At 52.9% G+C, this 57177-nt stretch carries 56 protein-coding genes, 1 other RNA gene and 1 pseudogene (2 of these 58 running past the window's edge); 40 read left to right on the forward strand and 18 right to left on the reverse strand.

Features of this window, described 5'->3' with window-relative positions; genetic code table 11:
- The 15 genes and pseudogenes from EZM41_RS11490 to EZM41_RS11560 form a co-directional block, all read left to right on the forward strand.
- Positions 1-79 carry the final stretch of a TlyA family RNA methyltransferase gene (locus EZM41_RS11490; protein ID WP_232619340.1) on the forward strand. It extends 740 nt beyond the left edge of the window, so the window shows 79 of its 819 coding nt (coding positions 741-819); its start codon lies beyond the left edge, outside the window; the stop codon is at positions 77-79.
- 4 nt (positions 80-83) lie between these two features.
- Positions 84-959 (forward strand): NAD(+)/NADH kinase, encoded by an 876-nt coding sequence (locus EZM41_RS11495; protein ID WP_198471202.1) that lies wholly within the window; start codon positions 84-86, stop codon positions 957-959.
- 3 nt (positions 960-962) lie between these two features.
- Entirely contained in the window at positions 963-2672 is a 1710-nt protein-coding gene (locus tag EZM41_RS11500) for an AAA family ATPase (RefSeq protein ID WP_198471203.1), read from the forward strand.
- An 8-nt stretch (positions 2673-2680) separates the two neighbouring features.
- Entirely contained in the window at positions 2681-3235 is a 555-nt protein-coding gene (locus EZM41_RS11505; RefSeq protein ID WP_198471204.1) for a helix-turn-helix domain-containing protein, read from the forward strand.
- A 172-nt stretch (positions 3236-3407) separates the two neighbouring features.
- Positions 3408-3971, forward strand: coding sequence for a YceD family protein (locus tag EZM41_RS11510; protein ID WP_198471205.1), 564 nt, complete (start codon positions 3408-3410; stop codon positions 3969-3971).
- 27 nt (positions 3972-3998) lie between these two features.
- Positions 3999-4196, forward strand: coding sequence for a 50S ribosomal protein L32 (gene rpmF / locus EZM41_RS11515; RefSeq protein ID WP_198471206.1), 198 nt, complete (start codon positions 3999-4001; stop codon positions 4194-4196).
- A 144-nt stretch (positions 4197-4340) separates the two neighbouring features.
- A pseudogene (fapR, locus tag EZM41_RS11520) lies at positions 4341-4907 on the forward strand (transcription factor FapR); the annotation flags it as partial.
- Positions 4908-4932: 25 nt separating this feature from the next.
- Positions 4933-5934, forward strand: a complete 1002-nt coding sequence (gene plsX, locus EZM41_RS11525) for a phosphate acyltransferase PlsX (RefSeq protein ID WP_198471208.1) — start codon at positions 4933-4935, stop codon at positions 5932-5934.
- Positions 5935-6933 (forward strand): 3-oxoacyl-ACP synthase III family protein, encoded by a 999-nt coding sequence (locus tag EZM41_RS11530; protein ID WP_198471209.1) that lies wholly within the window; start codon positions 5935-5937, stop codon positions 6931-6933.
- A gap of 10 nt (positions 6934-6943) precedes the next feature.
- On the forward strand, positions 6944-7900 hold the full coding sequence (gene fabK, locus EZM41_RS11535) for an enoyl-[acyl-carrier-protein] reductase FabK (RefSeq protein ID WP_198471210.1): 957 nt from the start codon (positions 6944-6946) through the stop codon (positions 7898-7900).
- Positions 7901-7916: 16 nt separating this feature from the next.
- On the forward strand, positions 7917-8867 hold the full coding sequence (fabD, locus tag EZM41_RS11540) for an ACP S-malonyltransferase (RefSeq protein ID WP_198471211.1): 951 nt from the start codon (positions 7917-7919) through the stop codon (positions 8865-8867).
- A gap of 1 nt (position 8868) precedes the next feature.
- On the forward strand, positions 8869-9615 hold the full coding sequence (gene fabG, locus EZM41_RS11545; protein ID WP_198471212.1) for a 3-oxoacyl-[acyl-carrier-protein] reductase: 747 nt from the start codon (positions 8869-8871) through the stop codon (positions 9613-9615).
- 19 nt (positions 9616-9634) lie between these two features.
- A complete protein-coding gene (gene acpP / locus EZM41_RS11550) occupies positions 9635-9886 on the forward strand; it encodes an acyl carrier protein (protein ID WP_198471213.1) in 252 nt (83 codons plus the stop codon).
- A gap of 73 nt (positions 9887-9959) precedes the next feature.
- Positions 9960-11210 carry a beta-ketoacyl-ACP synthase II gene (fabF, locus tag EZM41_RS11555; protein WP_198471214.1) on the forward strand — a complete coding sequence of 417 codons (1251 nt, stop codon included), beginning with the start codon at positions 9960-9962 and terminating at the stop codon, positions 11208-11210.
- Between the two features lie 88 nt (positions 11211-11298).
- Positions 11299-11499 carry a cold-shock protein gene (locus EZM41_RS11560; RefSeq protein WP_198471215.1) on the forward strand — a complete coding sequence of 67 codons (201 nt, stop codon included), beginning with the start codon at positions 11299-11301 and terminating at the stop codon, positions 11497-11499.
- Between the two features lie 33 nt (positions 11500-11532).
- Here EZM41_RS11560 and hypF read toward each other — a convergent pair whose 3' ends face one another.
- On the reverse strand, positions 11533-13857 hold the full coding sequence (gene hypF, locus EZM41_RS11565) for a carbamoyltransferase HypF (RefSeq protein WP_198471216.1): 2325 nt from the start codon (positions 13855-13857) through the stop codon (positions 11533-11535).
- Between the two features lie 70 nt (positions 13858-13927).
- Here hypF and EZM41_RS11570 point away from each other — a divergent pair, with 70 nt between their 5' ends.
- The 4 genes from EZM41_RS11570 to EZM41_RS11585 are packed head-to-tail and all read left to right on the forward strand — an operon-like array spanning position 13928 to position 18666.
- A complete protein-coding gene (locus EZM41_RS11570; RefSeq protein ID WP_198471217.1) occupies positions 13928-14458 on the forward strand; it encodes a cob(I)yrinic acid a,c-diamide adenosyltransferase in 531 nt (176 codons plus the stop codon).
- A complete protein-coding gene (gene mnmA, locus EZM41_RS11575; protein WP_198471218.1) occupies positions 14455-15492 on the forward strand; it encodes a tRNA 2-thiouridine(34) synthase MnmA in 1038 nt (345 codons plus the stop codon). Before EZM41_RS11570 ends, mnmA begins: the two co-directional genes overlap by 4 nt.
- Entirely contained in the window at positions 15489-17930 is a 2442-nt protein-coding gene (locus EZM41_RS11580) for a Lon protease family protein (RefSeq protein WP_198471219.1), read from the forward strand. Before mnmA ends, EZM41_RS11580 begins: the two co-directional genes overlap by 4 nt.
- Positions 17908-18666 (forward strand): endonuclease III domain-containing protein, encoded by a 759-nt coding sequence (locus tag EZM41_RS11585; RefSeq protein WP_342449315.1) that lies wholly within the window; start codon positions 17908-17910, stop codon positions 18664-18666. The genes EZM41_RS11580 and EZM41_RS11585 overlap by 23 nt, the downstream gene beginning before the upstream one ends.
- A 55-nt stretch (positions 18667-18721) precedes the next feature.
- Here the strand turns inward: EZM41_RS11585 and EZM41_RS11590 are convergent, their stop codons facing one another.
- The 10 genes from EZM41_RS11590 to glgP all read right to left on the reverse strand — a co-directional run bounded on the left by EZM41_RS11590 (position 18722) and on the right by glgP (position 32902).
- Positions 18722-19018, reverse strand: coding sequence for a YerC/YecD family TrpR-related protein (locus EZM41_RS11590; protein WP_198471220.1), 297 nt, complete (start codon positions 19016-19018; stop codon positions 18722-18724).
- Between the two features lie 131 nt (positions 19019-19149).
- Positions 19150-20220: a pyridoxal phosphate-dependent aminotransferase gene (locus EZM41_RS11595; protein ID WP_198471279.1), complete on the reverse strand. Its 1071-nt coding sequence runs from the start codon at positions 20218-20220 to the stop codon at positions 19150-19152.
- Between the two features lie 363 nt (positions 20221-20583).
- The gene (locus tag EZM41_RS11600) at positions 20584-22005 is read right to left on the reverse strand and encodes a Ni/Fe hydrogenase subunit alpha (RefSeq protein WP_198471221.1); all 1422 of its coding nucleotides are present in this window, start codon (positions 22003-22005) and stop codon (positions 20584-20586) included.
- Positions 22006-22017: 12 nt separating this feature from the next.
- Positions 22018-22560 carry an NADH-quinone oxidoreductase subunit B family protein gene (locus EZM41_RS11605; RefSeq protein ID WP_198471222.1) on the reverse strand — a complete coding sequence of 181 codons (543 nt, stop codon included), beginning with the start codon at positions 22558-22560 and terminating at the stop codon, positions 22018-22020.
- Positions 22557-24260 carry a molybdopterin-dependent oxidoreductase gene (locus tag EZM41_RS11610; protein ID WP_198471223.1) on the reverse strand — a complete coding sequence of 568 codons (1704 nt, stop codon included), beginning with the start codon at positions 24258-24260 and terminating at the stop codon, positions 22557-22559. Before EZM41_RS11610 ends, EZM41_RS11605 begins: the two co-directional genes overlap by 4 nt.
- A 13-nt stretch (positions 24261-24273) precedes the next feature.
- Positions 24274-27408, reverse strand: a complete 3135-nt coding sequence (locus tag EZM41_RS11615) for an FAD-dependent oxidoreductase (protein ID WP_198471224.1) — start codon at positions 27406-27408, stop codon at positions 24274-24276.
- Between the two features lie 306 nt (positions 27409-27714).
- Entirely contained in the window at positions 27715-28197 is a 483-nt protein-coding gene (nuoE, locus tag EZM41_RS11620; RefSeq protein WP_198471225.1) for an NADH-quinone oxidoreductase subunit NuoE, read from the reverse strand.
- 161 nt (positions 28198-28358) lie between these two features.
- Positions 28359-29642: a glucose-1-phosphate adenylyltransferase gene (gene glgC, locus EZM41_RS11625; RefSeq protein WP_198471226.1), complete on the reverse strand. Its 1284-nt coding sequence runs from the start codon at positions 29640-29642 to the stop codon at positions 28359-28361.
- A 70-nt stretch (positions 29643-29712) separates the two neighbouring features.
- Positions 29713-31200 carry a glycogen synthase GlgA gene (gene glgA, locus EZM41_RS11630; protein WP_342449316.1) on the reverse strand — a complete coding sequence of 496 codons (1488 nt, stop codon included), beginning with the start codon at positions 31198-31200 and terminating at the stop codon, positions 29713-29715.
- Positions 31175-32902: an alpha-glucan family phosphorylase gene (glgP, locus tag EZM41_RS11635; RefSeq protein WP_232619352.1), complete on the reverse strand. Its 1728-nt coding sequence runs from the start codon at positions 32900-32902 to the stop codon at positions 31175-31177. The genes glgA and glgP overlap by 26 nt, the downstream gene beginning before the upstream one ends.
- Before the next feature lie 272 nt (positions 32903-33174).
- Here glgP and EZM41_RS11640 point away from each other — a divergent pair, with 272 nt between their 5' ends.
- The 16 genes from EZM41_RS11640 to EZM41_RS11715 all read left to right on the forward strand — a co-directional run bounded on the left by EZM41_RS11640 (position 33175) and on the right by EZM41_RS11715 (position 47108).
- The gene (locus EZM41_RS11640) at positions 33175-33540 is read left to right on the forward strand and encodes a transcriptional regulator (RefSeq protein ID WP_198471229.1); all 366 of its coding nucleotides are present in this window, start codon (positions 33175-33177) and stop codon (positions 33538-33540) included.
- Positions 33541-33544: 4 nt separating this feature from the next.
- Positions 33545-33970 (forward strand): ATP-binding protein, encoded by a 426-nt coding sequence (locus EZM41_RS11645; protein ID WP_198471230.1) that lies wholly within the window; start codon positions 33545-33547, stop codon positions 33968-33970.
- Between the two features lie 17 nt (positions 33971-33987).
- Positions 33988-35298 carry a [Fe-Fe] hydrogenase large subunit C-terminal domain-containing protein gene (locus EZM41_RS11650; protein ID WP_198471231.1) on the forward strand — a complete coding sequence of 437 codons (1311 nt, stop codon included), beginning with the start codon at positions 33988-33990 and terminating at the stop codon, positions 35296-35298.
- The gene (locus EZM41_RS11655) at positions 35295-35630 is read left to right on the forward strand and encodes a serine kinase (RefSeq protein WP_198471232.1); all 336 of its coding nucleotides are present in this window, start codon (positions 35295-35297) and stop codon (positions 35628-35630) included. Before EZM41_RS11650 ends, EZM41_RS11655 begins: the two co-directional genes overlap by 4 nt.
- A 4-nt stretch (positions 35631-35634) precedes the next feature.
- Positions 35635-36405 (forward strand): PHP domain-containing protein, encoded by a 771-nt coding sequence (locus tag EZM41_RS11660; protein ID WP_198471233.1) that lies wholly within the window; start codon positions 35635-35637, stop codon positions 36403-36405.
- Positions 36406-36499: 94 nt separating this feature from the next.
- Entirely contained in the window at positions 36500-36967 is a 468-nt protein-coding gene (nuoE, locus tag EZM41_RS11665; RefSeq protein WP_198471280.1) for an NADH-quinone oxidoreductase subunit NuoE, read from the forward strand.
- A 19-nt stretch (positions 36968-36986) separates the two neighbouring features.
- Positions 36987-37571 (forward strand): ATP-binding protein, encoded by a 585-nt coding sequence (locus tag EZM41_RS11670; RefSeq protein ID WP_198471234.1) that lies wholly within the window; start codon positions 36987-36989, stop codon positions 37569-37571.
- The gene (locus EZM41_RS11675; protein WP_198471235.1) at positions 37549-37920 is read left to right on the forward strand and encodes a (2Fe-2S) ferredoxin domain-containing protein; all 372 of its coding nucleotides are present in this window, start codon (positions 37549-37551) and stop codon (positions 37918-37920) included. The genes EZM41_RS11670 and EZM41_RS11675 overlap by 23 nt, the downstream gene beginning before the upstream one ends.
- Positions 37921-37935: 15 nt before the next feature.
- Complete coding sequence (nuoF, locus tag EZM41_RS11680) at positions 37936-39729, forward strand: NADH-quinone oxidoreductase subunit NuoF (RefSeq protein WP_198471236.1); 1794 nt, start codon at positions 37936-37938, stop codon at positions 39727-39729.
- 21 nt (positions 39730-39750) lie between these two features.
- Complete coding sequence (locus tag EZM41_RS11685) at positions 39751-41835, forward strand: molybdopterin-dependent oxidoreductase (protein ID WP_198471237.1); 2085 nt, start codon at positions 39751-39753, stop codon at positions 41833-41835.
- A gap of 3 nt (positions 41836-41838) precedes the next feature.
- Complete coding sequence (locus EZM41_RS11690) at positions 41839-42378, forward strand: NADH-quinone oxidoreductase subunit B family protein (RefSeq protein WP_198471238.1); 540 nt, start codon at positions 41839-41841, stop codon at positions 42376-42378.
- A gap of 12 nt (positions 42379-42390) precedes the next feature.
- Complete coding sequence (locus EZM41_RS11695) at positions 42391-43812, forward strand: Ni/Fe hydrogenase subunit alpha (RefSeq protein ID WP_198471239.1); 1422 nt, start codon at positions 42391-42393, stop codon at positions 43810-43812.
- Between the two features lie 6 nt (positions 43813-43818).
- Positions 43819-44289, forward strand: a complete 471-nt coding sequence (locus EZM41_RS11700) for a hydrogenase maturation protease (protein WP_198471240.1) — start codon at positions 43819-43821, stop codon at positions 44287-44289.
- 12 nt (positions 44290-44301) lie between these two features.
- A non-coding RNA gene (gene ssrS / locus EZM41_RS11705) (6S RNA) lies at positions 44302-44477 on the forward strand.
- A 316-nt stretch (positions 44478-44793) separates the two neighbouring features.
- On the forward strand, positions 44794-45771 hold the full coding sequence (locus EZM41_RS11710) for an HAD family hydrolase (RefSeq protein WP_198471241.1): 978 nt from the start codon (positions 44794-44796) through the stop codon (positions 45769-45771).
- On the forward strand, positions 45768-47108 hold the full coding sequence (locus EZM41_RS11715) for a replication-associated recombination protein A (RefSeq protein ID WP_198471242.1): 1341 nt from the start codon (positions 45768-45770) through the stop codon (positions 47106-47108). Before EZM41_RS11710 ends, EZM41_RS11715 begins: the two co-directional genes overlap by 4 nt.
- On the opposite strand, the gene EZM41_RS11720 is transcribed toward EZM41_RS11715, so the two are convergent.
- The 6 genes from EZM41_RS11720 to EZM41_RS11745 all read right to left on the reverse strand — a co-directional run bounded on the left by EZM41_RS11720 (position 47105) and on the right by EZM41_RS11745 (position 50770).
- Positions 47105-47878: a YdcF family protein gene (locus tag EZM41_RS11720; RefSeq protein WP_198471243.1), complete on the reverse strand. Its 774-nt coding sequence runs from the start codon at positions 47876-47878 to the stop codon at positions 47105-47107. The genes EZM41_RS11715 and EZM41_RS11720 overlap by 4 nt on opposite strands.
- 39 nt (positions 47879-47917) lie before the next feature.
- Positions 47918-48583, reverse strand: coding sequence for a GntR family transcriptional regulator (locus EZM41_RS11725; RefSeq protein ID WP_198471244.1), 666 nt, complete (start codon positions 48581-48583; stop codon positions 47918-47920).
- 43 nt (positions 48584-48626) lie between these two features.
- A complete protein-coding gene (locus tag EZM41_RS11730; protein ID WP_198471245.1) occupies positions 48627-49136 on the reverse strand; it encodes a cob(I)yrinic acid a,c-diamide adenosyltransferase in 510 nt (169 codons plus the stop codon).
- A 23-nt stretch (positions 49137-49159) separates the two neighbouring features.
- Complete coding sequence (locus EZM41_RS11735) at positions 49160-49603, reverse strand: PaaI family thioesterase (protein WP_232619341.1); 444 nt, start codon at positions 49601-49603, stop codon at positions 49160-49162.
- Positions 49604-49685: 82 nt separating this feature from the next.
- Positions 49686-50465, reverse strand: a complete 780-nt coding sequence (locus tag EZM41_RS11740; RefSeq protein ID WP_198471281.1) for a ZIP family metal transporter — start codon at positions 50463-50465, stop codon at positions 49686-49688.
- Between the two features lie 149 nt (positions 50466-50614).
- Positions 50615-50770 carry a hypothetical protein gene (locus tag EZM41_RS11745; protein WP_198471247.1) on the reverse strand — a complete coding sequence of 52 codons (156 nt, stop codon included), beginning with the start codon at positions 50768-50770 and terminating at the stop codon, positions 50615-50617.
- A gap of 447 nt (positions 50771-51217) precedes the next feature.
- On the opposite strand from EZM41_RS11745, the gene EZM41_RS11750 reads away from it, so the two are divergent.
- The 4 genes from EZM41_RS11750 (at position 51218) to fbp (ending at position 54465) form a co-directional block, all read left to right on the forward strand.
- Entirely contained in the window at positions 51218-51706 is a 489-nt protein-coding gene (locus EZM41_RS11750; RefSeq protein WP_342449318.1) for a ferritin, read from the forward strand.
- Positions 51707-51821: 115 nt separating this feature from the next.
- Positions 51822-52352: a flavin reductase family protein gene (locus EZM41_RS11755; RefSeq protein ID WP_198471249.1), complete on the forward strand. Its 531-nt coding sequence runs from the start codon at positions 51822-51824 to the stop codon at positions 52350-52352.
- A gap of 5 nt (positions 52353-52357) precedes the next feature.
- Complete coding sequence (locus EZM41_RS11760) at positions 52358-53164, forward strand: TIGR02757 family protein (RefSeq protein WP_198471250.1); 807 nt, start codon at positions 52358-52360, stop codon at positions 53162-53164.
- A 200-nt stretch (positions 53165-53364) separates the two neighbouring features.
- Positions 53365-54465, forward strand: a complete 1101-nt coding sequence (gene fbp / locus EZM41_RS11765) for a fructose-1,6-bisphosphate aldolase/phosphatase (protein ID WP_198471251.1) — start codon at positions 53365-53367, stop codon at positions 54463-54465.
- A 58-nt stretch (positions 54466-54523) separates the two neighbouring features.
- Here the strand turns inward: fbp and EZM41_RS11770 are convergent, their stop codons facing one another.
- Positions 54524-56446: an oxidoreductase gene (locus EZM41_RS11770; RefSeq protein WP_198471252.1), complete on the reverse strand. Its 1923-nt coding sequence runs from the start codon at positions 56444-56446 to the stop codon at positions 54524-54526.
- Positions 56447-56630: 184 nt separating this feature from the next.
- Between EZM41_RS11770 and EZM41_RS11775 the strand changes: the two genes are divergently transcribed.
- Positions 56631-57177, forward strand: the 5' end (the start) of a protein-coding gene (locus EZM41_RS11775) for a hypothetical protein (protein WP_198471253.1). It continues 716 nt past the right edge of the window; 547 of the gene's 1263 nt are visible here — the first part of the coding sequence; its start codon is at positions 56631-56633; its stop codon lies beyond the right edge, outside the window.

Below are 57177 nucleotides of genomic sequence, written 5' to 3' on the forward strand. Positions count from 1 at the left end.
AAAAGGAGGCAGACCAGCACCTTTAGACTTAGATGCTGTAGTTGTAAAAGCTGTAGAGGCTTTATCTTCAACGAGGTGAAAAGATGCATTACATCGGGTTGGTCTTGAACACACAAAAACCTATGGCCCTCGAAGTTGCGCGCAGGTTACTGTCGTGGGCGCCCAAAGCCGATGTCGCTTTCCTTGCGCCATCTCATGAGTCGAGCGTCCTCGGCATTTCCGAGGTCTCTGAGGATGAATGGAGAAATCTCGTGAAGTTCGCTGTTGTAATAGGAGGAGATGGCACGTTCCTTCGCGCCGCGCGTTACGTCTTGGAATGGGGTATCCCGCTATACGGCATAAATGCGGGAAGGCTGGGATTTTTGGCCTCTGGAGATCCCGATGAGGCCGAAAGGGACATCGTCAGTATTTTGCAGGAGAAAGCAAGCGTAGAGGAACGACATACAGTCAGGGGCACGATTATCCGCGGCGACCGCGTGGTCCACGAACTTTACGCGTTGAACGACCTCGTGGTGACAAAAGGGGCCTTCGCGAGGCTCATCTTTTTGGAGATTGAAGTCAACGGCCATTTATTGAGCTTCATGCCGGCTGATGGCCTCATACTCTCCTCTCCGACAGGCTCTACGGCTTACGCCTTGTCGGCCGGCGGTCCGATTGTGCCGCCTCATCTGTCGACGATGGTCTTAGCCCCAATCTGTGCTCATACGCTTTATGCTCGCCCCGTCGTGGTGGGGGAGCACGATGTTGTGACTATAACACCCAAGGGCGACCATAGGGAGATATTCCTCACCCAGGATGGCCAACTTGGCTACGAACTGTTGCCCGGCGACAGGGTGGAGGTGTCTATATCGCCCGATAAATATGTCAGAATTTTGACATTGCCTGAGAGGGATTATTATTACCTGCTTCGCCATAAATTTCAATGGGGGCAGAGCTATTCCGAAGGCTCTGAAGAGTGAGACATGACACTCGAGGAGTTATATGTAAAAGACATCGGCGGCATAAGGAGCGCGGCAATAGGGATAAGTGGGCGCTTCACGGTCATCACCGGAGAGAGCGGCTCCGGCAAGAGTAGTCTCATAAGAGCCCTTGAGCTCATCGCTGGAAGGCGGGCCCAAAGCTCGGCAGTGAGGGGCGGGGAAGAGGCAGGCGAAGCGCTTGCCCTTTTTACTGCCAGCAGGATGCCTGCTCTTCCTGAGGAGCTTCAACCTCAGGATAACAGCTGGACGGTCCGTAGAACTGTATCCAGGAGTGGAGGAAGTAAATCGTATATACAGGAAAAACCCGTCCCCTTAAGCCTTCTCGCTGCAGCTATGGCGCCGTGCATGGCCATTCAGAGCCAATTCGCGCAACTTGAGCTACTCTCTGCCGATAAACAGATGGATATAGTCGATGGGTGCGGAGGTCAGGAATTGTTGGAGTTACGCGATTCCCTGAGGCGTGCTTTCGAGAGGGCGATAGAGATCGAAAGGGAGCTGGTAGTCTTAAGGCGCTGGAGGAAGGAAGCGGAGGAGAGACTCCAGGGGATGGCTCCCGTTATCGATATGGCCATGCCGCTCGGGCTTTATCCTTCTTGCGAGGAGGAGTGGGAGAGAGAGCTCACCTCTCTCGAGGAACGCATCGGGCGCTGCGAGCGATTGGAGCGCATTTTGAATCGTTTTTGCGGCGGCAAAGGAGGAGGCGGCTTAGTGGAAGAAGTAGAAAGCGCATGCCTCGAGCTCTGCTCTCTCATAGATCCGTCGAAGGACGGAGAACCCTCACGCCTTGCAGATTCTGCCGTCGATTGTCTGCAAAGGTTGTCGCGGTTGGGGCGAGAAGCGGCGTCGAAGGAAAGCCTTTCAGAGCTCGAAGAGGAACGCGAAAGGCTTGAAGCCAAGCTCGGCCGCCTTAAGAAATGCATGCGTATGGCCAAGGCAGAAAGTGCTGATGAGCTTATAGAACGCTGTGCTGAGGCCGAGCGGGAAATGAAAATGCTGGTCGAGACCAGGGGAAAATCGTCAGAGATGCAGGGACTCTTGACGGGGGAAAAAAAGAGGGTCAAAGAGCTAGCCATGAGCTTGAGATCGATGCGCATCTCATCGGCTAAACGCCTCGAGGAGAGGGTCAACGCGGTGCTCGCCGAGCTCGGCATGGAAGGGTTCAGGATTATAGTGCAGATAAACGAACGGGATAAGGTTCGCTCCACCGGAGCCGAAGATGTCAATTTCCTGCTTGCCGTAAACGGTGAGACGACAGGGCCGGTCAGCAAGTGCGCCTCCGGTGGCGAACTGAGTCGCCTGCTTTTGGCCTTAGAGATTGCGCTTCCCGATGATCAGCTTCCCTCGATCCTCGTTTTCGACGAGGTCGAAGCCGGGCTGGGAGGCAGAGCTGCCTTGCTCGCCGGCTACAAGCTCAAAGAGCTCTCGAGGCGATGTCAGGTGATCCTCGTCACTCACGAAGCCACTATTGCCTCTATGGCGGATCAGCACATAGTTGTGCAAAAAGACCGCGATGAATCTGTCATAAAAGAGGTACACGGCGATCAGAGGATCAGAGAGATAGCGCGTATGCTATCTGGCGACTACGAATCCGAAGAAGCCTTGGCACATGCTGAACAGTTGCTTCGGATGGCCTATCCCGCTGGGACCGGCGCCGTCTTTTGGCTTGGGGAAAACTATATATCGGAGACTTGAATGTCAGGATGAAGGAAAAATATTGGCATATGGGAGAAAGGATTCGCAAAGAGCGGCTCAAGTACGGTTTGAGCTTGAGCGATATGGCGTCCAAAATCGGCGTCTCTCCTTCGTTCTTGAGTCTTTTGGAAAACGGCAAAGCTGTACCCTCTCTTAAGGTCTTGGACAAGATATCCTCTTTTTTTTCTATGCCTTTGGCGGAGCTTTTGGCAGAGGAAGAAGAGCAGGAAGTCTTTTACTTTCCCAAGGGGCGGCAGATAGAAGCCCCTTGCGATTTTGGCATCACATCTCGTTTTCTATTGCCCAAGGATCGCGTCTTTTTCATCGAGCCGTGCCTCTTAAACCTCGCCCCGGGCTCAAGAGATAGGGAGTTTCGCGAACGCAACGGCTTGGAGTTTGCCCATGTCCTCAAAGGGAAAGTGGAGTTTCAGTTTGTGGGGCAGAAGCCTGTCGTGTGTGGCGAAGGTGATTCTATATTGTATAGAGCTAACCTTTTGCATAGGCTTGCCAACCCCTCCGATCTTTCCGCTTTGGTGTTATTGGTGAACGTACCGTCGGCTTGATCGTCGAGCGGTGTGTGCTCTCGACGCTGTTAACATCAAACTGCGATCGTGATATGATTTCCCTTCGGGTTTGTCGGATGTGTCGAGGCCTATGTTTTTGCACGATGTCGAATTAGCTTAGATGAAGAGATGTGCATATGAGCGAAAACGAAGACGGGGAGGCGGTGAGATTATGTTGTCTGTCGAGGAAGCGATCGAACTGTGGAAGTTCTGCGTCCCGGCTCTGTCGATCATTACAGGGAAGGCGGAAGACCCTTATTTCAAAAAGGCCGTGCTCCCTTCTGTGGGCGAGGTGCACCATTGGTCGCTCTTCTATTCCGTCGCCAAGCCGGTCGATGTCGCCGCTTCAGTCTTCAGACTTGGAGACGGGTTGCGCGTTCAATTAACATTCTCGGCGAAGGTCGCCGTTCCGTGCAGCAGATGTTTGGAAGAAACTTCCCTTGCAATTCAGGCCCAATTCAGCTATCTTTATCTTCTTCGAAGCGAGAAGATCTCGAACGAGGAAGACTTTCAGGTTCTGTTGGATTCGGATTGGTGGCCTGAGTCGCTTGACCTAGCCCCACAGGTATGGGAGTCTTTTATCCTCTCTCTGCCTCCGAAGGTTTTATGTTCGCCCGACTGCAAGGGGTTGTGCCCTAACTGCGGACAGAACCTCAACGTCGGGACATGTTCCTGTAAAGAGGAAGAGGGGGATCCGAGGCTTGCTGCGCTCAAGCTTTACAAGGAGATGTTTTAATCTTAAAAGGAATAGGAGGAATGGAAAGTGGCTCTCCCCAAGAGACATGTCTCTCACTCAAAGACGCACAGCCGTAAGGCTCAATGGCTTAGGGCTGTGAAGGCTCCGGCCGTTACGACTTGCACGCATTGCGGAGAGGTGATCCAATCGTATCAGGCTTGTCCTTCCTGCGGATACTATCGCGGCAGGAAAGTCCTCCCGAAGGCGGAAGAAGGAGAAGAATAGGTATGGATCTGGGGGCAGGGGTTTTCCCGTGCCCCTTTTTCTTCGGTGGGTTGACCTAAGTCCCTCTTTGGCATATACTCTCAATCATAGTTGCTGATATGACCAGGTTATAATAACTGGAGATGACGGAGGTGTCTAAAGGCGCGAAGAGAGACGCGGGAAACCAGACATAACGAGCTTTTGCGCCTCTTGGAGGAAAATCCGCTATTGAGGGACGAAGACCTGGCCCAAAGGTTGAGCGTCAGCGTCAGCACCATACGTTTGGACAGGGCGCTCCTTGGGGTGCCTGAGTTGCGCGAGCGTATGCGGAAAGCAATAGAACAAGCGAGGAGCAGGTTGCGCTCGTTGAAACATGAAGAAGTGATGGGAGAACTATTGGCGCTCGAACCCAACGCATGGGCCATTTCGGTTATGGTCCCTACAAAAGAAATGGCCTTTCGACATACAGATATGGTAGCCGACCATCACATTTACTCTCAGGCCAGTTCACTTGCTGTCGCCGTTGTAGAGGCAGATCTTGTTGTGACTGGCGCAGCGCGCGTCCGTTTTAGGGCTCCTGTGCGAATAGGCGAAAAACTCGTAGCCAGGGCTAAGGTCGGCACTCACAAGAGGAACAGCTATATTGTAAGCGTGAGGAGCAAGGTTGACGAGCGCGAAGTTTTTGTGGGCAAGTTCATCGTGGTAGTGCTGGACGGAGAGAAAAGCGCCTAAAAAGCGCAGAGTGGGGAGGATAGTTTTGTTGCTTGCACTCGATGCCATGGGGGGCGATCATGCTCCCTCTGAAATATGCCGCGGTGCCATCTTGGCGTGCAAAGAACATAGCGATTTGGAAGTAGCCCTTGTGGGCCGAGCTCCGTTGATAGAACAGGAAATCGGGGGCGCCGAGCCTCAGGTGCTTCGAAGGATTCATATAGTCCATACCGATGAATATATCACTATGGACGAATTGCCGGCCGCCGCCATGAGGAAGAAAAAGAAGGCGAGCCTTCGCCTTGCGATGGAGATGGTCAGAAGCGGAGAGGCGGACGGATGTATCTCTGCAGGCAACACTGGAGCCATAGTGGCCGGGGGAATACTGGTCATAGGGCGCATCGCCGGCATAGATCGGCCAGGACTGGGTGTTCCCATACCTGCTTTAAAGCGCCTGACGCTGCTCATAGATGTGGGTGCCACTGTTCGATGTAAACCCTTGAATCTTTATCAGTTTGCCCAGATGGGCAGCTTGTATATGCGCCATGTGATGAACGTCCCAAAGCCAACGGTGGCTCTCTTGTCCAACGGCGAGGAGGAGATTAAAGGCGACGAAGTCATCTTCGAGGCGCGAGAGATGCTAAGCAGAAGCTCCCTCAATTTCATCGGTTATGTGGAAGGCAAGGATATTCCCTTCGGCACAGCAGATGTGATAGTGTGTGACGGATTTACCGGCAACGCCATGTTGAAATTCATAGAGGGTACAGGTGAAGCGTTGTACACATTGTTCAAAGACGAGATGGGACAGCGACTCCTGCCCAAAGTGGGCATCTTTTTCTTCTTGCCCATGTTGAAGGAATTGTGGACGCGCTTTGATTACGAACAATATGGAGGCACGCCCCTTTTGGGCGTCAAAGGGGCCGTGATCAAGGCGCATGGTCGTTCCAAAGCGCCGGCCATCGCGAGCGCGTTGAGGGTAGCGAGGAACTTTATAAAGCAGAATTGTCTTAAAAGCATCGAAGAGGAGTTGGCTCAAGGAGGGGTATGAATGCCGCTTTATCAGGGTAGGCCCGTTTCGCTGTTTGGCACCGGTATATACATGCCAGAGCACGTGCTCACAAACCATGACCTGGAAAAGATGGTGGATACGAGCGATGCCTGGATAAAAGAAAGGACCGGGATAAGCGAGCGCCGCATTGCTGCTCGAGACGAGCTGACGAGTGACTTGGCCTTGAAAGCTTCGATAGAGGCGCTGAGGGATGCTTCTATTCCCCCCGAGGCAATCGATATGGTCTTAGTAGCTACAAATACGCCGGATAGCATCTTCCCAGGCGTTGCTCCGAAGGTTCAAGGAATGCTCGATGCCTCTCGGGCCGGGGCTTGCGATATTCAGTCCGGTTGCACGAGCAGTGTATATGCCTTAGCTATGGCCGCGTCTGGCATAGCTTCTGGCATATGGGATAACGTTTTGGTCATAGGCGCTGAGGTGCTTTCCAGGTTGGTCAACTGGAAGGATCGCAATACCTGCGTCTTGTTCGGCGATGGCGCTGGAGCGGCCGTGTTAGGCGCAAGTCGAGATGGAAAGAACCGGGTCATCGCATCAAGTCTCCGTTCTGATGGAACGAAGCATAACCTCATCACCTTTCTTGGTGGGCTTGTCCAGTATCCGGCAACTCACGATACGATAGACGCCGGGCTGCATCACATACAAATGAAGGGAAACGAGGTCTTCAAATTTGCCAACAGGACGCTGCCGTCGTTTTTGGAAGATTTCTGTCGCGATGTTGACTGTCCAGTTGATAAAATAGACTGGTGGGTGTTTCATCAGGCCAATTGGCGGATCATAGAAGGGGTGCTGAAGAGGATGGATGTGCCGCTCGAGAAGACCATCGTGAACCTGGATAAATACGGCAACACCTCGTCGGCCTCTGTCTTCGTGGCCCTTCACGAAGGCCTGCAAAGCGGAAAGATTAAGCGTGGTGACTTGGTTTTGACCGTGAGCTTTGGGTCAGGTATGACTTATGGAGCAATCCTCTTTGAGGTATGAGGTGAAAAAGATGAGACCAAATAGAGTTACGTCGCTATTGGGGGTTGAGTACCCTGTGTTGCAGGGCGGGATGGCTTGGGTTGCCACCGCTGAATTGGCTGCCGCTGTGAGCAACGGGGGCGGTTTAGGTATGATCGGCGCCGGCAATATGCCTCCTGAGGTTTTGGATCAAGAATTGAAGAAAATAAAAGAGCTTACGGATAAGCGGTTCGGCCTGAACATAATGTTGCTCTCCCCTACGGCCGACGATGCCATAGAGCTGGCTGCTCGGCATCGCGTCCCGGTGGTGACGACTGGCGCTGGAAGCCCTGGCAAGGTGATAGAGCGCCTGAAACCTCTTGGCACGGTCGTTATCCCCGTCGTGGCGTCTGTAGCTCTCGCGCAGAGGGTGGAACGACAGGGGGCAGATGCGGTAGTGGCGGAAGGTACCGAAGCCGGCGGGCATGTGGGAGAGATGACGACAATGGTATTGGTTCCTTTAGTGGCGGATGCCGTGGAAATTCCGGTCATAGCGGCAGGTGGTATCTCCGATGGTCGCGGCGTAGCTGCCGCCTTTGCGCTCGGCGCTGAAGGTGTGCAGATGGGGACGCGCTTTGTCTGTGCCGCTGAGAGCACGGTCCATGAGGCTTATAAAAGGGAAATATTGAAGGCGCGTGATCGTTCTACGGTTGTGACCGGCCACACTACCGGTCATCCGGTGCGCTGCATAAAGAACAAGCTCACCCAGAAGTTCCAGGAGATGGAGAAGGCCGGTGCACCGATTGAAGAACTGGAAAAGCTCGGGACAGGAAGATTGCGAGCAGCGGTGAAGGATGGCGATGTGGTTTGGGGGTCTGTGATGGCAGGCCAGAGCGCGGCGCTGGTGAAATCGATTCAGCCAGCCGCGGAGATCATAAGGGAGATCTTCTCCGAGGCTGAAGACGTTATAAGAAACCTAAAGCAGTTGCTATCGCCGGTCGAAGCTTGAGCTTGGAGGTGCCGAAATGGCCTACGCTATTATTTTCCCAGGTCAGGGTGCCCAAGAAGTTGGTATGGGAAAGGAGCTCTTCGACGAGTTCAAAGAAGCCCGCGAGGTCTTAGAATTGGCGGATGAGGCCCTCTCTTTCCGGTTGAGTCGCTTGATTTTCGATGGGCCGGAAGCCGAACTGCAAAAGACCGAGTTTACCCAACCGGCTATCATGGCAGTCAGCATGGCTTCGTTCAAAGTTCTCTCCTCTCTGGCTCCAGGAGAGTTGTCTCCGCTCTTCGTGGCTGGACACAGCCTCGGCGAATATACGGCTCTGGTTGCAGCTCAGGCGCTTTCCCTGGAGGAGGGGCTGCGGCTGGTGCGCCTTAGAGGGCAGTTGATGCAGGAGGCTGTGCCCGTAGGCGAAGGTGCGATGGCAGCTATAATAGGATTGGAGGAGAGCGTTATTGTCGAAATTTGCAAGGCAGCCTCAAAAGGTGGTAAAGTCTGCGAGGTGGCCAATTATAATTCAGGCCAACAGCTTGTGATTTCGGGCCATGCTACCGCAGTGGCGGAGGCCATGGAAGCAGCTAAAAAAGCTGGCGCCAAGAGGGCGGTCCCACTGAAGGTGAGTGCGCCGTTTCATTGTTCTCTCATGCGTCCTGTGGCCGATACGCTCTCGCGGGCTTTTGAGGCATGTTCTTGGCGGCGGCCCGTTTGGCCCTTGGTGGCCAACGCTACGGCGACTCCGGTGACGGATATAGGCGAGATTCAAAATGTCCTTCGCCGTCAGACGTATAGCCCCGTCCTGTGGAAAAATTCGATTCAGTTCATGGCGAACTCAGGAGCTTCTGCATTTATTGAAGCGGCTCCCGGCAACGTCTTGAGCGGTTTGCTCAAAGGATGCGTCTCAGGCGTTGAATCCTACAATCTGAAGGATCTAAAGAATTTGGAGAAGACCCTTGATTTCATCAAGGGAGGTCTATAAAATGGCCTCGTCTTGTAAGGTGGCACTGGTAACCGGCGCTGGTAAAGGGATTGGGCGTGCTATAGCTCTGGAAATGGCGAGGAAGGGTTATGTCGTTGCCGTAAACTATCGGAGTTCGGCCGTTGGAGCGCGGGAAGTGGTCGATCAGATAGGAAAGGAAGGCGGTAAGGCGGAAGCCTTTTGTGCCGATGTCTCCGATCCGAACGAGGCAAAGAGGCTCTTCAAAGATATTGCGCTCAGGTTGGGTGAAGTTTCAATTCTGATCAATAACGCTGGTATAACGAAGGATAATCTACTTTTGCGCATGAAAGACGACGAATGGGCCGAAGTGCTCTCGGTGAATTTGAACTCTGTCTATTATTGCACAAAAGAGGCGCTTCGCTATATGATAAGGGCGCGCTGGGGCCGCATAGTGAACGTGAGCTCCGTTGCTGCGTTGATGGGAAACCCCGGCCAGGCCAATTATGCCGCTGCCAAGGCGGGGATAATTGGCTTCACTAAGAGCGTGGCTCGCGAAGTGGCCTCCAGGGGGATAACCGTCAATGCTGTGGCGCCTGGTTTTATATCCACCGATATGACGGCTGCTCTGGATGATCCGATAAAAGAAGGGCTTTTGTCGCTAGTACCGTTGGGTCGTCCGGGTGCGCCGGAAGAGGTGGCCAAAGCTGTAGCATTTTTGGCCTCTGACGACTCCGGTTACATAACCGGACAAATCCTCGCCGTAGATGGCGGCATGACGATGCACTGAGGAAGGGGGTGAATGTTCTATGCAAGCTGATGAGGTTATGAAGCGCCTGAAGGAGATCGTGATGGATCGTTTGGATGTGGAGGAGGATCAGATAAAACCCGAAGCCTCCTTCGTGGAGGATTTGGGCGCCGACTCTTTGGATATCGTGGAGCTGATAATGGGCATCGAAGAGGAGTTCGATATCGAAATTCCCGATGAGGACGCAGAGAAGCTCACGACTGTCGGCGAGGCTTTTGAGTATGTGAAGGGCAAGCTGGGTGTAGAAGAATAGAGTATATTTGAGGTCCCTCTGCGGTTATCGAATTCGAAAGAGGGGCCTCTTCAATTGCGAAGGAGTGACCTCCTTGAGGAGAGTTGCGATCACAGGAATAGGCGTGGTGAGCCCCATCGGCATCGGGAAGGAATCTTATTGGCAGGCGCTCAAAGAGGGCAAAAATGGGGTTGGAATCATCACCCTTTTTGATGCCTCCGAGTTTCCGGTCAGGATTGCTGCCGAGGTGAAGGATTTTTCCCCAGACAAATGGATGGATCGCAAAGAAGCGCGGCGAAGCGACCGTGTGATCCAGTTTGCCGTGGCTGCTGCTGACATGGCGATAGAGGATGCCAAACTTGACGTAGGAAGCCTCGATCCTCAAAAGTTCGGCGTTTATTTGGGCAGCGGTGAAGGTGGCATTGCCACGAGCTATGACAATATAAAAGCGTTGGTCGAAAAAGGACCCTCTCGCGTCAGCCCCTTTTTTATTCCGATGATGATAAGCAATATGCCAGCGGCCTATGTGGCGATAAGACATGGGGCTCGCGGTCCCAATCTGTGCGCTGTTACCGCTTGTGCTACCGCGACCCACACGATGGGCGAGGCTTACCACGCGATTAAAAGAGGCGAAGCCGACGTCATACTTGCCGGTGGCGCCGAGGCTGCCATAACGCCTGTGGGGGTTGCCGGCTTCGCGGCTATGAAGGCCCTCTCCACTCGTAACGATGCTCCTGAGCGCGCCTCGAGGCCCTTCGATATCGACCGTGATGGCTTTGTGTTGGGAGAGGGCGCCGGCGTTTTAGTATTCGAAGAGTTGGAGCATGCCTTGGCGAGGGGGGCGTATATCTATGCGGAACTCGTCGGTTACGGAAATACATGCGACGCCTATCACATCACTGCCCCCGATCCTACCGGCGAGGGACCTATTAGGGCTATGGCTTTGGCCGTATCGATGGCAGGTTGGAAGCTGGATGAAGTCGACCTGATCAACGCCCATGGCACATCTACCCCGCTCAACGACGAGATGGAGGCCAAGGCCATCCGAATGCTTTTTGGAGTCCATGCCGATTCCATCTATGTCCATTCAACCAAGTCAATGATCGGCCATGGATTGGGCGCTGCCGGAGCGCTGGAGACGATCGCCACCCTGCTCGCCATCGATGAGGGGGTCATACACCCCACCATAAACTTGGAGGAACAGGACCCGAATTGTCCAATCCCCGTGGTGGCTGGACAGGCGAGAGAGGGGAAGATATCAAAGGCGTTAATGAACAGCTTCGGTTTTGGGGGTCACAACGCAGTTTTGGCTCTGCAACGCTATGAGAGCTCCGAAAATGCTTGACTATGGTCTTTGGAAGTGATATAGTAGCGCGGCTTGCGATGGTGCTATCACCTTCGTAAGAAACCAGTAAGTTTTAGGAGGCAAGGATATGCGAGGTACTGTCAAGTGGTTTAACGGCACCAAGGGGTATGGTTTCATCACCACAGAAGAGGGCAAGGATGTGTTTGTTCACTATAGCGCCATCGATATGCAAGGCTTCAAGACCCTCAACGAAGGCGATAGCGTCGAGTTCGACGTTGTCCAGGGAGACAAAGGACCTCAGGCAGCGCGCGTGCGGAAGGCTTCTTAGAGAGCCGTTTTTACGCTTGTATAGCTAAAACAATCAGGATGGCAAAATAGGCGAGGGCGTTCCCCTCGCCTTTATATTGGCCATGCGACCCCAGCGAGTTATCCCCACGGCAACCTGGCCGAAGGATACGCATTCGTCGTTGGGCGGCAGGAAGCGATGCACGAGCGGCAACAGCCCTAACCTTCGCAAAAAAGAGCAGGTCATAGAAAAAAGCCGCCTGTTTTGCCAAGTGCCGCCCGATAAAGCTACATGTTTAAGGCCAAACATTTCGCTCGCAGTAGAACACGCCTCGGCGAGCGACTTGGATAGACCATCGTGAAAAGCAGCCGCTATCTTTGCAGGCTCTATGTGGCCTAGCCTTTCTAACGTCCATATTACGGCAGGTCGCCAATCGATCAGGATGTGTTCATTTTGGGCCACGACGGAAAAAGGGGCAAATTCTCCGGCCCCGCAGGCCATTGCCTCGAGCTCCATGGCGGCTTGAGCGTCGTAGGTTATCGAATCGCGCACTCCGAGGAGTGCTGCAATTCCATCGAAAAGCCTGCCGCAGGATGTCGTAATGGGAGACGCCTTGGCCGATGTCAATACGGGGCGCATCAGTTCTTCCTTCTTAGGCCACAGGCGAGAGGCCCATTTTATGGCTTCGCCTTCGCCCAAGGCCGTCGCCATTAAAGACAAAGCATGGCGCCAAGGTTCCAGCACGGATCGGTCGCCTCCGAGCAGCGGAGTTGGCAAAAGGTGTCCGATTCGGCGGCACGACGACAGACTTCCCGCCAAAAGTTCGCCCCCCCATACGCTTCCGTCTTCGCCATATCCCGTGCCATCCATTATTAGACCCATGGCCTCTTCGTAGTGCCTGTTCTCCTGCAGACAAGCGGCAAAGTGGGCGAAATGGTGCTGGACGGGGAGGGAATCCTCTATGCCGCTCAGTGATCGCTTAGCGATGGATGTGGAGAGGAACTGAGGATGAAGGTCGTAGACGAGAAAACGGGGGCGCACATTGTAGAGCGCTATCATGTGGCTCAAAACCTCTTCGTATAGAGCTAAAGATGGGAGCTCCTTCATATCGCCGAGGTATTGGCTGGTGAAGATCAGGCGGCCATGGCTCAGCGAAAACGTGGCCTTCATCTCCGCTCCTGCCCCCAAGATCGGCGGCGCCTCGTCATCGGCTATGAACGGCTGCGGCACGTAACCCCTGGCACGCCTCAAAAAAACGGGCCTGTTGCCAGCCATGGACATTACCGAATCGTCTATCCTTACATAAATGTCCCTGTTATGCATGAGAAAGGCATCGGCTATGCCTTGTAAGGATTTCAAGGCCTCCCTGTTTCCCGAAATGAGGGGGGAGTCCGAGATATTGGCGCTGGTCATGATGAGAGCGGGCATGTCCTTCATGATGAGGTGGTGAATCGGGGTATAGGGCAACATTATGCCTATTGTGTCCTGAGCTGGCGCGACTGCCGGTGAAATCTTGGCGTTCGCTCTTTTAGGACATATGACTATAGGCCGACGTGGCGAAAGCAACAGCTCGCGCGCTGCCGGTGTGATGTAAGCCAAGGCATCCGCCTGGTTTAGGTCTGCCGCCATGATGGCGAAGGGCTTGCTCGGACGGCCTTTTCTCTCCCTCAATTTTGTGACGACGGCATCTGAGGTGGGGTCGCAGGCGAGATGGTATCCGCCTATGCCCTTTATCGCCACGATCTTGCCGTTTTTCAGTGCGGCTATGGTAACGTCGATAGCTTCATCCCCTGTGGCGATGGCCTCTCCGTATGGGCCTGCGAGCCAAATTTTTGGACCGCAGGCACGACATGCGTTGGGTTGAGCATGGTATCGTCTGTCTTCTGGGTCTTCGTATTCCTCGTTGCAAGCCTCGCACATGGGAAAACAGGCCATGGTCGTTTGAGCTCGATCGTAAGGGAGCGCCCTTATGATCGTATATCTGGGGCCGCAGTTTGTGCAGTTGATGAAAGGGTAGCGGTAGCGCCTGTTAGATGGGTCGTCCATCTCCCTCAGACAGTCGTCACAGGTAGCTATGTCTGGGGGAATTAGGACCTCTTGTCTATCTTGTCGTTCGCTCTGTTCGATAGCGAAGGAATGGTCAGCTTCCTCTATTGCGATTTGTTTTTTGCTTTCTATCGTGATCTTTTGTATCGAGGCGATAGCAGGATGCTCATCTTTGAGCCTCCTCAAGAACTCATTTATCCCGTCTTCGCTCCCCTGGACTATGATCACGACGCCGGAGGAAGTGTTTTTCACTCTTCCGGAGAGCCCGAGATTGTGAGCCAGCCTCGCTACGAAGGGCCTAAAACCTACGCCCTGGACCACGCCGGTGACCAAGACGACAAACTCGTTTATCATTGACAAACCTCCAATCAAGAGGCATTTTAGAGCAAGCGCCGTTATCTTACAATATGTGGGAGGAGAGACTGTGCCCGTCCTTGAAAGAGGTTTAATTCATGTCTATACGGGGAATGGAAAAGGAAAGACGACATGTGCGCTCGGTGCGGCTTTAAGGATGGTGGGACATGGCGGCAAGGTCGCCATAGTGCAATTTCTCAAGGGTTGGGGTTTTTATGGAGAGATAGCTGGGCTTTCATATTTGCCGAATGTGAGACTTGAAAAGACAGGGAGGGCTGAATTTGTCGACAAGCACACCCCGCTCTTGGATGATTTTACAGAAGCCGAAAGGGGGTTAACCCTCGCGGAGGGATTTCTTGTGAGCGGGGGTTTCGACATGGTGATAATGGATGAAGTAAACGTGGCCATCGATTATGGGCTCGTTTCGGCGCAAAGCGTGATCGACGCCTTAAAGCGACGGCAACCGTGGGTGGAGGCGATATTGACGGGCCGCAATGCCCCAGGCGAGTTGATCGCATTGGCCGATGTGGTAACTGAGATGAGAGAGATAAAACATCCCTTCAACAAAGGCCTGGCGTCTCGGATGGGGGTAGACTTTTGATAGCGTTGGTCGGCATGAGCGGCGGTGTGGATAGCTCCACCGCAGCCTTGCTTCTCAAGGAAGCCGGTTGGGAGGTAATAGGGCTCCACCTGATAATTTCTCCATGGCAGGAAGAAGCTCGTAGCAGGTTTGAATATATAGCCGATGTGCTTAAGGTGCCGGTCTTGGAGATCGATGCATCCGGCCTCTTCGATGAGCTGGTCGTCGAACCGTTCTTGGATGCCTACAGAAAGGGGTTTACGCCTAACCCTTGCGTATTGTGTAACGAGCGGTTGAAATTTGCCATTCTGACCTCGCAGGCCGATAAATTGGGCGCAAAATACGTTGCCACCGGACACTATGCGACTATTGTGGAAAAAGACGGAGGTCTCTTCCTGGCCAGGGCTAAGGATCGATCGAAGGACCAAAGCTACGTCCTCTACCGCTTGCCGCGGTCGTGGCTCTCTGGGATCGTGTTTCCGCTTTCGAATTGGGACAAGGAAATGGTCCGCCGTAGGGCCGGTGAAGCCTTCGGCGACGTCTTTGATGGCGTTCGCGATAGCCGCGATATCTGTTTTATCCAGGAAAAGCTTCCTCATTTTCTGTCGCGCCGCTTGGGCTGCGAGAGGGGCCCTATCGTCACAAAAGACGGCACAAAACTCGGTGAGCACAAAGGCCTTTTCTGTTACACTGTAGGGCAGCGCAAGGGATTGAATTTGAGCGGAGGGCCGTGGTATGTGATGCGATTGGACTTGGACCAAAATGCCGTAGTGGTGGGACGCAAAGAAGACTTAACGGTTAGGCGCATAGTTTGCTGCGATCCTCACTGGCATGAGGAGCCGAAAGTTGAAAGGATCTATTTGGCGCAACATCGCTATAGAACTTCTCCCGTCGAGGTGATGGTTCAAAGGGAGGGTTCCAGTTTTTTGGCAGAAGCCGCAAAAGAGTGTTTCATGGCCGTCGCCCCAGGGCAATCCCTGGTAGTTTACGACCAGACAAGGGTGATCGGCGGCGGTATCATAGAACGGAGCGAAAGGGGTGGAGTAAATATATGAGTTTGATCGATGAACTGAAATTACCGGTAGATAAGCTTCGAACGAAGGCCAGGGTGGGAGAGCTTGGATTTCAAAGCACTGACGAGATCTGCTGCGAGGAACATTTGATAGGCCAGGAAAGGGCGGTCAGCTCGATCTCTTTTGGGCTCTCTCTGGAAAGCAAGGGTTATAACATATTCGTTGTGGGAAACCCAGGCAGCGGGCGCACGACATACGCGATGAACAGGATAATGGCCCTCGCCAAAGATATGCCGGCCCCTGACGATTGGGTGTACGCGTACAATTTCAGCAACCCCAGCGCTCCTCTTGCCATAAATATGCCAGCTGGGCAAGGGAGGGAACTGGCTAAGGAACTTGACGAGTTGGTCAAGGAACTGAAGGTAGTGTTGAGCAAGACATTTGAGGACAGCCAGTATGAGGATACGAAAGCCCGTTATGTGAAGGAGTTTCAGGAGCAGGTTAACGAGTATATGGAGGAACTTCGCAAGGCGGCTTTGGAGAGGGGTTTTTCCATAAAGCGCACTCCGCAAGGATTCGTCAATGTACCGCTTGTTAAGGTGGTGGCAGAAGACGGGAGTGTCGCTTACAGGGAAATGCAGCAGGAGGAGTTTGAGACACTTGGAGAGGAAGAACGGAAGGATCTTCAGGGCAAATCTGAGGAGATATCTCAAAAGACCTTGGAGGTCTTGCGCCGTATAAGGGACTTAGAAAAGAGCCTCAGAGAGCGGATAAAGGAGCTGGAGGCCAACATCTGCCGCAGCGCCATAGGGCCGTATTTGAAGGAGCTGAAGGATCACTTCGGCGCCAATGGCAAACTGAGAGGGTGGATCGACGAGCTGAGCGAAGACATAATCAAGAATTTCAACATATTCATAGCTGCAGCCCGTGATGAAAGCGCGGAGGTAGATTTTTCTCGCTATGGTGTCAACGTGATAGTTGAGAATAGGCCAGAGGAAGGCGCCCCTGTAATAAGGGAAACCAACCCGACGTATTACAATCTTATAGGCAAGGTGGAGTATGAGAGCAGACAGGGATATCTTTACACTGATTTCACAAAAATAGTGGCTGGTGCCATTCACAAGGCCAACGGAGGGTTTTTGATCCTCGAAGCTGAGGAACTGTTTAGGCATTTCTTATCGTGGGAGGCCCTGAAGCGCGTTCTCAAGACCGGGCAGTTGATGATAGAAAATATAGGCGAGCAGTGGGGTTACATTCCATTCTCGTCGCTTCGCCCTGAACCTATCCCTATGGATGTGAAGGTCGTAATCATCGGGACGCGATGGATCTACTATCTCCTCAACCTGTATGATCCCGAATTTCCAAAGCTCTTCAAGGTTAAGGCAGATTTCGACGTAGATATGCCACGCACTGTCGAGGCCGAAAGGGATCTCGCCAACTTCGTTGCAGGCTTCACTCAGAAAGAGAAGCTGCCCCCCTTCACCGCTGATGCCGTGGGTGAGGTCATTGAATGGGCCTCTCGACTTGCAGATCACGGCAACCGTATGACGACTCGCTTCAATCAGCTCGCAGAGGTGTTAGTCGAGGCCGCGGCGTGGGCGCGCAAAGAGAATGAAGATCAGGTAGCTGGCTCTCACGTGAGAAAAGCGATCTCGGAAAAGCAATTTCGCACGAATCTCGTAGAAGAGCGAATGAGGAGAGCCTTTGAAGACGGCACGCTCTACATCGATACGCGGGGAGAAAAAGTGGGGCAGGTCAACGGCCTTACCGTAGTTGACCTCGTCGATCATAGATTCGCGCACCCTGTGCGGATCACCGCTAATGTCTTCATGGGGCGTGAAGGTGTTGTAAACATCGAGAGGGAGGTTAAGCTAACCGGGCCGATTCACAATAAAGGCCTTTTGACCCTTTCGAGCTACTTGGGCAGACAATATGCCCAGGATATGCCCCTGGCGCTTTCGGCTCACTTGGCCTTCGAGCAGGTCTATGGCGGCATAGAAGGAGACAGTGCCTCTTCTACAGAGCTTTATTGTCTCGTATCTGCTCTTTCGGATTTGCCGCTGAAACAGAGCATAGGCGTTACAGGTTCGGTTGACCAGTTCGGGAATGTGCAGCCCATCGGCGGCGTCAACGAAAAAATCGAAGGTTTCTTCAAGTACTGCAAAGTCCAGGGGTTGACGGGGGATCAGGGCGTAATGATACCCGAAAGCAATGTGGTGCACCTCATGTTGGATCATGAGGTCATGCAAGCTGTGCAAGAGGGCAAATTTCACATATGGGCTATCAGACATGTGGATGAAGGCATCGAGATACTGACGGGCGTTCCTGCCGGCAAGATGGACGAGGCTGGCAATTTCCCCGAAGGCACAGTTCACGCTCGGGCTAAGCAGAAGTTGAGGGCTTTCATGGAAAGATCTGCCAAGCTCAAAAAAGAGCTCGGGGAGGAACCAAAGAAAAGTGAAGACGAAGGAAACGGTTAAAGTCTGTCAGGCGGGCATCTCACCCGCCGCCGTTCGTCCGATGGCCTTGGCTGTGCCTGAGCGATCGGACGTTCTGTGGGTCCTCGATGTGTTGGAGGAAACGTGGAGGATGGAAAAACTCTCTCCGGTGAAGGCTCACGAGGACCCATTGGACGGGCTGATAGTCACGATACTATCGCAAAACACGAACGATAAAAACCGCGATCGCGCCTTCGCCCAGCTCAAATCGCGTTTTTCGTCTTGGGAAGAAACAGCGGCCTCGGGCATCGAAGAGTTGGCTTCGACCATACGAGCAGCGGGGCTGGGCGAGGTCAAGGCTCGCTATATAAATCAGGCGCTTAAGGGCATAAAAGAACGCTTTGGAGAATATTCGCTCAAAGGTATGAAGTCTTGGGATAAAGACAAAGCGAAGACCTTCCTCTTAAGCCTTCCAGGTGTGGGGCCAAAGACGGCGGCGTGCGTCCTCCTCTTCGAACTGGGCCAGCCCGCCTTTCCCGTGGATACACACATTACGAGGGTCTGCAAAAGGATAGGTTGGGCTCCTTGGAGCGCGACGCCCGAAGACGTTCAGTCGATCATGGAGGCGGTCATACCTCAAGAACGGTATTATGGTGCCCACCTCAACATCATAGAGCACGGACGCCATATATGCACGGCGCGCAAGCCTGCATGCCCGTCCTGCCCCGTCATCTCATGCTGCGAGTTTGCCGAAAAAACGCAAAGAGGAGAGGGCTAACGAGCCCTCTCCTCTTTCTCAAGCTGCGACTAAGCGCCGCAAAGCGTCCCTGCTCTCAGGCTCCCTGCTCTTTTAGCCGCTCGAGAACCAACCTGTAACCGTCTGCTCCATACTCAAGGAACTTCTTGACCCTGCTGATGGTAGCAGTGCTTGCGCCGGTCTGTTGGGCTATCTGTGGGTATGTTAAACCTTCGCTCAGTAACTTAGCCACTTCGAGGCGCTGAGCCAATGCTCTGATCTCGCCTATAGTGGCTATATCCTCGAGGAAGTTGTAGACTTCCTCCACGGTCTTTAGTGAGAGGATAGCCTTGCAGAGCTGATCCGTGAGAGAATCTTTCCATTTTTCCGACATAACCAAATCGCCTCCTTATCTTTGTGAGATGTCACATGCTTTTCACGCAACGTGCATTATTATAACATGTGCCTTTTCGTATTTCAAGACTACAGAAGCAGAACCAAATATTTCCACTTCGGAGAAGAGGATTAAACTGTAACTCTGGAACTCGGAAATCCCTCAGCCTGTTGAGTTAGGTCGCAAAAGGCCGAGATTAGAAGCTGCATTTCGCTCTCTTTGCCCACGGTGACGCGCATCCATGTGCCTTCCCATGGTACGGATATGAATTTGACATGGATCCCCTGTTGTAACAAGAACTCTTCGAGCTGCTGTCTTTGTAGCGGTGCGCGCACAGCTACAAAGTTCGACGCACTCTCGAAGGCTTGCCAACCGGCGATGCGGTTTACCTCTTCAACGAAGCGGTCGCGAATGTAAGATATGGCGTAAACCCTGCCTTCCATCCATTCCCGGTAGGATAGCATTAGCTTGGCTATATCCTGGCTCATCACGTTGACGTTGAAGGGGCTGCGCGTCTCGTTGAGGATTTGGGAGACACGTTTGCCGCACATGGCGTATCCCACGCGCATGCCGGCCAAACCCCAGGCCTTTGACATAGTCCTCAAGACTGCGACTTCCCTTGGAAGATCTCCTTTGATCGACTCCAGGATGGAAGTCCTTGAAAATTCGGCATATGCTTCGTCTATCAGGCATATCCCGGGAGAGTGCTCTATCACTTTAAGGAGAAAATCAGGCCTTAGGAGCATGCCTGTGGGGTTATGGGGAGAATCCAGCAGCACCAGCCGTGGCGAAGCCTCGTGCAGGACATCCAACACCGCTTCTTCTGAGAAAGAAAAACGCTTCCCGTTCACTACGACTGGCACTTTCACTTGCTCGGCGCGGAAGAGCTTGCAGAGATGGTTGTATTCCGAAAAGCACGGCGATAGCGTTAAAACGCGGTCGCCCTCTCTGATAAGAGCGGCGAACAGCAGGAATAATATTTCATCCCCTCCATTGCCTACCACTATGTGCTCTGCCGGAAAGCCCGTATACTCGGAGAGGGCTGCCTTAAGGGCTTTGGCATCTGGATCCGGGTAGCGGTTGAGCTTCAGAGACGACAAACTTTTCCTTATCTCTTCCTTCAGGGCCGGTGGAGCGTCAAAGGGATTTTCATTTTTGTCTAAGAATATCTCCCTTGTTGACGGTATGTTGGGAAACTGCATCACTCGTAAATCCTCCTATATATTTATCATAATGAATTATCACAATAGACTCCGCGGCGAAGTTTATCATGCTTTTTAATCTTCGTCAACCCCCCGATGGCTTTGAGAAACAAGGTGACCGTCACGTGTTTCTTCTTCGATGTTCGATGCGAAAAGAGCGATAACGCGAAGATCTTTAAGAGGTTTCTCATCGGTAAACTGCTCCCGTTTCTTTAAGGCTAACGGATCGCTTGGAGGCTACTGCGCTTATCAGCCTGAGCCATCGGTAATTCCACGTAAATTTGCTTAAAAAGAAAAAGGCAACCGCCCAAAAAAGCAGTTACCTCGAGAAGTTTCAACAGATGTGCCGTTGCGATGGCTTTTTTAAGCGCGCTTCAAAACATTCAACGTTTCCCCTGAGAGGGAAAATATTTCGACGATTAAAGGCATCTTTCCGATCGCGTGAGTGGAGCATGAGAGGCACGGATCGTAGCAGCGGATAGCGGCTTCAACGCGGTTCAACATCCCCTCGGTTATATCCTTTCCCTTTATGAACTCCTTGGCCACTGCCTCTACGGATTTGCTCATGGCATAGTTGTTGTGCCCCGTGGCAACGATGAGGTTTACCTTTGTCACCATGCCGTTTTCATCGACCCAATAATGGTGGAATAGAGTGCCTCTCGGCGCTTCAATACATCCTACTCCCTCCTCGCGCAGTTCCGTAGATTCGGCGCGGATCTCCTTAGAGAGTACGTCGGGGTCTTCCAAGATTTCCCGCGTGCGCTCTAAGGCGCAGAGGAGCTCGATCAGTCGGGCGTAATGGTAGTAGAGCGTCTCCTGCACGGGTGATCCTTCTCCTATAGCTTTAAAGCGCTCGAACTCTTGCGCCGCCAAAGGCGTTGTCATGCGGGATGCTACGTTGAGCCTTCCGAGAGGGCCGACGCGGTAGACACCATCGGGCCACCTTTTCTTCTTGTAAAAGGGAAATTTTAGATACGACCAATCCTCGACGCGCTCGCCTATATAGGTCAGATAGTCTTTGGGCTCAAAGTCCTCCAAGACCGTTCCGTCGCAGTCAACGAGGCGAATATCGCCGTCGTAGAGCTCCAAGGCACCATCTTTTACCATCCCCATGTGACCGGTGTTGAAGTTGGCGAAGCGCTTGACAAGTTCGGAGTTCCCCTCAAGCCATCCGGTGGCGATATTTATGCCTTCCTGGGTGATAGATATCATTTCATCCAGACCTGCGAGGACGGCGTCGCGCTCGTCTACCGTCAGGGCCTTGTTGACCCCTCCTGGAACCGCAAATGTCGGATGGACCTTCTTTTCCCCCAAGGTTTTGATGATCTCCTGGCCGAACTTGCGCAGTTTCACAGCCTTGATTGCGAGCTCGGGGTACCTTTCCACCAGGCCGACCACGTTTCTTATGGCGGGGTCGGCATCAAATCCCAAAAGCAAATCCGGCCCAGCCAAGTGGAAGAAGTGCATGCCGTGAGATTGAATGATCTGCCCCATGTGCATAAGCTCTCGCAGGAGGGATGCCGTCCTCGGGGGCTTTACCCCGATTATGGCGTCGCAAGCCTTGGCTGAGGCTAAATGATGGCTCACTGGGCATATACCGCAGATCCTCGGCGTGATGTTGGGCATCTCAAAAAACATTCTGCCTTCACAGAACTTCTCGAAACCTCTATATTGGTCAACGTGAAAATATGCGCGGTCCACGGCTCCGTCGTCATCGAGATAAATGGATACCCGGGCATGCCCTTCTATCCGCGTCACCGGCTCTATGAGCAATTTTTGTGTCATGGCCGTCTCCTCTCAGTCGTACTTCAAGACTTCGCCGGCCAGCACAGGCCTCCTGCCGGCCACGAGCTCGCTCAAGACGAAGTAAATGGCGTCGGCCGAGGGGGGGCAGCCTGGAAGGTAGACGTCTACCTCCACGACCTGGTTTACGGGCAACGCTTTGTCGAGGAGTTCGCCCAGGTCTTCTGATTCCGGCACCTTCCCATCCACGGTGCTTTCCGACTCCACATAACCCCGCCTCAGCACGTCTTTCGTGTCGAAGAAGTTCCTCATGGTGCATATGCCGCCAAATACGGCACAATCTCCTATAGCCACGAGGGTTTTGGCCCTCTCCCTCATAAGCTTTGCCGCCTCCACTTGGTGGGAGTTTCCTATGGCCCCAGTCAAAATGCCCACATCGACGCCATCTTTCGGAGGATGTTTCAGATCTGTGATGGGGCTCGAACTGAACTCCACATGCTTTAATAACTCCACGAGTCTCTCGTCTATATCAAGGAGGGACATATGGCAACCTGCACACGCCTCAAGCCAATCGGTCGCTATCTTGATCTTTTTCATCGCAGCAACCTCCACACTGCATCGACTATCTCTTCATCAGGCAAAGCTCCCTCGGGAGGCTCACAGGCCCTGTTGAGCTGGCAAAGCCTGCCTTCCGTGTTTGTATAAGTGCCGGAGCGTTCAAACCATGGAGGAGAAGGGAAGATCACGTCAGCCCTCTCTGCGATCTCATTTACGTAGCTTGACTGGATTATCAAGTTTTTTGCTTTCCTTGACTCCTCTTCGACTTCGCAGGACGCGACATCGTCGGCGATCAGAAGGTATAGGGCCTCTCTGGTCGAGCTTTCGCTCAGTGGCTTTATGCCGGCTTTCTCCAGGCCGCGGCTGTTAGCTCCCGCAGCTAAACCTATTTGTTTGATCTTATTTTTAAGGCTATGCAGGTATTTCACCACAGTTGGATGCGTCGCAGGCCCCCATACGAAGACCGGCCTTTCGCTTTTCACGATGAGTTTTTCAAGGTTTGCCACGTCGTCTTCTGCGAGGATTTTGGCGGCCTTTTTGTCGACCCTTTTGCCGGTGCTTCCCAACACTGCCACCTTGGCGCCCCTGTTGGCGGCGCGTTTGACAAAGGAACTGACTACATTAAATTCTTCGTCTAAGTCGGTTCCCGCTATGAATATCCAGTCACCTTCTTCGATATCGGAGAGTTTCCCATTGCCCGCTGTCGTCTTGTAAGGTGTCGTGGAATGTGCGTTTTTGTCGAATAACTTTTTAAAAGAGAAGGCCGCCTCGTTTGTGGCTCGAGGGGATATAATTCCGGTGGTTGCGGAAGGACCACCGACGCTTATTATTACCTCGGCCGCCAGGTTCAGCGCCTCCTCCCAGGGAACCTCAACGAGAGAACTGCCGCGCCTCGCCATAGGGCTTTTTATGCGCTTCCTCGTCTCGTATAGCGGCTCAAACCTCCCGGCGACGCAGAGTATGCCTCGGTTAGGTTCGGCCTCCCAATCTCCTTCTATCCTCACAGGGAGGTCCTCCCTTGTTAGGATATCTATGCCGCACCCTACGCTGCAAAATGTACATGTGCTCTTAGTGCGGTCGAAGTGGATCTCCCTCCCTAAATAGGCGCTCTTTTTGTCCACCAGTGCCCCTGTTGGGCAGACCTGGAGGCATGTCCCGCAGGAGACGCACGTGGATTCGCCGAAGGGGTAATCCAAATCTGCGCACACCAGCGTCTTTGGCCCTCTGTCTTTTAAGCCCAAAACGCCGTGTCCGGCCAATTCATCGCAGGCCCTTACGCATCTCCTGCAGAGGATGCACCTGTTCTGATCGAAGAGGAAATATTTGCGGGTCGCATCTACGGGTAGCTTTGGCCAGGAGTAGTCGTATCGCACGTGATCCATGCCATACCTATAGGCGAGGTTTTGCAGCTCACAGTCGCCGCTTGTCTCGCAGAACATGCAGAAGTGGTTCTTTTCAGAGAAGAGCAGCTCCAAGTTGGCCCGCCTCAGAATGGTGAGCTTTTCGTTTTCCGTGGTGACTTCCATGCCATTCCTCGCCTCTGTGGTGCAGGCCGGAACAAACCCCCTCTCTCCTTTCGCCTCAACGAGGCACATGCGGCATAGCCCTCTCTCCGTGAGGCCCTCGAAGTGGCAGAGCGTGGGAACGTCTATGCCGTTCCTCTCGCATATCTCGAGGATCGTGTCCCCTTGTTCCCCTTTGACCTCTTTGCCATCTATGACGAGCGTTATTATGGCCATTTCAAGCACTCCTTTACTCTCTTGTCTCTAAATCGCAGCGCAAACACCTACGCGCCTCCCTGTGAGCCACTTCGGGGGTGGGGTAGCCCAAATCTACCTCCCTGAAGTCACAGACCCTGACCTCTGGAGCCAATATGTTGGTCTTGCCCCTCGGTCTTTCGGCGTCCTCCTCGCTCAGTTCGTAACGCTCTGGTTCAGGCCGATCCAAGAACTGCGCCGGCTCTAAGAGGTCCATGCCTCTCAAATATCTGTGGATGGCCTTGGAGACCTTGTTGCCTTGGGATACGGCCTCCACCACGCTGGCAGGGCCTATCACCGCGTCTCCTATGGCAAACACTCCTTCTCGGGAGGTGAGGAAAGTCCGCCTTTGGACGGATATTGTGCCGTCTCTATTCTGGTTTATCCCCTCCTCGCGAAGGAGTGGCATGTTGATGGTTTGTCCCACCGCTGGAACTATTATGTCTACATGCAAAGTGAAGTAGCTTCCCTCCACCGGGACCGGGCGTTTGCGGGCGGACGAATCGAACTCGGCTTTACCGTGGGCATCGGTGAGGCTCAAGCGCTGGCACTTGAGCCCTGTGACCTTTCCCTCTGCTCCCATGATCTCTGTGGGAGCGGCCAAGAAATGAAACTTGGCCCTCTCTTCCTCCGCGCTGATCATTCGCCTCCTCCATCGCCTGGTGGCGAGATGGAAATGGATTCCCTCTTCCTCTGCTGCCTCTATTTCCTCCGTCAGAGCTGGCATATCCCTGCGTTCGCGCCTGTAGACCACGTGAACTTCTGCTGCGCCTAGCCTGAGGAGCGAGCGGGCTGCGTCCATTGCCACGTTTCCTCCGCCTACGACTGCCACCCGTTTGCCTTTGACGAAGCTCATGTCTTCGCCGGAGTTCAAGCGCCGCAGGAGTTCAACCCCGTGCATGACGCCCTCGAGCTCCTCGCCTGGGATGTCGAGCCTGTGGCTTCCTTGAGCGCCTATGGCCAAGAGCACAGCGGCGTGTTCTTTCAGCAAGCCGCTCAGCGTCACATCTCTTCCGAGTGCGGTATTCGTTTTTACCTCTACCTTGCCTACGCGCAGGATGGAGCCTATTTCATTGTCCAGGACAGATTTGGGCAGGCGATAGTCCGGTATGCCATACCTCATCATACCTCCCAACCTTGGAAGCGCCTCGTATATAGTGCATCTGTAACCGAGTTGGGCGAGCCTTAAAGCGGCAGTTAGCCCTCCTGGCCCTCCTCCGATTATCGCTACGCTTTCGCTTTTGTCAGACTCGAGCTGCTCGGGCGTCCAGGGAGCGCTTTCGTGGTCTGCCATGAAGCGTTTGAGGTCCCTTACGGCTACGGGATCATCTACCTCGCCCCTCCTGCATTTGTCCTCGCAGAAAGCAGGGCAGACCCTGCCGCATACCGACGGGAACGGGTTAGACTGCCGGTGAACTGCTAAGGCCTCGTCATACTTCCCATCAGCTATGAGAGAAAGATACTCTGGGATATTTACCTCGGCTGGACAACCGCTGCGGCACGGCGATGGGGCAAGAGCTGTACAGGCACCAGCCGGACAACGCTTGTCTGTTATGTGCGCCTCGAACTCATCCCTGAAGTATCTGAGAGCGGTGAGCACTGGATTTGGCGTGCCTTGCCCGAGGGCGCAGAGAGATCCTTCTTTCATCACGCCCGCTATATCCTCGATCACCGCGAGGTCCTCGGCTTTTCCAGCACCTTGGGTGAGGCGGGTGAGGATCTCGAGGAGCTTTTGTCCCCCGACTCTACACGGAGGGCACTGGCCGCATGATTCTGCTACGGCGAACTGCAGAAAGAATCTGGCCAGTTCCACCATGCACGTATTTTCATCCACAACTATCATGCCGCCTGAGCCCATGAGTGCCCCGGCTGCCGTGAGGGAATCGAAGTCAACAGGTAGATTGAGCATCTGAACGGGAATGCAGCCGCCCAAGGGGCCACCGGTCTGAACAGCCTTGAACTTGCGGTCTTTGGCTATTCCGCCGCCTATGTCAAAGATTATGTTTCCCAGAGGTGTGCCCATGGGGATCTCCACGAGGCCGGTGTTTTTCACCTTGCCAGTTAATGCAAATACCGCTGTGCCTGGGCTCCTGGTGGCTCCTATGCTGGAAAACCAATCCGCCCCGTTTAGGACGATCTGAGGCACAGATGCGTAGCTCTTTACGTTGTTTATATTTGTCGGTTTTCCCCAGAGGCCGCTGTTTGCCGGGAAAGGTGGCCTAGGCCTGGGCTCGCCTCGCCTACCCTCGATTGAGGCTATAAGGGCCGTCTCCTCTCCGCAGACGAAGGCCCCCGCCCCCTCTTTCAGCTTTATCCTAAAGCTATAATTTGTCCCTAAGATGTCATCGCCGAGGAGGCCGTATTCTTCAGCCTGGGCTATGGCTATCTTGAGCCGTCTTATGGCGAGCGGATACTCAGCGCGACAGTAGACATATCCCTCGTTGGCTCCTATAGCATAGCCGGCGATGAGCATCCCTTCGATAAGAGAGTGGGGGTCACCCTCTAAGAGACTTCTGTCCATAAATGCCCCTGGGTCGCCCTCATCGGCGTTGCAGATAATATATTTAGGCCCACCGTGAGCTTTTCGGGTTAAACTCCACTTCAATCCCGTCGGGAATCCTGCTCCTCCTCGACCCCGTAGGCCCGACCTTTTGACCTCTTCTATGACTCCGTCCGGCGTCATGGAAAGGAGCGCTTTGGCTAGCGCCTGATAGCCGTCGCAAGCTATATATTCCTCTATGTTTTCGGGGTCTATGAAGCCGCAATTCCTCAGTATTATGCGGTGCTGTCGATTGTAAAACGGAAGGTCCTTGTAATAGACAATTTTTTGCATCAGCTCTGGGCTCGTATAGAGCAGTCTTTCTACCAGGCACCCCTTATAGAGGTGTTCTTCGACAATCTCGTGCACGTCCAGGGGTGACACGTTGCAATAATAAACGCCTTCGGGATAGATCACGACGTTGGGTCCTCTCTCGCACATGCCATGGCAGCCAGTTTCCACCAGCATCACTTCGTCCTCTAAACGCTTATCAGCGAGTTCCTTGCGGAAAGCTTCGAGGATCTCGACTGAGCCGCCTGCGGTACATCCTGTACCGCGACATACCAATACATGGGCACGATATAATGGCATCGTCACTTACCCTCCCTCGGTCTATTCTACTTAGCAATTTACTGCAATACAGTTATGGCCCAATCTTTTGACTCTAACGTGCAATGTGTTCAAGGGAAGATTATGGATGTTTTTAGCTAAGTGAGGTTAAAAATGACTAAATTGTGCGTATCGCGTACGCTACATATTGCATATGATTATGATATGGGTTAAAAGTTCGGGTGGTAACTATGTGATCGCGAAATTTAGGTATGCTATTAAGCCGATGGTGAATCTTTGGGCCGCTCTCGTCTCCGTTGTTTTTAAACCCGTCGGACCCAGGGTGCTTCATTCGAGCATATCGATCATCCTGATCATCTTCTCAGGAGTCAACCTGCCCACCACTTTACCATCTATCATGGCTACGGGGGATAGGCCGCACGATCCCAGACAGTAGACTATTTCGTAGGTCACTTTCAAATCTTCTGTGGTCTCTCCAGGTTTTATGCCGAGTTTTTCCTGGGTAGAGCGCTTTATCCTCGCGGCTCCCCTCACATGACAGGCGGTTCCGTCGCATTGCTGGATGAGGTGTCTTCCTCTCGGCGTCAGGTGAAACTGCGCATAAAAGGTGGCGACGCCGAAGACATGACTATAGGAGAGGGAAAGCTTATCTGCTATTGCCTCGAGCAGCGGTTTGGGCAGGTAACCGTAGTGCTCTTGAGCTCTTTGCAAGATCGGTATTAACCCTAAACCCTCGGCCTTGACACTCTCGATGATCTCGTCAAGCGGTTTAAAATCCAACTCTTCATCTCTCTGAATTATCTTCGGCATATCTCCTCCTCCAGTTATATGAGATTTATATCACATTCACTAATACTCTTAGGATGGAGACAAGTCAAGACCTTACGCTATTGTATACATCAATAGTCTCTGTGGATCTCGTAGTGTTGATAGCCGAAGTGGTGTGTTGCAGGTGAGAGGTTTATATGGGTTCAAGGAATCTCGATGCTTATCGACTTGGGGAGTTTTAAGTCCTTTCTCAGCTTCAACGGCGGCATCGGTATTACCACTATGCCAGAATCTTCGTCGAAGTAATATCGTTCTCTGTCCGCTTTTGGATCGTAGCCTATCACGGTGTTCGGAGGGATTACATTGTTTGAGTCCACGATCACGCGCCTAAGTTTACATCCTTCGCCTATCATGACGTTAGAGCCTATAATGCAATCCTCCAGGACAGCGCCCGGGTTTATCACGCAATTCCTCGACAGCACGGAACGATGAACGGTGGCCCCTAAGACGCGGCTTCCCTCGGCGCGCAGAGCCCCTATTACCGAACAGTTCTGTCCAAGCACCGGATAGGTAAAACCTGGTGGGTCGCTGTAGGAGACCGTCCTGACGGGCCAGTGCTGATTAAATAGGTTCAGTGGGGCATCGGCCTGCAGCAGGTCCATGTGGGCTTCCCAATAGGCTTTTATGGTTCCCACATCGCGCCAATAAGGGCGATCGGCGCCCGGTATTTTGTTGGTCGAGAAGTCATACGCCATGACGCGGCAATGTTTATAGAGGTCAGGCAAGATGTTCCTGCCGAAATCGTGAGAACTGTTGCTGTTTGAGGCATCAGCGATGAGGGCCTCCTCTAACACTTCTCGCTCGAAGATATAATTGCCCATTGATGCGTATACATATCCCGGCCTGTCGGGGATCTCCGGCGGGTCTGACGGCTTTTCCACGAAGCCGATGACCCGTCCATCTTCATCTGCGTCTATGCAGCCGAATTGATGGGCTTCGGAAGATGGCACAACGTTGGCAGCCACGGTCATATCGGCCCCGCTTTCGATATGGAAGTTCAACATTTGCTCTACGTCCATCTTGTATACGTGGTCTGCGGCAAAGATGCATATCCTATCGGCGTCGTAGAGAGTGACCAAATGTAGATTTTGAAAGACTGCATCGGCCGTTCCCTTGTACCAGTGTTCCCCTGTCCACATTTGAGCCGGCACGACCGTCACGAAGAAGTCACGTCCCCTCAAAGCCGCGCCGAACTGCCAGCCTCGTTCTACGTGTTCGTTCAACGATTGGCTCTTAAATTGGACCAGTATATAGATGGAGTACAGGCCACTGTTGACCAGATTTGAGAGGGCGAAGTCTATGATGCGGTATTTAGCGGCGAACGGCACTGCCGGCTTGGCCCGATATAGGGTGAGGGGGTAGAGGCGTTCTCCTTTACCGCCGGCCAGGACAATCCCCAGGACGCGCCCATATTTGTCGTATATCATGAAAATCCCCCCTCGTGAGGCTTTATTTGCAAGTATTAGTATAGTTGAGTAAAGTTACACTGTCAACGGCCTACTGGCTGCCGAGAAGCTGATGATAAAGCTCGGCATAAGCCTTTGCAGAGCGATCCCATGAAAAATCCGCCGACATGCCCCTTAAAATGATTTTGCGCCATCGCTCCTCTTCGCTCCATGCTGCTATGGCTCGTTCAGCGCATTTCAACAACTCATCGGGACTGGGGTTGCTGAATAAAAAGCCGTATCCCTCCGGGTTTCCGTCGGCGTCTATTATGGTGTCCGCCAATCCTCCCACTGCCCTGGCCACCGGCACGGTGCCGTAACGCATAGCTATGAGCTGAGATAACCCGCACGGCTCAAATAACGATGGCATCAACAACATATCGCTTCCGGCATATATCAGGTGGGCCAACTCCTCAAAGTAGCCTATGTGCACGCTCAATCCCTTTTTAAGCTTCGCAGCCGCTTCTTCAAGCGCCATCTCGAAATTTTCGTGGCCGCTCCCTAAAACAACCAGCGAAAAGCCCATTTTCACCAGTTCATTTAGCGCGGCCAACAGGATATCGATCCCCTTTTGCTCTACCAGCCTGCCTACGAAAGCCGCGATGGGCCTCCCGTCATCGAAGCCGCATCGCTCCGATAGCGCCCTACTGCATTTCTCCTTGCCAGAAAGGTCATCCTTGCTGTAGATGGCGGGCAGAAATTGGTCGGTAGCCGGGTTCCAGTATTCGTAGTCTAGGCCGTTCAATATGCCGTGGAGTTTGTGTTTTTGACTTTCAATAACGCCATCTAAGCCCATTCCGAACGAGGGCGTTTGAATCTCCCACGAGTATCGAGGGCTCACGGTCGTCACCGCGTCGGCGGCGATTATGCCTCCTTTAAGCAGATTGACGGAGCCATAGAATTCCACTCCATCGATGGAGAACGCCTCGTCTGCCAAACCGATCGAAGGGAGAATCTCCTTCGGCAGGATGCCTTGATGGGCCAGGTTGTGGATCGTTAAAATCGCCTTATGACTGTGGGAAAGCTTGCTGTAGTGGCGATGCCAACGCAGGAGTATAGGGATAAGCGCAGTCGGCCAGTCATGGGCGTGGATGAGTTGTGGCGTCCAATCTATGAGGTTAGGTAACTCTAAGGAGGCCATGCTCAGCAAAGCAAAGGGGAGAACAGAGGCGCAGTCTAACCTTTGCGGATAAACGCTGTCTGAGTAAAGCTCCGGTTGGTCGAGCAGATATACAGGAATACCGTTAAAATCGAATTCATAAACTGACGCTTCATAGACGCGCCAGTTAAGTGCTATGTAGAGCTTGCCTATAGGCTTGGCAGACTGGCGACTTTGAAGCTCCTCAAGGAGATTGGGATAAGCGGGGAGCAATAGGCGGACATCTGCCCCTAATTTTTTTAAGGCTTTGGGCAAGGAGCCTACAACATCTCCCAAGCCGCCCACCTTGACCAACGGGGCCATTTCTGTGGCCACATGCAGAACCTTTAGGGAAATATCCTCAGAGGCCATTTCTCTATAACCCACGAAAGGCGATGCCATAGGCCATTTCGCAATATTCCTTGAGCGTGCGATGAGAGTTGAAATAGCTTGCGTTTAGCGCAATGGCTTGCTTCATCATGGAAACCCACCTCTCTCTTCGCCTGTAATAAGTGGGCATCACTTTGTCTTCTAACTTCATGTAGAACGCCATGGCGTCTTGAGATTCGTCATAATCTATGAGTTGTACCTCATTTGGTTCTGGCCCTATGGCCCAGCCAGTTGCGTCTTCGATCCATCCCTCTATCCACCAGCCATCTAAAGTCGAAAGATTTAATACGCCGTTGTGAGCTGCTTTCATGCCGCTTGTGCCTGAAGCCTCCCTCGGCCGTAATGGGGTATTGAGCCACAGATCGCACCCAGACGTCATGAGGTGGGCCAATTCCATGTCATAATTTTCCAGAAAGACGATCGGCACGACGGAATTTATCTCCTTTGCGATTTGATAAATCCGTTGCAGCATTGCCTTGCCTTCTTCGTCATTGGGATGCGCTTTGCCAGAAAAGACAAATTGTACTTGACCAGAACAAATATCGACCAACCTCTTGACGTCTTTAAACATCAAATCGGCCCTCTTATAGGTGGCGAATCGCCTTGCAAACCCTATTGTGAGTTTTTCGGGGTCCAATTCCTCTCCTTTGTCTTCCAAAATGCGCGCTAAGAGTCGCATCTTAGCCGCCTGATGAGCCCTCCACACATCCTCATCAGACAGTTTTAGAGCCAAGATAAGTCGGCCGGGATCGTTTGCCCAGCCCGGTATGTGCTCATCAAAGAGTTTCTTCAACCCAGAGCATGTCCACATAGACGAATGGACGCCGTTGCTTATGGGGATTATGCTGTCATCGTTGAACAGATTTCGGCTCACCTCGGCATGTTTTTTTGAGACGGCATTTTTGAGGTGACTGTAGCGCAGCCCTATATCTACCATCGACACGCCGTCAGGCCCCACCATGTGCCTCAGATATTGCGCGAAGGTGTGGCTCATCACCCTTTCGATCAGCTCGTAGGGAAAGCGGTCTATGCCGGCTGGGACGGGAGTGTGGGTGGTAAAGACCAGCTGTTCGCGGATCCTGTCGTAGTCTTCAAAGCCAAGCTCTCTGATCAGCTCTAAAGTCAAAAACCCTGCATGGCCTTCGTTGAGATGAAAGGTTCGTATATTACTGTAGCCCAGCTCTCTGAGCATCCTCAAGCCGCCTATGCCGAGGATCATCTCCTGGCAGAGGCGATATTTGAGATCGCCGCCGTACAATACTCCGGTGAGCTTTCGGTCTTCTTGAGCGTTGCCGTCGAAGTCGGTATCCAATAGATACACGGGGACATGGTAGCCTGAACTACCCATAACCTCGTAGCACCAAGTGCGCACGCGCACGGGCCGCCCTTCTATATTCACCACCACTTCGTTCGGCAGAAGTTCCAGCTTATCCTCGGGGTTCCACTCTTGCGGTTTGCTCAACTGCCAACCATTTTCATCGATGATTTGATGAAAGTAGCCTTGTCTGTAAAGCAGGGTGACTCCCACCATAGGCAGACCTAAATCCGCTGCGCTTCTCAGGATATCGCCGGCTAAAATGCCTAATCCTCCTGCATAAGTAGGGATGTCACTTTCCAAACCTATTTCCATAGAGAAATAGGCAATAGAGCGAAAGGCCGGATTGTGCTCCATCATATCCCTCAGCGATTCGCCTATATCTTCATGATAACGCATTAAAGCCAAAAGCACCACCTCCCATTCTAAAACACAAAACATTATAAGCGCTATAAAGCAAGAGAGCTACACTTAAACCTACCTCCAGGGTCTTGTCCGAGTTCCGAGGAAAAACCTGCGGATTTGGCGAACCCGCCGACTATTGACAGGTTCGTCCAAGTTCGTTACTGTAGTTACAAAGTTTGCAAATTGGGCATCAGCAGGTAATTATGCATTGTGATGTAGTGTTACATAAGTTGGTATTAACTTGCTGCGCCTGAGGAGGTTTTTGGGTGAACCTAAGAAATGTGAGGAACATCTTAGATGCGGAGATTTTATGGGGCGAAGAGCTTTTAGATGAAGTGGAGGTGGAATATGCATTTGCCTCCGACTTAATGAGTGACGTGCTGGCCTTTGCCACTCCTGGGTCGTTATTGCTCACCGGGCTTACCAATGTCCAGATCGTCAGAACGGCCAGCATGATGGATATGCCGGGGGTGGTCTTCGTCAGAGGAAAATGTCCGGGCACCGAAGCCCTCTCTCTCGCAAAAAATATGAAGATTCCCTTGCTGCTTTCATGCAAGAGCATGTTCGAATCCTGTGGCCTGCTTTATGTAGCCGGCGTTCTTCCTTGCAAAATTCTCCAAAGGCGGTCTTAATATTTTGGGTGAGCCCATTATGTTGGAGTTCGAGGTTAAACCGCTGGATTTCTTGGCTGCGGGTGAGGCTGCTGAGCGCGTAAAAGAGACGCTCAAAACCTTAGGATTGCCTTCCAGCATTTGCAGGAGGGCTGCTGTGGTAGCGTACGAAGTGGAGATGAACCTGGTGATACACGGAGGCGGTGGGCACATGGTTCTCAAGGTCGAGGAAGGCCAAATAACCATAATTGCCGTCGATAAAGGGCCCGGAATACCAGATCTATCGCTCGCGATGCAAGAAGGGTATTCTACAGCTCCAGATTACATCAGAGAGATGGGTTTTGGAGCTGGGATGGGCTTGTCAAACATCAAGCGCAACTCCGACGAGCTTGAAATAGAGACGGAGGTAGGCAAGGGGACTAAATTAGTATCTATTATCTACATAAAGTAATAGAGAGGTGATAGTTTTTGGCCCATGGAATAAGGGTTTTGGAAGATTCATGCCGCGGTTGCGTAAACTGCATAAAATCGTGCCCTACCGAAGCGATGAGGGTGATACACGGAAGAGCTCATATCATCGAGGAGTTGTGCATAGCTTGCGGAGAATGCCTGCGCAACTGTCGTCATCGTGCGCTGCAATTAGCTGAGGATCCATGGGAGGGCATATTTAATAATAAAGACACGGTCGCGTTGATGGTCGATCCGAGTTTATGTACTCAGTTTTTGTGGCCCCCCAACACAGATTTTCTCATAGGTCCTTTGAGAGACATAGGGTTAGAACCTATCTCTGGAGTAAACTCCGAAGCTTTCGATTTGGCGGCGCTTGCGGTATCTCGCGCTATCGAATCTGCAGATTCAAAGGACATGCCCTTGATATCCACATATTGCCCGGCAGTTGTTCGTCTTGTTCAGATTCGTTTTCCCGAACTATTGAAACATCTCGTCCCAGTTGAGTCGCCGCTGGAGTTTGGAATAGATTTGTGGCGAATTCGAACCCAGCAAAAGGAATCGGTAGTCTTGGCCGCTTCATGCCCTGCCAGGATAGCCATGGTGCACGATCCGGTCGGCCGCGAAGTCAGTTCGGCGGAGTGGGCCGTTTCTGTAGCTCGGTTGGCCAAGGAGATAAGAAGCCGTGGTTATGCCAAAGCCGAAATCAAGGCTCCGGCAGAGGGGGAGCGCTGGGTCCAGTGGGGTATGCTCGGCGGGGAGACGCTTCACGTAGCATCTTTTATGAATCGTGACTTGAATGCCATTGCCGTATCTGGGATAAGAAACGTCTTCGATCTTCTTCAGGAGGTCGAATTGGGATTGCATGCGGAGGTCGAGTTTGTAGAGGCGCGGATCTGCGACACCGGTTGCATAGGTGGAATAGGCAACGCCGAATCGCGTTTCCTGAGCCAGCGCAAAATTAGGTCACAGAAAGTCCGATGGGACAAGACTGCCAGTGAAATTGAGGTGCTGGAGAAGTTGTATCGGGCGCGGATCTGGGAGCTGCAGAGGACAATAGAGCCGATCAACCGCTTGCCCTTGGGTGAAGAAATTTCTCAAGCCATGGAAAAGTTGAAGGAGATGAACGCCGTTTATGCGGAGTTGCCGCACATCGACTGTGGCGCTTGCGGGCGTCCTTCCTGTAGAGCCATGGCCGAGGATATCATTCGCGGTCGAGGCGAAGTGGAAGATTGTATATTTAAGCTCAGGAAGCGAATCTCTGGATTGGCGGAGGAGCTGCTTCTCTTGTCACGCAGGCTCGTGCACACCGTGGTGGAGGATAAACATTGAAAATATCGGAAGTCTTTCGTAGCCTTGACCTCGAAATTCACGTCGAAGGGGATTTGGGAAGAGCGTTATCCGGGGGGGTAGTGGGAGACCTTCTGAGTTTTGTGATGAAGGTCGCCGGAGAGGGGAACATATGGATCACAGTACAAAACCACGTTAACGTAGCCGCCGTGGCCGTCTTGAAAGAGATCCCCTTTATCCTGTTAGCTTCTGGTCGCGTGCCTTCGCCTGAGCTGGTGGATAGGTGTCGCCAAGAGGGGATAACGTTGGCCGCGTCAGCCCTGGATGCCTACCCTTTGTGCGGAAAACTCTACGAGCTCGGGCTTAAAGATTGACCAGATGCATCCCTTATGGGCAGATCTTCATATTCATACTGTACTTTCGCCCTGTGCTGAGCTTGAAATGGGTGCGCCCGATATAATTGAGCGTTGTCGGCAGGAAGAAATAGATCTTATAGCCATAACCGATCACAATTCGGCGAGGAATGCTAAGGCCCTCATTGAGGCTGGAAAGTTGGCAGGCATAACAGTGCTTCCGGGTGTGGAGGTGCAGTCGAGGGAAGACATCCACGTGGTCTGCATTTTTCCTGAAATCGAAAAGGCTCTCTCTTTTGGGGAATGGGCGTGGGGTTTACTCCCCAGAATTCCGAACAGGCCTGATATCTTTGGGATGCAGTTAGTTATAGACGCGCAAAACAACATTATAGATGAAGTAGAAATTCTGCTGGTTCAAGGTATAGAAGCTGCAGTCGATGAGATCATCCGCAAAGGACATTCGATGGGAGGGTTGGTGATTTTACCTCATCTCGATCGCCCTTCTTTTTCTTATACTGCGGTGTTGGGCATCCTACCCGAGGATATAGAGGCGGACGCTCTGGAGCTGTCGTGCCGTTTGAGCGAAGGGGAGGCGGAGGCTTGGAAGAAAAAACTTCCGAATCTTCCCATAATTAGGTCTTCTGACGCACATCGCCTCTGCGACATAAAAAGGAAGTGCGCAACGCCGATATTGGCGGATGCGCCGACGTTCGACGAGTTGTGTTTGGCTCTAAACGGAGAGAGGGGGCGTGCTGTGTTATGGCCTTGGGTCCTTGACATTGATTTGAGAATATGATATCAATCACAATTCGGAGGCATTTGTTAGCAATAGACGCAAATTTTCCATCTTCATGAGCTAATTTTTAAGGACGGTGAAAATCGTGGCCCCGATAGTAAAGGAAGCGGATGTGGCGGAGCGGACCAGGAAGATTATAGCCCCCTGGAAGGGGAGCAAAGGGGGAATAATCCCAATCCTCCAGGAGCTACAGAAGGAGTTCGGCTATCTGCCGAAAGAGGCGCTGGACGTTATGTCGCGAGAGCTCAAAGTTCCGAAGGCTGAACTTTATGGCATAGCGACATTTTACGCACAGTTTCATTTAACGCCGAGAGGGCGCCATGTCGTGAGGGTGTGCAGAGGCACCGCTTGTCATGTGCGTGGCAGTCTTAAAATTTTAGAGCGGGTTAAGGAAATATTGGGCGTCGATGAAAATGAGACTACTAAAGACCTGCGCTTCACATTAGAACCTGTAGCCTGTTTGGGAGCGTGTGGACTGGCCCCAGTTATGATGGTCGACGATGAGACCCATGGACGCATGACCCCGGACAAAGTGAGTGCCGTGCTCGACAGATATCAGTAGGAACAGAAAGCTGCCTTTGATGTTGGAGGATCTTTCGCACAGCATCCTGGATATCGCCGAAAACGCCGTAAATGCTGAAGCTACGAAGATCGTCATTGAAATTGCGGAGAAGCTCGATGAAAACAAAATCACGTTGACAGTTTCGGATAACGGGAAGGGAATGGACGAAGATCTGCTGAGCAGGGTCTCTGACCCCTTCGTCACGAGCCGAAAGACGAGACGCGTAGGTTTGGGCATTCCCTTTTTAAGGCAGGCAGCCGAAGGATGTGGCGGCTTCTTTGAGATTCGTTCATCGCCTGGCAAGGGCACATCTGTGATGGCCTCTTTCTGCACGGACCACATAGATTGTCCACCTATGGGTGATTTGGCAGCTACGCTGATAACGCTGTTGTTGGGCTGGCCAGACAAGCGATGGATCTTTCGTTACAAGATAAATGGTAGGCAATTTGAGTTAGATTCCGATGAGATTGTGAAGGTGCTCGGGGATAGAGAAAGCCTTCATTCGTGCGAAGTGGCTGCGTGGCTCAAGGGTTGGATTGATGAAAATTTATCAATACTTCGTTTAGGAGGAAGTGATCAGTATGCCCAAGATAAGAAATCTTGAAGATCTGCGCAAGGTAAAAGAGAGCGCAAAAGATCTGACGGCAGCGCGATCCGGCGGCAGAACTCACATCATCGTAGGTATGGGCACTTGCGGCATCGCTGCCGGGGCCCGCGAGGTTATGACCGCTATATTGGCTGAGCTAGAGAAGAGAGGAATAAAAGATGTGGCGGTGGAGACCACTGGCTGTATAGGCATGTGCCAGTTTGAGCCGTTGGTAGATGTAATCCGACCTGGAGAGCCGCGCATCACTTATGGCAACGTATCGCCTGAAGATGTGCCGCGTATCGTAGCGGAGCATCTCATAAACGGCAATGTGGTTGCTGATAAGGTTATAGGGAGAACTGACTGAGGGGGAAGTGAAGCGATGCCTATATATCGAGCTCATGTATTAGTCTGCGGCGGAACTGGCTGCACTGCGAGCGGTTCGGGCGAGGTCTTCAAAGCCTTTCGCGAGGAACTCGCAAAAAAAGGTCTCGACAAAGAGATCATGTTGGTGGAGACCGGTTGCCATGGCATGTGCGAGATGGGGCCGATCGTCGTAGTTTATCCTGAAGGGGCGTTTTACTGCGGCGTGACTCCCAAGGATGTGCCTGAGATAGTGGAAGAGCATCTCTATAAAGGGCGTCTGGTCAAAAGGCTCCTCTATACCATGCCGGAGGAGATGCTCAAGGTTCCGCACTATAAAGACATCCCGTTTTACAAGAAGCAGCATCGTATAGTGTTGCGCAACTGCGGTTTCATAGACCCCGATCGCATAGAAGAATATATTTCTCGCGATGGGTATCAAGCGCTCGCTAAAGTCCTTACCTCCATGAAGCCAGAAGAGGTTATAGAAGAGGTAAAAAAATCGGGCCTTCGTGGCCGTGGCGGTGCTGGATTCCCAACGGGTCTAAAGTGGGAGTTCGCCCACAAGGCGAGAGGGGATAAGAAATATATCATCTGCAACGCCGACGAGGGTGACCCTGGGGCGTTTATGGACAGATCAATCTTAGAGGGTGACCCACACTCCGTCATAGAGGGGATGCTGATAGGCGCATACGCCATCGGTTCTGACGAGGGTTACATCTATTGCCGGGCTGAATATCCCTTAGCGATAAAGCGCCTAAAGACAGCTATAGCCCAAGCAGAGGAATACGGCCTGCTCGGCGATGACATAATGGGCTCCGGTTTTTCGTTTCACCTTCACATAAAAGAGGGCGCAGGGGCTTTCGTATGCGGAGAAGAGACAGCCCTTATGGCATCGATCGAAGGAAGGCGAGGCATGCCGAGACCCAGGCCGCCGTTTCCGGCCAACAGCGGTCTGTGGGGCAAACCTACGAACATAAACAACGTGGAGACCTGGGCCAATGTGCCGCCCATTATATTAAATGGCAGCGATTGGTATGCAGCGTTGGGCACGGCGAAGTCTAAGGGCACGAAGGTGTTTGCTCTCACGGGCAAGGTGAAACACACCGGGCTCATCGAAGTGCCTATGGGGATCACCATGAGGGAGATCATCTTCGAACTCGGCGGCGGCATTCTCGGAGACAGGGGCTTCAAGGCTGTGCAGATAGGCGGTCCATCGGGCGGATGTCTGAGCGAGCAGCACTTAGACTTATCGGTAGATTATGAATCGCTCACCGGAGCCGGGGCTATCATGGGTTCGGGCGGACTGGTGGTCATGGACGAAGACACGTGCATGGTGGACGTCGCCAAATTCTTCCTCGAATTCACTCAGCGCGAGTCATGTGGCAAGTGCGGCCCGTGTCGCGAAGGTACAAAGCAGATGCTGCTCATGCTCAATGCGATAACTAAGGGCGAGGGCACCTTGGAGGATCTGGACAAACTCGAAAAGCTCGCCCAGATGGTCAAAGAGATGTCTCTCTGCGGTCTTGGTCAGACGGCTCCAAACCCCGTTTTGACCACACTTCGCTATTTCAGACACGAATATGAGGCGCACATCCTCGAGAAGCGTTGCCCGGCCAAAGCCTGCGTCGCGCTCATCCGCTACACGATAAACCCGGAGCGTTGTCGGAAGTGCGGAATATGCGCCCGCAATTGCCCGGTCGGGTGTATAAGCGGTGACCGCAACACTCCTTACGTTATAGATCAAGATCGCTGCATCAAGTGTGGCACGTGCATCGAAGTGTGCCCGTTCCACGCTGTTGAGAAGATTTAGCCGCTTAGGAGGTAGGCGAAGATGAAAGAGATTACCCTTACCATAGATGGAAAGACGTGCAAGGGGGAGCTCGGAGACACCGTGCTTCAGGTCGCCCGCAAAAACGATGTCTACATTCCGACGCTTTGCTTTCTCGAAGGTCTCTCTCCGATAGGCTCTTGTCGTATGTGCGTCGTAGAGACAGAAGGGAGCAACAAGCTCCTCACCTCATGTACCACTCCTGCGCAGGATGGCATGGCCATAATCACAAAGAGTCCGAAGTTGCATGACTACAGGCGTCAGATCCTGGAGCTTCTCTTTGCCGATAGAAACCATTTCTGCATGTATTGTTCACAGAGCGGCGACTGCGAACTCCAAAAGCTGGCGATAGAGCACGGTATGGATTCGGTCCGTTTCCCTTATCTGTACTCCAAGTTCGACGTCGATACGACGAATGAAGACATAATGATGGACCACAACCGCTGCATACTCTGCCTTCGTTGTATAAGGGTCTGCTCTGAAAAGGTCGGTGCCCACGCTCTGGACCTTGAGAAGCGCGGATGGCAGGCGAAAGTCGTTTCCGACCTAGGCCAAAAGTTGGGTGAAAGCGAGAGCTGCGTAGAGTGCGGCGCCTGCGCTCAAGTCTGCCCTACGGGCACTATAACGATAAGAGACTTCGTCTATAGAGGGCGAAGGAATGAATGCGATGCGGTTGTGGAAAGCATTTGCCCCTTGTGCTCAGTCGGATGCCAAATTAAGGCTTACGTCCGCACCGGAAGCGTAGTGCGGGTAGAAGGATCAAATCTCGAGGGACCCGATGGCGGCCAGCTTTGCTATCAGGGCCGTTGGTGGCTCCCGGAAGCCACTGAGAGAGAGCGAATATTGACCCCCCTTGTACGCCGTGGAGCTGAATATGTCGAAGCCAGTTGGGAAGAGGCCCTCAATCTGATCTCTGCAAAACTTGGAGAAGCCCAGAAAAGCGGCAGGGCAGGAGCGCTTCTTTCGAGCCTCTGCACAGACGAAGAACTCACGCTGTTTTCTGCCTTTTTCAGAAACGCGCTCGGCATAGATAATGTGGACGCCTTTGATGGCGACGTCATGAGGGGTTTCATCAAAGGTTTTGCTCCTTTCCGCGAGCAGGGCATCTGTCCATTCACCGCAGCCAAGAATATCCTGAACAGCGATTTAATAATGATGCTCTCCGCTGACCCGCAGAGAGAGGCGCCGGTTGTTGCGAGCTACATCCGCGTGGCGACCCTACATAATGGTGCTTATCTGGTGAACGCATCCTCATACCTCGATCCCTTCCCAGGCATTACGGATCTGAGCGTCCGTCTGCCGGAAAACGATGAAGGCCTACGCGCTATCGAGCTTTTGGCTCAAGCTGTGGCGGCGCTGGCGCAGTCAACCGCGCGTGGGGAGGAGAAGGAATACGAAGCGAGTGAAGACCTGCTGTCTTCGTACAGGGAAGCGCTGGACAGTGCCGCTTCTGCCTTCGATGTGGACAAAAAAAGCTTGGAAGAGCTCATCATGAAGCTCTCTCAGGCCAAACGTCCAGTTTTCGTCCTTGGCAAAAATTTGACCAAAAACCACAGGATGGTCACGGCGGCTGCCAACTTGGCCATAGCGTCTCAGGCGTTCTTCGATGACGGGTTGGGCGTTGTGCCCCTCTTGTTCGGCGGCAATGCACTTGGAGCGATAAACACAATCGTGAGCGAAGAGGCATGGCTTGGCAAGAAAGATCTGGATTTTCTGTATGTGTTCTCTACAGGTATGATACCGGAGGACGCCGCATCACTGGCCGCCATATCGAGCACAAAGTTTGTGGCTGTTCAAGTTCCGTATATGGTGCGCCCTCTGGTCAACTTGGCCGACGTCATACTGCCGGCGCCGGCGTGGTACGAGCGCAGTGGGCACTTCTGCACTATAGAGGGAGAGACGCGCAGGCTCAATGTCATAGTTCCGCCGCCTGCCGAAATGCGCCCGTTGTCTTACGTGCTCGATGGGATGGCGAAAAATCTCGGCGTGACGATAGGCAAGGCACAAGTGCCTCCTTGCGAGGCAATCTTCGCTCAAAAGGTGCCATCGGCGAAGGCGCGGATGGTTCTGCTTCAGGAGGTGTATTAGGCGATGGGGAAGGCAAAGATAGCAAGTGTATGGCTTGAGGCGTGTGCGGGTTGTCATATGTCGTTCCTCGACATAGATGAGCGAATTATAGGGCTCCTGGAGCGTGCCGAGCTCACCGCCACCCCTATAACAGATATAAAAGAGATCCCTCAGGTGGATGTCGGCGTCATCGAGGGTGCGCTGGGCAATGAAGAGGAGTTACATTTGGCCAAAGTAATGAGAGAGCGGTGCAAGATATTGGTTGCCTGGGGCGATTGTGCTGTCTTCGGTGGCATAAACTGCATGCGCAACTTTACCACCCCTGAGTTGACGCTGAAGGAGGGCTATGTCAACACGGCCAGCACCGTCAATCCCGAAGGGGTGATTCCTCACGAGGATGTGCCCAAGTTGCTTCCTCAGGCGCTTCCCGTGGACAGAGCCGTAAAGGTTGACGTATATGTGCCCGGTTGTCCGCCTGATGCCGACACGATATATTACGTCTTCGCTGAATTGCTTGAAGGGCGCGTACCGAAAGTGCCCGTCGAAATGATGCGATATGATTAGGAGGAATGTCCCATGAGCCGCAAGATAGAGATTAATCCTGTGACGCGCATCGAGGGGCACGGCAAGATAACGGTGCAGCTTGATGACAAAGGCCAGGTCAAAAATGCTCGCTTCCATGTCACGCAGTTCAGGGGGTTCGAGCTGTTCAGCCGTGAGCGGGATTTTCGTGAGATGCCTGTCATCACTCCCAGGATTTGTGGCATATGCCCAGTGAGCCATCACCTCGCCTCCGCTAAGGCCTGTGACGACATATTGGGCGTGGAAATCCCCAAAACGGCTAAAAATTTGAGAGAGCTCATGCATATGGGGCAGGTGGTTCAATCACACGCCTTGAGTTTCTTCCATCTGTCGAGCCCTGACCTACTCTTCGGCTTCGATGCCGATCCCGCGGTGAGAAATGTGGCGGGGTTAGTTGAGTCTTATCCTGAGCTGGCGAAAAAAGGCGTAGTCCTGCGCAAGTTCGGCCAAGAGATCATAAAGACGTTGGGGGGCAAAAAGATCCATCCCTGGCATAGCATACCGGGCGGCGTGAATCGCGGTTTAAAGCGGGATGAGCGCGATGAGATCTTGGGGCAAATCCCACAGATGAAGGCTATTGCCAAAGAGGCCATCGCTTTGATCAAGGGCTACCTAAAAGAACACGCCGCTGAGGCCAAGAGCTTTGCTACCGTCAGCACTGCTTATATGGGGCTCGTGCGCGACGGCATGCTTGAGCTTTACGACGGAAACATCCGCATCCGCGGTCCTCGGGGAAGGGTTATAGACGAGTTTGCGTGCTCTGATTATCTGAGCTACATAGGCGAGCACGTGGAGCCGTGGAGTTACCTTAAGTTCCCCTATTACAAGCCCTTAGGTTTTCCACACGGTAGCTACCGTGTGGGGCCCCTTGGCAGGGTCAATGCGTGCGACGATATCTCCACGCCGGAAGCGTCCGCTGAGCTTTCGGTGTTCAGACAGGCTTCTGAAGACGGCATCGTGCCCCACACCCTCTATTACCATTACGCGCGCCTAATAGAGGCGCTTTACGGCCTTGAAAGGATAGAAGAGCTCTTGAATGATCCCGACACGCTCGGAAACGAGCTCAGGGTCAGCTCGAACGAAATCAGGCCCGAAGGGATAGGTGTAATAGAAGCCCCTCGAGGCACGCTCATCCATCACTATTGGGTGGACGAGAAAGGTGCCATAACCAAGGTAAACTTGATAGTAGCGACCGGACACAACAATTACGCCATGAATAAGGGCGTGGAGCAGGTGGCTAAAGAACATATCAAAGGCGAAGACGTGGACGAAGGCGTATTGAATCGAATGGAACACGTCATACGATGCTACGATCCGTGTCTTTCCTGTTCCACCCATGCCGTGGGTAAGATGCCCCTGCTCCTCGAGGTGCTATCCCACGACGGAGAGTGCTTGAGGAGGATCAGTAAAGAGTAGTCGATTATGAAGGTTTTAGTGTTGGGTTATGGAAATCCGTATCGCGGAGATGATGGCGTAGGGCCTCTTTTGGCCGAGCGCATTGCTCAGTGGCTTGCTTCGCTCGGAGAAGCGGTGGAGCTGTGGGTTGGGCAGCAGCTCTTGCCGGAACTCGCAGAGGATCTCGCAAACCACGATGTAGTTGTGTTTTGCGATGCAAGCGCTGTGCCCTTGAAGGACGGTTTTCTGTTGGAAGACATCTGTGTCTCCTCCGATCCGGAGGGACTGACGCTACATTCCGTCTCTCCCCAGTGGCTTTTGGGACTCGCTCAAAGCTTTGCAGGGCATGCGCCTAAGGCATACCTTTTGAGCGTGGAGGGCGACTCCTTTGATTTTAGCGAGGGACTGACCGCGCGATGCGAGGAGCGGGCAAAAGCAGCGCTGCAGTGTTTTCAGATTTGGTGGAAGAGTGGCAATGATAGCGCGGTTATGATATAATATGCATGGCAGAGAGCCCTGCGGTGTACGTGCCAAACTGAAGAGCCTTGAGCCAACACCTACCCGAAGGAGGCAGCTCCTGCCCGGTAGAGAAGGCGCAAAAGCGCCATCGAAGCTGAGGGCAGGTAAGCCTCAAACCTCTTGAGGATCGGGTCAAGGCCTTCCTGGCACGGCACAGCGGGGTTTTAAAATTTTGGGGAGGAGTTCGGTCAAAAACTCCTCCCCATTTCGATTCCCTTGAAAAAGATTATACCTTCGTAGAGTCCTTCCTCATCAAAAGCGAGCCCGTAAAGACGAGCAGACGAAAACCCCTTTTTGGAGCCTTCTGCCTAAACTCCGTCTTGCGCTCTCCCTATCCGGATATGCTGGGCATACGTGACGGCCACATATCTCAATCATGAGCAGGCTCTTTGGTTCTCTCGCAGCGGAGGAAGCTTGCAGTGGAAGCGCTGAGAAATAGATGCTACACTATATGCGAAAAAGCTCAAAGAGGAGGACAATCTATTGAGCATATCACCGCCTTTTTGGCATCCGGCTTTTTCTCGTGCCTTCATTTTGGACTGGGACGGCGTAGTGGTCGAAACGAAGCTCGATTTTTCTTCAATTTATAAGCGTTTTTTTGGCGGTAAGCGGGTGATGCTCCTCGAAGTGATGCAGTCGCTGCCTCAAGAAGTTCGCGCAGAGATTGGGCGTTGCCTCGAGGAGATCGAAACGGATGGGTCTCGCAAGGCTCAACCTGTACCGGGCTCTTTAGAGCTCTTGTCTTGGCTTGAGGAGAAAAATGTTCCTTGGGGCATCGTATCGCGCAACTCCAGGGCTTCTGTCGAAATTGCGGCGAAATGCGCTGGTATCGCTCTGCCTCCTGTGGTCATAACGAGGGATGAAAAAGTTCCGGTAAAGCCTGCGCCGGAGGCTTTTTGGAAGGCATCGGAGCTTATGGGGGTAGAGCCCTCTTGCACGGTAGTCGTTGGAGACTTCCTGTACGACCTGATCGGGGCGAGGCGGGCCGGAATGAGGTCCGTCCTCGTGCAGCGCATGGAGAAGGAGTGGCTCGATTGGGTCGAGGCATCATACCCCACCCTTGTGGATTTTGCGAGATCCCTGAAGGAGCCCGAGCCCTTGACGCCGTGGGAATATCACCCGCTTGAAGCGAAGAAGGGGAGAGAGTGGTTGGAGAAGTGCTTTAGCTTGACGGTTCAGATCCCACGCGACGTTCGAAAACCCTGTTCGTGGGCTGTGATGGTGGCTACGCTTGGCGTAGGCATCATCGCCGTGCCTGAAGGCTTGTGCCTCGAAGCGTCTCATTGGTTAAACGACCCTTACTTTGAGATGGTAGATTTGTGGCAACCTCTTCCTAAAATTCTTGAGCGCTTCCTGAGGAGTCGTTTCCCCATGACCAAGGTAGTAGAGGGGAACGGCGGGTTTTTATTGCCGGCGGATCCGGAGTTTTTGGAGGAAAGCCTGGGAATTTTGGTGCAATGATAGAACAGCGCAGGTTGTGGGAAGAAGAACCTCAAAAGAAGAGAGCAAGGGCATCTCCCAAAGAGAACTGGGAGAGGCCGCTGGCCGATCGCATGCGGCCGCGCACCTTGGATGAATTCCTCGGGCAGGAGCATCTCCTCGGCCCCGGGCGTCCCTTGAGACGGCTCCTCGAAGCGGGCGAAGTGCCTAGTGCAATCCTCTATGGCCCTCCTGGCAGCGGAAAGACTACGTTAGTGCGCCTTATGGCTTCGGTTACGGGCAGAAAACTGCTGGAGATAAATGCCGTCACGGCCAAGGTAAGCCAGCTTCGAGAGTTGGTAGATGCTGCTAAAGGGGAAAAGGAGATTCGGGGCGGCAAGACCCCCTTGGCCTTTGTGGATGAGATCTATCACTTCAACAAACAACAGCAAAATGTGCTGCTTCCGGCCGTCGAGCGCGGCGACCTGATACTCCTTGGGACTACGGTAGAAAACCCGTACTTTGAAATAAACAAGACGCTGCTTTCCCGTGCGATCGTCTTAGAGCTGAGACCACTGAAAAAGGAAGAGCTCATCGAACTCTTGCGCCGTGCCTTGGCCGATGTCGAAAGGGGCCTCGGCAAATTGGGAATAGAGGCGGAGGGTGAAGCGATAGATCGCATAGCCGAGCTTTCCTCAGGCGATGCCAGGCAAGCCCTAAATCGCTTGGAGGCTCTGGCGGTGGCGGCGTCTAAAAATGGACGGAAAATTACCGCAGCCGATGTCGAAGCCCTCTCCCCCAAGGCTTTGCAGCGCTACGACAGGGCTGCCGATGAACATTACGCTGTAATATCAGCTTTCATAAAGAGCGTGCGCGGCTCCGACCCGGACGCAGCGGTGTATTGGCTCGCCCGCATGCTCGCATCGGGCGAAGACGTGCGCTTTATAGCGAGGAGATTGCTGATATTGGCTGCTGAAGACGTGGGATTGGCCGATCCGCTGGCGATAGCCATAGCTGCCTCCGCGGCCTATGCCGTGGACTGGGTTGGTTTGCCGGAGGGCCGGATAATCCTTTCTGAGGCCACAATTTACCTGGCCAGCGCTCCGAAGAGCAATAGCGCCTACAAAGCCATAGACGCGGCCATGTCTGCGGTAGAAGGAGGAGACTTGATGGAAGTCCCTCCGCATCTTCATGCCACTTCTCCGGATTACAAATACCCTCACGACGATCCGCGGCATTGGATCCCTCAAAACTACCTGCCCGAGCCCAGGCATTTCTATCACCCAGGTTCGTTGGGAAAAGAAGCGGAGATGCGCGATCGCCTGCGGCAATTTTGGCGGCGCTACCGCGACGATGTCTTGGGCCAGGAGAAATCTTAAAACAGCCTTAGGAGGGAGTATCCCAAGAGGCCTATTGCCTCCCTTATGGTCAAAAACGAGAGCTCCAAATCCGATGCAGAGGGGAGAAAATCTATGGCCTCAAGTGGACATTGATCTGCGAGGTATCCGACAGGATAAGGGTATATAGCAATGCCCTCCATTTTCCTCGTGGCCATCCAGAGGGCCCGCCTCATGTGGTAAGCGCTCGTTACCAATACCGCGTTGCGATATCCCATCTCTTTCAATCTATCGCCGGCTATCTCCACGTTTTCCCATGTGGTGCGCGACTCATTTTCTACGATCGTCGGCACTCTTGGCCTCCATAGCGCAACCTTGCGGGCCATCGCCTCCGCCTCGGACATTCCGCCTCCTCTGGGCAATCCTCCCGACAACATAAGAGGCCATCCGTGGCGCGATGCCACCTCCCAGGCTCCGACTAACCTCTGAAGCCCGTGGGGACTCAGGTCAAATTGATCGGGAGCCGAACCGCGCCACATTCCACCGCTGAGGACCACGACTACGGCATTTTCTTCGTCCTCAGGCAAGCTCGGTCTTATTCCTTGCTCCCAGGGGGCTGCTATGTATCGTGTCCCCAACCCTGTGCTCATGACGTAAAGAGTTGCGGCGCAGAGGAGCAAAAAGCTTGCTACGACTGGGCGGCGCGGCCTTCTCAAGAGTGCCGCCCCCAGGACGAAAAGCAGTAGTATGATTACGCCTGGCGGCGTTATGGCGGAACCCATAAGCTTGTAGAAGAAAAACCCTATGCTCAATTCTTACAAGCCTTCTTTCAGCCGAGCGCGTTACATGAGTTACCCTTTATTCTTTTTAAAATGATCCACCAGAAGATCTCGAAGCCGTTCCAAGTGGCCGCGCATTGCCGTCTTGGCCCGTTCCTCATCGCGCTCGAGTATGGCGTCGATAATTTCCACGTGTTCCGAGGCCAAGGTCTTCAGCGGCAAACCCGCTATGGAATGACGGCGGTATAGCTGTAGCAGGTCGTAGAGATTATTGAATATGGTCATAAGGAAGCGATTGTCCGCAGCCTCGCAGAGCGTTGAATGAAACTCCGTGTCCAGTCTTACGAACTCCATCGGATCGTCGCTTGAGAAGGAGGAAAAGATCTCTCTGAAACCTTTTAACTCTTCGGGTGGCGTCTTGGAGCAAAGGCGCTCTATTGCCAACAGCTCCAGCGCGAGGCGCACGTCATAAAAGTCTGATATATCTTCGGCGGTGAGTTTTCTGACGTAAGCTCCCTTCCTGGGGACGAGTTCCACCAGCCCGCTCTGGGTGAGCTGTCTGATTGCCTCGCGCACGGGCGTGCGAGATACGGCCAGTTTGTCAGCCAGTTCTACTTCAGACAGCTTCTCTCCCGGCTTTATGAGTCCGGTCACGATAGCGTCGCGGATCTTCTGATAGACGATCTGCCGCAGATCCGCGTTATCGGCGGAAGGTGGGACAGCTTCTTCGTTTTTCATGTCAACAACCTCCTCGTTGGGCTTAAAAGACGTCCGTTGGGGATCATGCGTCCCTGGCTATGCGGTCGGCCCATAGGGCCATGGCGTATATGGCATCGGACAGCCGGTTTAAGTAAGCGTATGTAGCGTCATCGATTTCGCTCACCCGGACAAGCCTCACGGCCAATCTCTCCGCTCGTCTGGCAACGGTGCGGGCTATGTGGAGTGCGGCACCCAGGGTTGAATCGCCGGGCTTTACGAAGGCTGGTTTGCCGTCGAGCAGTCTCTTGACATACTCCACGATATCCTCCAGTTTGGCAATTGATGGGAGCTCCAAGCCGGGGTAGAGCGCGAGACATCCCATCAGTTGGCCTAGATCTTCTTCCATGGCCAGCAATCGTGCCTTGAGCTCTTCAAAGGGGCAGATGGCCCTGGCCATGCCTATGTGAGCCTGACATTCGTCGAGCGTTCCGTATAGTTCGACGCGAGGGTCGTCTTTTGGCACGCGCGTACCGTTGCCCAAGCTCGTCGTGCCTTTATCCCCGCCCTTTGTGGTGATTTCGAACTTAGCCATATCCTGCCTCCCGATAAAGAACCTTAAACCGTATCTGCTTTCGTTTCTTCCTTAGGTTGAGAGACGAGCACAAAAAGGCCCGTGGCAGAGACACAAGGAAGGTCGTCTTCGTCCAAAATTTCGGCCTCCGTAAAGACCTTGCGACCCTTCTGCGTCGTCACCTTGCCGCAGGCTCGATAAGATTTCCCTAAAAGTACCGGCTTGCGAAAAAGTAGCTCCATCTTGGCCGTGACATAAAAGTCTTGCGATTCCATTTTGGTTGCCCTTGCCATGGCATCGTCTATTATTGCAGCCAATATCCCGCCGTGCACCATGTCTTCGTAGCCGCACCAACTTTCGTCGGGCACAAAGGGTATCACCACCTGCTTTGTAACCTCGTCCCAAAAGAGCTTGAGTCCAAGCGTCCTTTTGTTTAGCTTTGCCTCTCCGCACACGAAACAGGTAGGAGTGTGAGGCATCTCTTTCATAGAAACATCGCCTCCAAGCCTTTTGCCATCTAAGGCCATCATAGGGTTCTCCGGGGGAGTTATGCTCTGCGATCTGTGTATTTTAACCCAAAGCCACGTCTAAAACCATCATAACGGCAAATCCCAGCATAGCGCTCATGGTGGTTATGTTGGTTTCGCCGCTGCGCTGGGCCTCTGGGATAACCTCTTCCACTACAACGAAGATCATGGCGCCGGCCGCGAAAGAAAGTGCGTATGGCAATACGGGTTGGGCGACCAATACCATGGCAGCCCCGATGACACCGGCTATGGGTTCGACCATCCCTGAGAGCTGTCCGAGCTGAAAGCTCTTCCATCGGGATAACCCCTCTCGCCGCAGGGGCATTGAGATGGCAAACCCTTCCGGGAAGTTCTGTATCCCTATGCCAAGAGCGAGCGAGATCGCTCCTGCGAGCGATGCCGATGGGAGGTCGTAAGCCAATGCGCCGAATGCCACCCCCACAGCCATGCCCTCAGGAATATTATGCAGTGTGACCGCCAATACCAATAAAGTGGTCTTCTGCAATGAAGTTTTTATCCCCTCTGCCTCTGAAGTCTTGAGTCCCTTGTGGAGGTGAGGCAAAATCTTGTCGATTAATCTCATAAAAACTCCGCCACCTAAAAAACCGACCAAAGGCGGAACCCACACCGGGACGCCTTTGCCTTGCGACATTTCTATAGCTGGAGCCAAGAGCGACCAATAACTCGCGGCTATCATGACGCCTCCAGCGAAGGCGAGCATACTGTCTAAGAAAATTTTGCTTACCTGTTTGGTTAGAAAAACGCATGCAGCCCCTGCAGCGGTTACACCCCACGTAAAACACGTAGCCAAAAGGGCCTGCATCGTGGGGGATAAATTCAAAAACCATTCAGCCAAACTTTATATCAATCCTTTCGCTCGCTTTTGGCATCTTGGGTTCGAATAAAACTTATTATAGCAAAGCCTAAAAAATAAAGCATGGCCCCTCTGCACAGAGGGGCCATGCGGGCGCCTTAGGCTTCTAAGTCTACGTTTTGTCCAATTCCAAGGCTCTGGAAGAGCTGGGCCGTCATGGCCTTTTGCAGCTCCGCTACCTGCTTAAACGTCGCATACTGAACGGCTAATTGAACGTCCTGAGCCTGAGCAGCACCTATGCGTTCTATGTCCATCGGAGCCTCACCTCCTAAAGGACGCCCATCATTATTATCGACCATTTTGCCTTATGATGAGTAGTGAATGGATGTGAGAGTGGAAGTTAATGTGAGGGTGAGTGTGAGAGCGAGTGTGAATGTGGGTGTAGTTTTATGAATCGACCACATGGAGGGACAACCATTCTTTTCACGCTTTACGCATTACTGATCACGCATCACTGTTTTTAGCCCCGACTATAGGGGACAGGGCAGTGATGAGTGATGAGTGAAAGTGAGTGTGAATGTAGAGGTGGGGGAGTTATACAAACAGAGGCATCGTTTGTTTCTTAGTTGTTGTGCTTCACGCATTACTGATCACTGATCACGCATCAGTGGTTTTTTCGGGTTCGATTGACACGGGCGGCTTTGATGTGATACATATACTTCGCAAAATGCAATGATTTTGAATAAGTGGAGGTGTTAACCGTGAACGAGAAATTGCTCAAGGCTTTACAGGAACAGCTCAACGCGGAAGCTTATTCGGCGTATCTGTATTTTTCCATGGCCTCTTGGTTCGAGTCGGAAAACTTGACCGGGATGGCTCACTGGATGAAGGTTCAGGCAAAAGAGGAGCTTGAGCACGCCGAGCGTTTTTACAATTTTATAAACGCGAGGCGGCAGAAGGTGAACCTCTTACCCATAGACGGACCGAAGACGGAATGGTCTTCTCCTCTCGAAGCGTTTGAAGATGCCTTTAAGCACGAACAGGTCGTTTCGAAGCGCATACACGATCTATTGGCGCTTGCAATCGAGGTGAAAGATTATCCCACTCAGGAATTCCTGCAGTGGTTCGTCAAAGAGCAGGTGGAAGAGGAGGCTGCCGCTGAGAGCATCGTCCGAAAACTGCAGCTCGTCGGCGACTCTAAGAATGCCCTTTTCATGCTCGATCACGCTCTCGGAGAGAGGGGCGAGTGAGAAAGCGTTAAATTGGGTTAAAATTTGAGGGAGGCAAGGTTTAACCATGCCTCCCTCATGGTTTTTTTAAACATAGTTTGGACTGTTTCTAAAGATAAACAAAGGGGGAGTTGTTATGGCCGAGGAGAAGATTCAGCTCGAATCGCTTTTCAGCTTGACGTATGGAATGTATATCGTGAGCACCGCATATGAAGGAAAGCTCAACGGTCAGATCGCCAACGCCGTTATGCAAATAACGGCCGAGCCGATATGCATCGCTGCTGCGATGCATAAAGATAATTTGACCACAACGTTGGTAGAAAAAAGCGGCATAATGGGCATATCGGTGCTGGAAGAAGATGTGCCCATGACGTTCATAGGCAATTTCGGCTTTAAGAGTGGCCGCAGCATCGACAAATTTTGCGACTGCGAATACATCACTGGAGAGTTGGGCACACCGTTAGTGATAGACCATTGCCTGGCCATCGTCGAGGCGAAGGTCATAAACATAATGGAGGTCTACACTCATAAGCTCGTCGTGGGCGAAGTCGTCATGGCAAGGGCGCTCAAAGAGGGAGGTACACCGCTTACCTACTCGAACTATCATCTCATCAAGCGCGGCAAGTCGCCTAAAAACGCCCCCACCGTCGTCTTCAACGCCCTTTGAGCGCAATGCCCGCACCGCAGGAATGCCTTCAAGTATTCGATGAGGTTTATTGTCTTTACAACCGGCGCGAATATGTGCCGCCGGACCCCCTTCAGTTTTTATATTCCTATCCTGATATCGAAGATAGGGAAATAGTTGGCCTGATCGCTGCAATGCTCGCCTTCGGCAGGGTAGAGCAGATCATAAAGAGCGTCGGCATAGTATTGGATGTACTTGGCCATCATCCAAGGGTTTCCTTGCTGGGTCTGAGCGATGAGGAGCTCTCCGCGTCGTTTTTTGATTTCAGGCATCGATGGGTCAAAGGTCCTCACGTCGTCGCCCTCTTGCGGGGGATCAAGGCGACGATAGAGGAGCACGATTCGCTGCAACGCGCATTCGCCTCAAGCCTAAGCCTGAGCGACGGGGATCTATTGCAAGCCCTTTCTCTCTTTGCGAATGACCTCATACGCCACGCCAGGTTGTCAGAAATGAGCGGTTTTATTCCCGATCCTGGGAGGGAGAGCGCCTGTAAGAGGTGGCACCTTTATCTGAGATGGATGGTTAGAGCTGATGAAGTTGATCCCGGCGGTTGGGATTCGATATCTCCCTCGAAACTCCTGATACCCTTGGACACCCACATGTTTCGCCTCGGCAGGACGCTTGGGTGGATCTCTCATAAGGCGCCAGACCAAAAAGCAGCCGTCGAACTTACCAGAGCCTTTCAGGTTATTTCCCCAAAAGACCCGGTGCGCTACGACTTCTCGCTGACGCGTTGGGGCATACGTCGCGATCTGGATTTCAGCGAACTACTAAGGCGTCTCGACGTAGCATGAAGCAATTTAACGCCACAACAAATTGGAGAGCGCTTTAATTGTTATAGTTTTCAGAATATATCGCAGAGGCTTGACACTTTCGTCATACCTCAAGTATAAATGTAGTGTTCCGCCAGATGATTCAGTTCCAAGCAAGTTTTGACTTGAGGGTTCACTTTTGTAAACCCTCACCAATAACGCTCTCGTAAGGAGGGGTTTTTGTGAGGACCACGGTGACGGTCATTAAGGCGGATATAGGAAGCATCGGCGGGCATTTAAAGCCGAGCGAGGGGCTTCTCAAATTGGTTAAGTCGCGAGTCGAAGCCGAAAAGGGCAAGCTCATCATCGATTGTTACGTTTCGCATACAGGCGACGACATAGCGATACTGTGCACTCACAATAAGGGCAAGAACAGCTCTGAGATTCACAAGATGGCTTGGGATACGCTCATGGAAGGGGCAAATCTCGCAAAAAAACAAGGGCTTTACGGCGCAGGCCAAGACCTTTTGAAAGATGCCTTTTCGGGCAACGTGAAGGGCTTAGGCCCGGCTGTGGCTGAGCTCGAGTTCGACGAGAGGCCGAACGAACCCTTCCTTTTCTTCGCCGCAGACAAGACCGATCCGGGTGCCTATAACCTCCCGCTTTACCTCGGATTTTGTGACCCCATGCATTGCAGTGGCCTCATCCTTTCGTCGAAGATGGCGAAGGGCTTCCGCTTCGAGATCATGGACGTAAGTTATACGGAAAAAGATAGGATAATCACATTAAACGCACCTGAGGAGCTGTACGACATCGCCGCCCTCTTGAGGGATCCCGAGCGCTTCGTCGTCGCTGCCGTATATTCCAAGGAAAGCGGCGAACAGGTCACGGCGGCCAGCACTACGAGGCTCCACAATATCGCCGGCAAGTATGTGGGCAAAGACGACCCCATAATGCTGGTGCGTGTGCAGGGGAACTTTCCCGCCACGGGTGAGGTGCTGTCGCCATACGCGCTCGGGCACTACGTAGCGGGGTTCATGCGTGGCAGCCACAACGGCCCGCTCATGCCCGTAAAGCTCAATTCCACCATATCCTATTTCGACGGCCCGCCCGTAGTGAGCTGCGCTGCCTTCTGCGTACACGAGGGGCACCTGACGGAGGCCGTTGACGCTTTTGACCATCCCTTCTGGGATTACGTGCGGCAAGAGGTCTCTAAGAAAGGGATAGAGATCCGTCGCCAAGGCTTTTTCGGCAACGCCATGCTCCCCATGAGCGAGCTCGAATACGGTGGCATAGCCGATAAGCTTCGGGGACTCGAAGAGCGTTTCGTAACGAAGGACTAAAAGAATTGAAGGGCCTTGCGGCTTAGCAGCTTCATGTGCAAGGCCCTGTTGTCATGCGTTAAACCGCAAGTCCTGCCTTGTATCCCTCCTCGACGGCTTCAAGCGCTTTCCTCGGCTTTAAGGCATCGCCTACAACGATGAGCCTTTCGACCTTTCCGCTGAGTTCGCTTTCGAGCTCGTTCACAGACTTGGCTCCTATAGCCAGTATTATCGTGTCGGCCGGACCTACCCTTTCTTCCCTGCCCTCTCTCGTTACTATTACGCCGTCGTCTGTTATCTCCTTCACCGGCGAATTGACATAGACCTTCACCTTGTTCTTCTCCAGGTCGCGCATGAGGAAGAGCCGCACGGCCGCCTCTTCGTCCGTGGCGATTTCAGGCAGCATCTCGACGATGGTCACTTCCTTGCCGTGGTTGGCAAAGTGGTCTGCCGTTTCGGTCCCGACCATGCCTCCACCTATTACTATGACTTTGTGTCCCACTGTTACCTTGCCCGACAGGGCATCGAAGGCAGTGACTACATTAGGTTTGTTTACGCCCGGGATGTTTGGAATTGTCGGGGTTCCGCCGGTAGCCACTATCACGGCGTCAGGTTTTTCAGCTTCCACAGCTTCAGACGTAAGTTCCGTGTTTAAATGCACCCGGACGCCCAATTTGGCAAGTTGTCTTTTTTGCCACACGATGAAGGCATCAAACTCTCCCTTGTTGGGAGGAATTGAGGCCAAAATAAATTCGCCGCCCAAACGGTCTGTCTTTTCGAATAAGTGCACCTCATGCCCCCTTTGGGCAGCCACTATGGCTGCTTCCATGCCGGCGATCCCGCCGCCGGCTACAAAGACCCTTTTCTTGGTTTCGGCCGGCCTAACGGCGAGTTCCGTCTCGCGGCCGGTTAACGGGTTGACCAGACACCCTATGGGTTCGTTTTTGAAGAGATTACCTATGCACGCCTGAAGGCAGCCTATGCAGTAGTTTATATCCTCAAGCATGCCGGCTGCTGCCTTGTTGGGAAATTCCGGATCCGCCAGAGATGCCCTTCCCATGGCTACGAAGTCGGCCTTGCCGGAGGATAAGATCGACTCTGTTAGGAAGGGGTCGTTGATCCTGCCGACGGTGATCACGGGTATTGAGACCACGCGTTTGACCTGAGCTGCTAAGTCGGTGATCCACCCGTGAGGCACGGCCGCGGGCGGTACGATGGCTTCAATGGTAGCGTAAACGCCTGCTGAGACGTGGATGGCGTCCACGCCCACCTCTTCAAGTATCGTGGCTATGGCCTTGGTATCTTCGATATTTCTGCCGCCTGGGACCAGTTCGTCTCCCGAAATCCTGAATATTACGGGAAAGCCCCTTCCCGCCTTGGCCCTTATGTTCGCTATGATTTCCCTGGCAAATCGAGTGCGGTTGATGAAGCTGCCGCCGTATTCGTCGGTCCTCTTGTTAGAGTAGGGGGAAAGAAATTGAGCTATCAGGTAGCCATGGGCACCGTGGACCTCCACGCCGTCGAAACCGGCTTTTTTGGCGCGCAGGGCGCAGTCGCCGAACTTCTCGATGAGCTCTTTTATCTCGTCTGCGGTGAGTTCGTGCGGCACTTCCTGGTTTACGGGACACGGTATCGGGGATGGAGCCACGGGCTGGGTGCCGATTATATTGTGATTGGTCTGTCTGCCGGCGTGGTAGATCTGGGCGAAGATCTTGCCTCCACAATTATGAACGCGCTTGGTCAGGGCGGCATGTCCATCTATTTGAGCATCCTCCCATAAACCAGGGATGTTTGGGAAACCCTTGCCCCTGGGATCTACGGCGTAATCTTCGGTTATGATCAACCCCCACCCGCCCTTGGCCTTCGCTTCGTGGTAGGCGATGAATCGCTCCGTGGCTCTTCCATCATCAGTGCAGTAGTTAGCCACCATGGCGGGTACCACGAGTCTGTTTGACGTCTCGAGTCTTCCGATCTTGCCCGGAGAAAAGATGTGTTTGAACATGAGATCCCCTCCTTAGATTCCGAGCATGTAAGAATTTTTTAGATTGATTAAAATTATCTCACTTCATACCTGTGGACGCAATGACCGAAAGCCAACCACGATATATGTGCTATTCAAATGAAGATGTTGTCTTATAGCAGTTTGTGGCAAAATTGGTATAATCTTAACAAAGGGGGTGTTATTGATGGTGTCCTGGCGAAAGAGATATCTGTTTGTGGTCATTTTTCTTCTGGTTTCCTCGAGTGTAGCTTGGGGGCAGGCGGCCAATGAGCCCTACGTGGAAGAAAAACCTGAGGCTTTGGGAAGCAGGATTGAGGAGCTCTCCGAGAGAGTGGACGAGCTTTCCGCAAAAGTGGACGAAATTTTACAATCTGTTCAAGAACCCAAGGTCCCGGGTGAAGAACAGCAGAGGTTGACAGCCCTCGAAAGCGAAGTATCATCGATGCGAGGAGAAATCTCGGCCCTCAGGAACGATCTTAACAAGACGCTTTCGCTCTCTCAGGATGTGGCAAAGATCGGTGACGAGCTTTCTCAGAGCGACGCCTTATTAGGAGACCTCGCGGCGAGACTTGAGGTTTTGGAGTCGTATGCAAGAGAGGAAAGTGAATTCCTAAAGCAACAGGCAGAGATTCTGAAGGGAGAAACCGATCAACTCAAGACGATTGTTAGGGGTATGGAGGATAAAAACGCAGCGTTGACACAGAAGCTCGAGGCCTTAGATGACAAGATTG

Origin of the sequence: Acetomicrobium sp. S15 = DSM 107314, assembly GCF_016125955.1 — a bacterium.
Lineage (GTDB): Bacteria > Synergistota > Synergistia > Synergistales > Thermosynergistaceae > Thermosynergistes > Thermosynergistes pyruvativorans.

What these genes read in the sequence shown, in the direction of transcription:
- EZM41_RS11495 (WP_198471202.1), top strand. Translation starts at nt 84, where the DNA reads ATGCATTACATCGGGTTGGTCTTGAACACACAAAAACCTATGGCCCTC.
- EZM41_RS11500 (WP_198471203.1), top strand. Translation starts at nt 963, where the DNA reads ATGACACTCGAGGAGTTATATGTAAAAGACATCGGCGGCATAAGGAGC.
- EZM41_RS11505 (WP_198471204.1), top strand. Translation starts at nt 2,681, where the DNA reads ATGAAGGAAAAATATTGGCATATGGGAGAAAGGATTCGCAAAGAGCGG.
- EZM41_RS11510 (WP_198471205.1), top strand. Translation starts at nt 3,408, where the DNA reads ATGTTGTCTGTCGAGGAAGCGATCGAACTGTGGAAGTTCTGCGTCCCG.
- EZM41_RS11530 (WP_198471209.1), top strand. Translation starts at nt 5,935, where the DNA reads ATGCCGCTTTATCAGGGTAGGCCCGTTTCGCTGTTTGGCACCGGTATA.
- fabK (WP_198471210.1), top strand. Translation starts at nt 6,944, where the DNA reads ATGAGACCAAATAGAGTTACGTCGCTATTGGGGGTTGAGTACCCTGTG.
- fabD (WP_198471211.1), top strand. Translation starts at nt 7,917, where the DNA reads ATGGCCTACGCTATTATTTTCCCAGGTCAGGGTGCCCAAGAAGTTGGT.
- fabG (WP_198471212.1), top strand. Translation starts at nt 8,869, where the DNA reads ATGGCCTCGTCTTGTAAGGTGGCACTGGTAACCGGCGCTGGTAAAGGG.
- acpP (WP_198471213.1), top strand. Translation starts at nt 9,635, where the DNA reads ATGCAAGCTGATGAGGTTATGAAGCGCCTGAAGGAGATCGTGATGGAT.
- EZM41_RS11560 (WP_198471215.1), top strand. Translation starts at nt 11,299, where the DNA reads ATGCGAGGTACTGTCAAGTGGTTTAACGGCACCAAGGGGTATGGTTTC.
- hypF (WP_198471216.1), bottom strand. Translation starts at nt 13,857, where the DNA reads ATGATAAACGAGTTTGTCGTCTTGGTCACCGGCGTGGTCCAGGGCGTA.
- EZM41_RS11580 (WP_198471219.1), top strand. Translation starts at nt 15,489, where the DNA reads ATGAGTTTGATCGATGAACTGAAATTACCGGTAGATAAGCTTCGAACG.
- EZM41_RS11590 (WP_198471220.1), bottom strand. Translation starts at nt 19,018, where the DNA reads ATGTCGGAAAAATGGAAAGATTCTCTCACGGATCAGCTCTGCAAGGCT.
- EZM41_RS11595 (WP_198471279.1), bottom strand. Translation starts at nt 20,220, where the DNA reads ATGCAGTTTCCCAACATACCGTCAACAAGGGAGATATTCTTAGACAAA.
- EZM41_RS11600 (WP_198471221.1), bottom strand. Translation starts at nt 22,005, where the DNA reads ATGACACAAAAATTGCTCATAGAGCCGGTGACGCGGATAGAAGGGCAT.
- EZM41_RS11605 (WP_198471222.1), bottom strand. Translation starts at nt 22,560, where the DNA reads ATGAAAAAGATCAAGATAGCGACCGATTGGCTTGAGGCGTGTGCAGGT.
- EZM41_RS11610 (WP_198471223.1), bottom strand. Translation starts at nt 24,260, where the DNA reads ATGGCCATAATAACGCTCGTCATAGATGGCAAAGAGGTCAAAGGGGAA.
- EZM41_RS11615 (WP_198471224.1), bottom strand. Translation starts at nt 27,408, where the DNA reads ATGCCATTATATCGTGCCCATGTATTGGTATGTCGCGGTACAGGATGT.
- nuoE (WP_198471225.1), bottom strand. Translation starts at nt 28,197, where the DNA reads ATGCCGAAGATAATTCAGAGAGATGAAGAGTTGGATTTTAAACCGCTT.
- glgC (WP_198471226.1), bottom strand. Translation starts at nt 29,642, where the DNA reads ATGATATACGACAAATATGGGCGCGTCCTGGGGATTGTCCTGGCCGGC.
- glgA (WP_342449316.1), bottom strand. Translation starts at nt 31,200, where the DNA reads ATGGCATCGCCTTTCGTGGGTTATAGAGAAATGGCCTCTGAGGATATT.
- glgP (WP_232619352.1), bottom strand. Translation starts at nt 32,902, where the DNA reads ATGCGTTATCATGAAGATATAGGCGAATCGCTGAGGGATATGATGGAG.
- EZM41_RS11660 (WP_198471233.1), top strand. Translation starts at nt 35,635, where the DNA reads ATGCATCCCTTATGGGCAGATCTTCATATTCATACTGTACTTTCGCCC.
- EZM41_RS11670 (WP_198471234.1), top strand. Translation starts at nt 36,987, where the DNA reads ATGTTGGAGGATCTTTCGCACAGCATCCTGGATATCGCCGAAAACGCC.
- EZM41_RS11675 (WP_198471235.1), top strand. Translation starts at nt 37,549, where the DNA reads ATGCCCAAGATAAGAAATCTTGAAGATCTGCGCAAGGTAAAAGAGAGC.
- nuoF (WP_198471236.1), top strand. Translation starts at nt 37,936, where the DNA reads ATGCCTATATATCGAGCTCATGTATTAGTCTGCGGCGGAACTGGCTGC.
- EZM41_RS11685 (WP_198471237.1), top strand. Translation starts at nt 39,751, where the DNA reads ATGAAAGAGATTACCCTTACCATAGATGGAAAGACGTGCAAGGGGGAG.
- EZM41_RS11690 (WP_198471238.1), top strand. Translation starts at nt 41,839, where the DNA reads ATGGGGAAGGCAAAGATAGCAAGTGTATGGCTTGAGGCGTGTGCGGGT.
- EZM41_RS11695 (WP_198471239.1), top strand. Translation starts at nt 42,391, where the DNA reads ATGAGCCGCAAGATAGAGATTAATCCTGTGACGCGCATCGAGGGGCAC.
- EZM41_RS11700 (WP_198471240.1), top strand. Translation starts at nt 43,819, where the DNA reads ATGAAGGTTTTAGTGTTGGGTTATGGAAATCCGTATCGCGGAGATGAT.
- EZM41_RS11715 (WP_198471242.1), top strand. Translation starts at nt 45,768, where the DNA reads ATGATAGAACAGCGCAGGTTGTGGGAAGAAGAACCTCAAAAGAAGAGA.
- EZM41_RS11725 (WP_198471244.1), bottom strand. Translation starts at nt 48,583, where the DNA reads ATGAAAAACGAAGAAGCTGTCCCACCTTCCGCCGATAACGCGGATCTG.
- EZM41_RS11730 (WP_198471245.1), bottom strand. Translation starts at nt 49,136, where the DNA reads ATGGCTAAGTTCGAAATCACCACAAAGGGCGGGGATAAAGGCACGACG.
- EZM41_RS11735 (WP_232619341.1), bottom strand. Translation starts at nt 49,603, where the DNA reads ATGAAAGAGATGCCTCACACTCCTACCTGTTTCGTGTGCGGAGAGGCA.
- EZM41_RS11740 (WP_198471281.1), bottom strand. Translation starts at nt 50,465, where the DNA reads ATGCAGGCCCTTTTGGCTACGTGTTTTACGTGGGGTGTAACCGCTGCA.
- EZM41_RS11745 (WP_198471247.1), bottom strand. Translation starts at nt 50,770, where the DNA reads ATGGACATAGAACGCATAGGTGCTGCTCAGGCTCAGGACGTTCAATTA.
- EZM41_RS11755 (WP_198471249.1), top strand. Translation starts at nt 51,822, where the DNA reads ATGGCCGAGGAGAAGATTCAGCTCGAATCGCTTTTCAGCTTGACGTAT.
- EZM41_RS11760 (WP_198471250.1), top strand. Translation starts at nt 52,358, where the DNA reads ATGCCCGCACCGCAGGAATGCCTTCAAGTATTCGATGAGGTTTATTGT.
- EZM41_RS11770 (WP_198471252.1), bottom strand. Translation starts at nt 56,446, where the DNA reads ATGTTCAAACACATCTTTTCTCCGGGCAAGATCGGAAGACTCGAGACG.